Origin of the sequence: Streptomyces sp. HUAS 31, from assembly GCF_028198125.1 — a bacterium.
Classification (GTDB): domain Bacteria; phylum Actinomycetota; class Actinomycetes; order Streptomycetales; family Streptomycetaceae; genus Streptomyces; species Streptomyces chartreusis.
In genome coordinates, this window is record NZ_CP116353.1 from 2,676,838 (window position 1) to 2,732,555 (window position 55,718).

Below are 55,718 nucleotides of genomic sequence, written 5' to 3' on the forward strand. Positions count from 1 at the left end.
CGTCCGGGGTGCGCAGGGCCCAGGTGACGCCGCTCTTCCCGTGCGGGTCCACGAACGAGCCGGCCACCATGCACGCCAGCACACCGACCGCCAGCGCCGTGTCCAGCGCCATGGGGTGCGCTTTGAGGTGCTGCCTGGCGCGTTCGAGGGTGCTCACGCTGAATTACGGTACGGCGTCCCCGCGGGGCTTGGAACGGGGGTGGACTTGAGGTTCCGCACGATTCGAACGCGGCGTCGCGGCTCGGGCTGATTCACCTACCCCGGAATCAGACCGTCGTCGCTGAGCAGCTCCCGGACCTCCTCCAGGGTCGCGTCCGAGGACGGCAGGATCAGTTCCGACGGTTCGAGGGAGTCGTCGGGCAGGGGCGTGCCCAGTTCGCGGACCTTGGACAGGAGAGCGGTGAGGGTGCGGCGGAACCCGGGGCCGTCGCCGCTCTCCATCTCCACGAGGAGCTCGTCGTCGAGCTTGTTGAGCTCGGGCAGGTGGCTGTCGGACAGCTTCACCTGCCCCTCACCCATGATCCGGACGATCATGTCGCCCATCGCGCCCTCCTAGGCGTGGGCCCCGGCCGTCGGCTACGGCTACTGCTTGTCGAAGCGCGGGGTGTCCTGCGGCTGCTGCTGGGACTGCTGGCCCGAGCCGCCCTCGATGGCCTGCTGGCCGGCCGACGGGCCTCCCGCCAGCTCCGCCTTCATGCGCTGCAGTTCCAGCTCTACATCCGTACCACCGGAGAGCCGGTCCAGCTCGGCCTGGATGTCGTCCTTGTGCATGCCGGACTGGTCGTCCAGGGCACCGGAGGCGAGCAGCTCGTCGATGGCGCCGGCGCGGGCCTGGAGCTGGGCCGTCTTGTCCTCGGCCCGCTGGATCGCCAGGCCGACGTCGCCCATCTCCTCGGAGATGCCGGAGAACGCCTCGCCGATCCGGGTCTGGGCCTGGGCCGCGGTGTACGTGGCCTTGATCGTCTCCTTCTTCGTACGGAAGGCGTCGACCTTGGCCTGGAGCCGCTGGGCCGCGAGGGTGAGCTTCTCCTCCTCGCCCTGCAAGGTCGCGTGCTGGGTCTCCAGGTCCGTCACCTGCTGCTGGAGGGCGGCGCGGCGCGAGAGCGCCTCGCGGGCCAGGTCCTCGCGGCCCAGCGCGAGCGCCTTGCGGCCCTGGTCCTCCAGCTTCGACGACTGCTGCTGCAGCTGGTTCAGCTGGAGCTCCAGACGCTTGCGCGACGTGGCGACGTCCGCGACGCCGCGGCGCACCTTCTGGAGCAGCTCCAGCTGCTTCTGGTACGAGTAATCGAGGGTCTCGCGCGGGTCCTCGGCCCGATCAAGGGCCTTGTTCGCCTTCGCGCGGAAGATCATCCCCATACGCTTCATGACACCGCTCATGGGCTTCGCGCGCCCCCTTCTGACGTCCAGCTCCAGCTCTGCGACAGAACCCACAGTACGGGCCCTGCATCCATTGACGCACTGTTCGGGGACGGATGCGCTCATCCCCAAGGACGACTGCGTACGATCGCGCTCCGGCGTAAGGAGTAGGTGACTCCCGGGTGCCCACCCGGTGCCGCCCACGTGCCTCCCCCGTGGCCGCCGGACGAACCGTCTGCGACGTCCCCTCTGTCCCCTTACGACGACTGGTGTTGCCGGATCGTTCCCCACGGGGCTGGGGTCCAACCCCGGGCACCCCGTACCCTTGGGTTTTGTGTTCCGTAGCCGTGCGAAGGAAGAGAAGGCCCAGACCGCCGACAAGGCGCTGGTGACCGACTCCAATGAGACCCGTCACCCCGAGGCCCCGAAGGGCCGGCCCACGCCCAAGCGCAGTGCGGCCCAGTCGCAGCGTCGCAGCGTGGCCAACACGCCGACGACGCGCAAGGAGGCCGCCAAGCGCGGGCGCGAGGAGCGCCGTGCCGCCATGGAGAAGCAGCGCAACGCGCTGGCCGGGGGCGACGAGCGGTACCTGCCGGCCCGTGACAAGGGTCCGGTCCGCAAGTTCGCGCGTGACTTCATCGACTCGCGTTTCAACATCGCGGAGTTCTTCCTGCCGATGGCCGTGGTCATCCTCGTGCTGAGCATCGTGCAGGTGCCCGCGTTGCAGAACATCGCGCTGCTGCTGTGGCTGATCGTGATCGTCCTCATCGTGCTGGACTCGGTCGTCACCGGCTTCCGGATCAAGAAGCGGCTCGCGGAGCGCTTCCCCGACGACAACAAGCGCGGCGCCGTCGCCTACGCGCTGATGCGCTCGCTCCAGATGCGCCGGCTCCGGCTGCCGAAGCCGCAGGTCAAGCGCGGAGAGCGGCCCTGAGCGCTGCTGCTGTCCCCGGGGGTGCGGCCGAGGCCCTGATCGATGGGCCGGGTGGGCTGCGTGAAGTCGTACGACAGGAGCTGGTGGCCCGGCAGCTCGACGAACAGATAGCGGGACGTTTCCCGGTCGGGCAGCGGCTGCGGGTGCTCGACGTCGGGATGGGCGGGGGCGCGCAGGCGCTTCGGCTCGCCCGCGCCGGGCACCAGGTGACCGGTGTCGAGCAGGATGCGACGCTGATCTCCGCGGCCCGTGCGGAGCTGGCCGGTGAGCCGGAGGGGATCCGGGAGCGGGTGCGGCTCGTCCAGAGCGACGGGCGGGACACCGGCGTCCACTTCCTGCCGGGCAGCTTCGACGTCGTGCTGTGCCACGGCGTGCTGATGCACATCGAGGAGCCCGACCCGATGCTGGCGGGGCTGGCCCGGATGCTCGCGCCGGGCGGTCTGCTGTCGCTGCTCGTGTGCAACGGCGACGCGCTCGCGATGCGGCCCGGGCTGTCCGGGGACTGGTCCGCGGCGCTGTCCGCCTTCGACGCCACCGCCCATCTGCCCCATCCGCGGGTGACCTCGGACGACGGCGGGAGCCCGGTGCGGCCCGGGGGCGACGTACGGGCCGACCGGCTGTCGGACCTGACGGCGACGCTCGCGGGGATCGGGGCGCCGCTGCACGCCTGGTACGGGGTGCGGGTGTTCACCGACACGGCGGCGGAAGGGGCCGGGGTCCCGGCGGACGTCGAGGCGCTGCTGGCGGTCGAGGAGCGGGCCGGGAAGGCCGATCCGTATCGGAGCGTCGCGGCGCTGCTGCATCTGTGCGGGGTCCGCGGCTGACCCCGTTCGGGTGAGCAGCACGCGCCGGTCGCCTGCCCCGCGGTGAGACTCGGGGCATGGATGCTCGCCGTTTGCGGACCCGGCGTCCGGTCGTCGCGGTCCTCGCCCTGCTGTGCTGCCTCGGCCTCCTGTCGGCCTGTTCGTCCTCCCCCTTCTCCTCGTCGTCGCGTGAGGAGGGGGACTCGACGACCCAGGCCGCCCTGCCGAGGACACCCCGGGCGGTGGACGACCTCCAGGACGGCTATCTGAAGGTGATCAGGAGCGTGCTGCCGTCGGTCGTGCAGATCCAGGGCAGACGTGATCTGGGGTCGGGCGTGGTCTACGACGACCAGGGGCACATCGTCACCAACGCGCACGTCGTCGGCGACGAGAAGACCTTCCGGGTGACGACCGCCGGCAGCGAGAAGGAGCTCACCGCCCAGCTGGTGTCCTCCTATCCGCAGCAGGACCTCGCCGTGGTCAAGCTCCAGGACCCGCCGGACGGGCTGAAGGCGGCGAAGTTCGGGGACTCCTCGAAGGTCGAGGTGGGGCAGATCGTGCTGGCGATGGGCTCGCCGCTCGGGCTGTCGTCCAGCGTGACGCAGGGCATCGTCTCGGCGACCGGACGGACCGTCACCGAGGGCGGCGACGGCACCACGGGCGCGACGATCGCCAACATGGTCCAGACGTCTGCGGCCATCAACCCCGGCAACAGCGGTGGCGCCCTGGTGAACCTCGACAGCGAGGTCATCGGCGTGCCGACGCTGGCCGCCGTGGACCCGGACGTCGGGAACAGCGCGGCGCCCGGCATCGGGTTCGCGATCCCCGCGTCGACGGTGCGCAACATCGCCGACCAGATCATCGAGGACGGCCGGGTCACCGACTCGGGCCGGGCCGCGCTCGGCATCACCGGCCGTACCGTCGTCAACGACGACTATCAGGCGGCCGGCGTGGCCGTGGTCGAGGTGCAGGAGGGCGGGGCGGCCGACGAGGCCGGTCTGGAGCCCGGCGACATCATCACCCGGCTGGGGGACACGGAGATCACCACCATCACCTCGCTGTCCGAGGCACTGGCCGGCGACAAGCCGGGGGACGAGACGACGGTGACCTACACCCGCGACGGTGACCGGAAGAAGGCCGATGTGACGCTGGGCGAACAGTGACGGGGGGCGAAGGGGTGCGCCCCTCGCCCCCGCCCGGTCACGCCTCGGCGTGCAGGCTCATCGGCCCGTAGATCTCCGTGGCGTCCTCGAACAGCCGCACCTGGTCCGCGCCGCCCTCCTGAAGTGCCTTCCAGTGCTCCCCGATCCAGGATTCCGCGTCCCCCTGGGTGGTGAACTCCTCGGGCTGCACCGCGGGCTGGATCTCCGCCCCGTCGGCCTTCTCGAACCGCCACGTCCATGCCGCCATGTACGCCTCCAAGGTGTCAGCACGTTGAGTGCACCAGCGTATGCGGTTCGTGTGCGTCTGCTCCTTAGGGGGCCTCCATCACGCGGGACGAGCGGCGAGCGGCGAAAATCAGTGCGTGGAACTGACTCTCCTCGGCACCGGTGCCCCCGCGGGACTCCCCCGCCCCGACTGTCCGTGCGCTGCGTGTGCCAGTGCGCTCGGCGGTGACGCCCGGGCGGCCACCGCGCTGCTCGTGGACGGAGCGCTGCTGCTCGATCTGACGCCCGGGGCGGCGTTCGCGGCGGCGCGCGCCGGGCGTTCGCTGGGGAACGTACGCCAGGTGCTGCTGTCGCATCCGCACGACGGGCCCGCCGTGGAGGTGCCGGCCGGGCTGCCGCAGCCCGGGCGGGTGCCGGACGGGCGGGAGTTGGCGCTGCTGACGGGGCATCGGGTGCGGGCGGTGGCGATGGACGCGCCGGGCACCGGGTACGCGGTGACCGGGCCGGACGGGCAGCGGCTGCTGTATCTGCCGCCCGGGGGTGCGCCGGCCGGACTGGAGAACGGCGCCGACGGGATGTACGACATGGTCGTCGCCGATGTGGTGGGGCGGCCGGACGCCCTGGCCAAGCTGCGGGCGGTGGGGGCCGTCGGGCCGACGACGGACGTCATCGCCGTCCATCTGGACCATGACGCGGCGCCGGGCGCGGAGTTGCGGCGCCGGCTGGCCGCGGCGGGCGCGCGGGCCGTGCCGGACGGGACGACGCTGGAAGTGGGGGCGTACGAGGACGTGCCGGACGTGCCGCGGCGGACCCTGGTGGTGGGCGGCGCCCGGTCGGGCAAGTCCGTCGAGGCGGAACGGCGTCTTGAGTCCTTCCCGGACGTGCTGTACGTCGCGACCGGCGGTACGCGGGGCGGGGACAACGAGTGGGCGGCGCGGGTGGCCGTGCACCGGGAACGGCGGCCGGGGTCGTGGCGTACGGCGGAGACGTGCGACCTGGTGCCGCTCCTCTCCGAGGACGGGGCGCCGTTGCTGATCGACTGTCTGTCCCTGTGGCTGACGGACGCGATGGACTCCGTCGGGGCGTGGGACGACGCGGTGTGGGCGGAGGGCGGGGAGCGGGCGCTGCGGGATCGCGTGCGCGGGCTCACGGAGGCGGTGCGGGCCACTCGGCGGACCGTTGTCGCCGTGTCGAACGAGGTGGGGTCGGGGATCGTGCCGGCCACGGCGTCGGGGCGGCGGTACCGGGACGAGCTGGGGCGGTTGAACGCCGCGTTCGCGGGTGAGTGCGAGCAGGTTGTTCTGGTGGTGGCGGGGCAGGCGGTTGTGCTGCGCGGGTGACTTCGCCTAGTTCGCCGAGTTCGCCTATGAGGGTGCTGCGGATTGTCGTCGTGCGTCTGCGGCCTCGTCGTGGCTGGTCGCGCAGTTCCCCGCGCCCCTGACGGCGCTGCCGGTCAGGGCGCGTCCGGCTCGGGTGCTTCCTTGCGGGCGATGACTCTGTAGGCGTTCGAGTAGCGGGTGGCTCGTAGGAGTGGGGCCAGGAGGTGGTCCAGGGTCCAGGCGGCGGCCACCAGGGGGGAGCCCAGGGGCGACAGCAGGCTCGGCAGCAGGTACGAGAGCACCAGTGAGGTCGCGGCCGCGAGGTCGTAGGGGATGTGCGCGGTGCGGTGGCCCGTCGCGACGATCGTGCAGCCCTGGGCGCGGAGTTCGTCGCACAGGGTCTCCATGGGCAGCAGGTGCAGATGGCCCGGAGGGCTGTGCGGGACCCAGAGTCTGCCGAGCAGGCCGGCGAACAGGCAGCGGGGGTTGGGCAGTTCGAGGAGGAGGTGGCCGCCCGGGCGCAGGACGGTGAGGGCGGCGCGCAGTTCCTCGCGGGGGTCGGGGGCGTGTTCCAGGTGGCGGAACATGCTGACGACGTCGTAGCGGCCGCGCAGGCGGGCGGTGACGCGCGGGTCGGTGAGGCTGCCGACGTGGGCCTCCTCGACCCGCTCGGCGACCCGTCCGTGCAGGACCCGGTAGGTCGGGTCCAGGCCGTCGAACGCCGTGTAGGGGAAGACCTCCTTCGCCGTCTCCGGGAAGCGGGCGTACCCGGTGCCGACATCCAGCCAGCTCTCCGGCTCGGGGAGGGGGAGCGCCACGCGGGCCGCGGCGCGCAGCCGGCGCGGGCCGCGCCGGGTGAGTCCCAGGTGGCGCGGGACGTAGGTGTGCTCCCGGCACCCGGCGGGGGTGAACGCGCAGTCGGCGCGGGGGCGTTCGGAGGGTGCGGTCGCGGTCATGGCGGCTCCCGGGCGTGGGGGCGTACGAGAGGGGCGTACGGCACAGGCGGTGCGAGACGGTCCGAGCATGCCCCGACAATCCACTGCAAAACGGAACGTATGGGATGAGGATCTAGGGTGCAACGACGTCGCGTGGATACGGGGGTGACGTGGCGGACCTCGTGGTGGCCATGTGGCGCCGTTCTGTTCGACCGGTGCCGGTACTGTTCGGCGAATGAGCTCGCTTAATCTCGACGACTTCTCCGACCTGATCGAGCGCCCCGACGGTGGGGTGCGCCGTGACGCCGAGGCGCGCCGTGAGCGTCAGATCGTGCCGCCCGGGGCGCTGGGCCGCCTCGACGAACTGGGCGAGTGGCTGTCGGCGGCGCAGTCCGCGGTGCCGGTGCGGCCGATCGAACAGCCGCGGGTCGTGCTGTTCGCCGGTGACCACGGCATCGCGGAGCTGGGCGTGTCGGCGCGGCCCGCGGGCGGCGCCGGGGAGTTGGTGCGGGAGATCCTGGCGGGCGGCCGGCCCGTGTCGGTGCTCGCGCGGCGGCTCGGGGTTCCGGTGCGGGTCGTCGACATGTCGCTGGACTGCGACCCGGAGTCGCTGCCGGAGGCGGTCGTACGGCATCGGGTGCGGCGTGGCAGCGGCCGTATCGACATCGAGGACGCACTGACGCCGGAGGAGGCCGAGGCGGCCTTCCGGGCCGGCGTCGCGGTGGCCGACGAGGAGGCCGACTCCGGTACGGATCTGGTGGTGCTCGGCGATGTGAGCGTCGGTGGGACCACGGCAGCGGGGGTGCTGGTCGCCGCGCTGTGCGGGACCGACGCTTCCGTGGTGACCGGGCGGGGCGGCCTCGCCATCGACGACCTCGTGTGGATGCGCAAGTGCGCGGCGATCCGGGACGCGCTGCGGCGGGCCCGGCCGGTGCTCGGGGACCAGCTCCAACTGCTCGCGACGGTGGGCGGGGCCGACCTCGCCGCGATCACCGGGTTCCTGCTCCAGAGCGCGGTGCGCAAGCTCCCCGTGGTGCTGGACGGCGTCGTCGTGGCCGCCTGTGCACTGGTGGGTCAGCGGATCGCGTTCCGGGCGCCGGACTGGTGGCTGGCCGCGCACGACAGCGGGGAGCCGGGGCAGGCGAAGGCGCTGGACCGGATGGCCCTGGAGCCGGTGCTCGACCACGGTGTGCGGGTGGGCGAGGGGGCCGGGGGTCTGCTCGCGCTGCCGACGGTCCAGGCCGCCGCGGCACTGGCGGCGGAACTGCCGGAGAAGCCGGACGAGGCGGAAGAGCTGGAGGAGCCGGCGAAGCCCGAGGACTCCGAGGCGCCGGAAGCCGGATAGACGGCCGCGGGCTCGGAGAGACCGACATCGAGGGTGGACATATGATCACAACTTGTGACAGTTGACACCCTCGGTCGCTGGGCCCGTGCCGAGTGGGGGGCGCTGTACCTCGCCGTACGCAGGGCCGTGGTGGAGCGGCGGTGGCGGGCCGCGCCCATGACCGTCGGGGTCGTGTGCCTGACCGGGATCACTCAGGTCGTGCAGAACCGGCCCTGGGGGTACCGGATCGTCCAGGATCTCGGCGCCGTACGTGCCGACGACCCCCTGTGGCTGGCGCTCCTGCGGACGCCGCTGTCGCTGTTCGTGCCCGCCCTCGACCTGCCGGTGTGGGGTGCGCTGGCGCAGGTCCTGATCGCGTTCGGGATCGCCGAGATGTGCCTGGGCCGGTGGCGCACGCTCGTCATCGCCTACGTCGCGACCCTCGCCGGCACCCTGTACGCGCGCGCGGCCGTCGCGATCGGCCCGGACAGCCCGTTCGGGCTGCCCGCCTCGGACGCACGGGTCGTGGACACCGGGCCGTCGGCGGCCGTCGTGGGGCTGGCCGTGTTCCTCGGCTGGCGCTACGGGGCGTACGTCACGGCCGGTGTGGTGATCGCGGCGATGGTCGCCGAGGTCGCGCTGAAGCCGAACCTCGCCGGGAAGGAGCACGTCGCGGCCGTCACGGCGGTGCTGGTGCTGTGCGCGGTGTCGGCGGTGCGTCAGCGGCGCTCCAGGGCCCGCGCCGGTTCCACGTCGGGGGCGCCGCCGATCCAGTCCTGAAACTTGCGGCTGGGGCCGAGCCAGCGCCGGTCGTGGTGGTAGGCGCGCAGCGTCGCCTTGGCGCGGGCGCGCGGCCGGCGGCGGTAGAAGCGTCTCGCCCAGGGGGACGTCGGACGGGCCAGCCGGATCGCGCCGAACAGCGCGACGAAGGGGATGATCACCCCGAAGAGCGCGATCTTGGGCTTGCCCTTGAACAGGGCGATCAGGGCGATCAGGAAGTTCACGGCGATCGTGCTGAGCACCGTCCCGCGGTTCTGCATCTCGCTGTCGTTGAGATCGTTCACCCCGAACGGCGCGTAGCCGATCAGGAGCAGGCCGACCAGGGCGACGGTGAGCACGACCACCTCGACGCTCTTGCGGCCGTCCTTGGTCCAGTAGACGTCGTCGAGGTGCAGGATCAGCGCGAACTCGTCCAGGACCAGGCCCGCGCCCACCCCGAAGATCACGGCGGCCGCCGCCGAGCCGAAGCCGCGCTGCCCGCCGGCGACCGCGCAGAAGCCGCCGATGACGGTGAGGACGACTCCGGGGACGACGTGGTGGATGTGGACGGCGCCGGTCTCGATGTTGCGGAAGGGGCCCTTGCCCGCCCGGATGAGACGGGTGATGAGCCGGGTGACGAAGAAGGTGACCACGAACGCGGTCAGGGCGAGGAGCAGCGGGAGTTTGCCCGGTTCGATGATGTTGGCCTGCCACCAGTCACCCATGCTCTCAGTGTCTGCCGGTCAGGGGTGGGCTGCCTGGTGGGGACGACGTCCGGGCTACCCTGCGGGCGTGTCCATGACCCCGCCGCACCTGCACGGTCTCCGTTTCGCCTTCGGCACCCTGAGCGTGATCCCCGTCAGGGTGAGCCGCTGGGACCGGGAGGCGGCACGCGGCGGGATGCTCTGCGCCCCGCTGGTGGGGGTCGTCCTCGGCTGCGGTGCCGCCCTGCTCGCGCTGGTACTGCTGTTCCTCGGCTCCGGCTCCCTCCTCGCCGCCGTCGCGGCCGCCGCCGTACCCGCCGCGCTCACCCGTGGGCTGCATCTCGACGGGCTCGCCGACACCGCCGACGGGCTCGGCAGCGGCAAGCCCGCCGAGGACGCCCTGCGAATCATGAAGCAGTCGGACATCGGGCCGTTCGGCGTCATCACGCTCGTGTTCGTGCTGCTCGCGCAGGTGGCCGCGCTGTCGCGGCTGTACGACGACTCATGGGCCCGGGGTGCGCTCGCCACCGTCGTCGCGGCCGTCGCCGCCCGCCTCGCCCTGACCCTCGCCGCCCGGACCGGCGTACCCGCCGCCCGGCCGGAGGGCCTGGGGGCCGCGGTGGCCGGGGTCGTCCCGGTACGGGGTGCGGTGGCCGTCGCCCTGGCCGTGACCGGGGCCGCCGCCGCGGCCGGAGCACTGCTCGGGACGGACAACCTCGCCCGCACCGCCCTCGCGGTCCTCGCCGCGCTCGCCGCCGCCGAACTCCTCCTACGGCACTGCACGCGCCGCTTCGGCGGCATCACCGGCGATGTCTTCGGCGGCCTCGCGGAGACGGCGGCGACGACCGCGCTCGTGGTGCTCTCTCTGGGCTGAGCGGGTCGTAGTGCGGTGGCCGGGCTGAGCGAGGTCGGGCCGGATCACGGCGGGTGTCGGACGGTGTGCGGCAGCGTGCCCCAGGGATGCCGGCCCCGGCCGGGCACCGCGCAGTGCACCGAGGCGCCGTAGGACCGGGCCGTCTCCGTCAGGTCGACTCCGGGCGGGACTCCGTAGACCAGGTGGCACAGCCGCGCTCCGGTGGCGGGCCGCCGGTGCCGCCGGACCAGCCGGGTGTACGAGGCGTACGGGCCCTCGAAGGTGACCAGGAGGTCGGCGATCCTGGCGTAGGCCGGGTCCGCCTCCGTGCCGTGGTTCAGGGCGAGCGTGCCGCAGCCGGCGCCCCACGCGGCCGTCGCGAGTCGCTGGTAGTACGCGAACTCGGCGCGGCTCGTGGCGACCTGGTCGAGGAAGACGCCGTCGGCTCGGTACCAGTCGCGGTGGCGGGCGATGTCGCGGACGACCTCGGCGTGCGGCCGGCGGCCGTAGTCGGTGTCGACGTAGCCGAGCACCCGCACGGCCGCGCCCGCCAGCCGGGCCGCGACCTCGGCGAACGCCGGGTCGGGCGCGTCGCCGGGGCCGCTGGCCGGGTTCAGTACGACACCGTGGAGCCGGGGCGCGGCGGCGATGATCGCGTCCCATTCGGCGGGGCGGACGGACGGGTGCTCGTAGTAGGGGATCAGCAGGTCGCTCATGGGTGGGCGGCGCCCCTCCTCAACAGGTCGTTCATCGGTGCGCGGTAGCCCTTCCCAGGAGGACGCAGACGAGGGTGGCCTGGGCCAGTGCGGCCGTTCCGTGGACGATCGGGGCGGTCCAGTGCGGGCTGCCGGTGTGGGTGAGGAGCGCGAGCGTCTGGGCGAGGGCCGCCGTGCAGCAGATCGCGGCCGTGCCGAGCACCGCGCCGAAGGACTGGAGCAGCAGGCCCGTCCACAGGACCACGCCGAGAAGGAGCAGGCCGGCGAGGCGGACACCGGTGATCTGTGGCGCGCCGGGCCAGACGGCATCGGTGGCCAGGACGAGGCCGAGCAGGGCGGCGAGGTAGGCCGCCAGGCATCGTCCGGCCGTGCGCACCGTCGCCCGTCGGAACGCCCGTGCGGTGCTGGTGGCACGCAGGCCGGTCAGGGTGCCGCTGCGGAAGCGGTACAGGAGCCATTCGGCGGGGCCCATGCTGAGGGTGAGGGCGACGGTTCCCTCTCCTGCGAGGGCGTCGCCGAGGGCCGCGTAGAGCACCAGGACGCCGGTGGCGAGGCCGAACAGGGCGTACGGGAGGGAGGCGGAGAGTCGGGGGGCCGTTGCCGTGGCTCGGCTGCGGGTGCGTGGTGGCTTGTCGCGCTCACGCGGCGGCAGCCGCAAATTCAGAGCCGTCCCGCGCCCCTTGCGGGGTGCGACTTCACGCAGGCCGAGGAGGGCCACCACCATCAGTGATCCCAGCAGCAGGATCAGTCTTGCGACGTCCGGCACGGAGTAGACCAACGCCACGACCGCGCCTGCCGTCATCGGCGACAACGCTGCCAGCAAGGCACGTTCGCGGCCCATGACGAGCAGGATCGTGGCGGCACCGAGGTAGCAGGACTGCGCGGCGGCGAAGGCGACCACCGTCGGCCGGTCCGGTCCCGCCATGGACAACGCGACCAGGGCCCCCAACAGGGCACCCACCGGCGCACCGAACAGCAGCGAACGGCGGGCCGCCGATCGATCCCCCAACCCCAGCCAGACGTACGCCCGATGCGCCAGCCCCTGGTTCCAGGTCCAGCCGACCAGGGCGCCCGCCAGCAGCGGGAGCGTGGCCGGCGGGAGGCCGGAGGCGTCGCGGGGGCCCGCGAGCAGGGGGGCTCCGAGGACGTAGCCGAGGCCGGGCAGGGCGAAGAGCAGGCCCCGTAGGAGGCAGCCGACCAGGCTCGCCTGCCAGGGGTCGTGGGGCGGGACCTCCGGCTCGGGGTAGCGGCGTTCGGTCCGTTCGTAGAGTTCCTCGGCGAGGGCGAAGGAGTTCTTCACGCCGTAGCGCTCGCGTATCTGGTCGTCCGAGAGGCCGTCGGACTCCAGCAGGGCGGCGATCTCGTCCGGGTGGACGGCCGCGGCCGTGAAGTCGTCGAGACGGGCGCTGAGTTCGTCGAGGGGGTCGGGGCGGGCCCAGGCGGGCGCGGCGCGTTGGCGGGGGACCACGGGGAGGGTGTCGGGGCGGGAGCCGGGCGGCATCCAGAGGCTGCCGCTCACCAGTCGGTTCCGTCCGTCGCGACCTTCTCGTACCAGGGGTCGCGCAGTTCGGCGGTCCAGTCGGCGACCGTCTCCAGCGTGGGCTCGTACACCTCGGCGCTGCCGGCGAGCTCCTCGTAGATGGCCCGGAAGTTGTCCACGGAGCGGCGCAGCGTGAAGCGGTCGATGACCCGTTGACGGGACAACTCCCCCAGTTCCAGGCGCCGTTCGTCGTCCTTGAGGAGAGTCAGGATGGCCGCGGCCATCTTCTCCGGCTCGCGCGGCGGGACGACGATGCCGGTGTCGCCGACGGCCTCGCGCACTCCCCCGACGTCCGTCGAGACGGTCGTACGGCCGCAGGACATGGCCTCGATGATGGAGAACGGGAAGCCTTCGGAGATGGAGGACAGCATGACCAGGTGGCCGGCGGCGTAGGCGCGCCAGACCTCGGTGATGCGGCCCTCGAAGATGAGGCCGTCCGTCACGCCGAGTTCGGCGGCGAGCTTCTCCAGTTTCGTGCGGTAGGCCTCGCCGCCGGGCGGGACCGGGCCGAACAGCCGCAGCCGGGTCTCGGGGAGTTCGGCGCGGACCGTGGCGTAGGCCCGCAGCAGGGTCTCCAGGTCCTTGATGGGGTCGACGCGGCCGCACCAGGTGAGGGTGGGCACGTCCGGCTCGGGTCCTGCGTGCGGGAAGGCGTGCGGGTCGACGCCGTTGTAGACGGTGCGGATCCGGTCGGCGTCGGCGCCGCCGCGCTCCTCCCAGCGGCGGTTGTACTGGTTGCACGGGGTGATCAGGTCGGCCGTGCGGTACCCGTGCGAGTTCAGCTCGCGGTAGAAGCCGAGCATGAACGCCTTCACGGGCCAGCGCTGGGCGGCGCTGCGGTAGCCGAGGTAGCGCTCGCGCAGGTAGATGCCGTGCTCGGTGAGGAGGAAGGGCACGCCGTCGAGCCTGCGGGCGGCGAGGGCCGGGAGGGTCGCCAGGCCGCTGCTGACGGCGTGGACGACACAGTCCTCGGCGATCCGGATACCGAGCGGGCGCAGGGCGTGCTCCAGCAGGTCGGTCGCGGTCAGGGCGTCGTGCACGGTGGGATGGGCGGCCGCGGTGGGCAGATGCGGCATCGTCCACATCCACATCAGTGACCTGAGCGCCGACTCGGAGCGCAGCGCCGCCGACAGCCGTCCGTCGCGGGCGAGTCCGGCCAGCTCGTCCAGTCCGTCGCCGAAGTCCGTTCCGTCGGCCCCGGGGTCGAGGAAGGAGAGCAGGAACCGCTCGTAGGCGTCCGTGAAACGGCGCCGGGCCCGGCCCTGCGGCGCTCGTTTCCGGCCCGGACGCGGACCCCAGGTGGGTACGGAGGTGTGCCGGTGGACGTTGGGCGGCAGCTCCCAGGTGACGGGTTCGCGGCCGGTCCCGGTGAGCGAGACGATATGGAAGTCGACCTCCGGCATGCCCTTGACGAGCTGGTCGCACCAGGTGCTGACCCCGCCGTGGACATGCGGATAGGTGCCTTCGGTGAGCATGGTGACGTGACGGCCAGGGCGCATCGCAGCCCGGCTCCCCCCTGTGATGCGGATGTTGTGCGGGGAACTGCGCTCGGGACCCGGGCTGCCGCCGCACGGGGCCGGTCTCGCCCACGCGGCGGCAGCCGCAGATCGAATACAGCCCCGCGCCCGTTGTCGGGGCAGCTGCTCTACGGCAGCTTCAAAGTGACTGCCGACTGAAGCAGCGCCGGCGTGGTCCAGGCCGAGCGCTTTCCGGCGTACGGGGTCCCGAACGCGGAGGTGCCGAGCAGGAGTTGCTTGACGGTGCCCTCGGGCGCGGTCACCGGGATCTGCGTCCCGGACGGCGCGTTGACGGTCACGGTCTTGCCGATGCGGTACGCCGTGACGGAGCCCTTCGCGACGGCGTTCTGCCAGGCGGCCCGGCGCTGGAGCTCGGTGCCGATGGCGTTCTGCGCGAGGTTCTCCACCGGCGTGTCGGCGGCGAACAGCGCCTGGTACTCGGCGAGGACCCGGTCCAGGACGGGGTACAGGATGCGGTCCTCGGCCAGGTTGGACTGGTGGGCGTAGTGCGGACGCGGGTCGTTGCCGATCACGTGCCCGAGGGCGATGCGGGCCTCCTGCGGCACGATGTGGTCGTCGTAGCCGGTGGCGGCGTCCAGCGGCTCGGGCAGACAGGTGGAGGCGGGGTTGTTCTCGCAGATGCCGCTGCCGCCGTCGGCCGTCGAGGTGTAGATCCAGTTGTACTCGTCGGCCATCTCCTGCGCGGTGCCCGTGTTGTAGTACACGTTCATCGGGTACCGGGGCACGGTGAGCGCGGCGCCGACCGAACGCTGAGCGGGCTCACGGGAGTTGTCCGAGGCGATCCACTTGACGCCGTTGTCGGCGAGGGCACCGGCCAGGTTGGGGTTGTCGGCGGGCTGCTGCGGCAGGGTCTTCAGGCCCGAGTGCTCGCCGGTGACCAGTTCCGTGCGGTCGAGCGGAAGTCCCTTGTTCACGCCCCAGTTGTAGTTGTTCCTGATCTGCGCCGAGATCTCCGAGCGGCTCATGTACTGCGTCGAGCCGTTCGCGTTCTTGGCGCAGCTCCAGGGCACGGTCGAGGTGTCCTGGACACAGCCGAGGAACGGGTGCGTGTAGGTGTGGTTGATCCAGCGGTACTGCGCCTTGTCGGCGAGCAGCCGGTCGGCGAGGGCGTCGGTGCCGCCGTTCTCGGTCTTCCACTCCTCGCCGGAGCCGGCGTTGTAGACCATGTCCAGCTTGAAGCCGTGATCGCGCTGCCACTGGGCGGCGTACGTCGCGTCCGCGGCGGTCATCCGGATCGGCGGGGCCTCCTCGCCGCCACCGCCCACGCAGTCGATGTCACCGGGCGTGCAGTTGCGCTCGGTGTCCCAGCGGGCGTCGGGCGCGAAGACGTCGTCGACGTGCACGGCGAAGTAGTTGCGCGCCTGGCCGAGGTGGATGCCCTGGGTCAGCCATTCGACGATGCCGCGGGCGAGGAGGCGGAACTGCTGCTGGTACTGGTTGTAGGCGAAGGTCACGACCAGCTCGCGGCGCCCGTCGTGGCTGTACTCGCCGACCAGGCTGCCGCGCCCCGTGCCGCCGGGCACGGGCACGTCTACGTAGCTGGTGAAGCCGGCGCGGGGCCGGGCCGCGTAGCCGTAACTCTCCGGCACGGTCGGGTCGTTGTCCTCGAAGGCGAAGGCGCCGTCGAGATAGCCGAAGGAGCCGGCCCGGCCCTCGGCCGTCACGGACGCCTCGTGCCCGTCGAGGGAGCCGGCCCAGCCGCCCTCGGTGGTGTAGTCGAGACCGACGCCCGGGTGGGCCCAGGTGTAGGCGTCGACCTGCGGGATGCCGTAGGTCCGCTCATAGTTCTCCAGCGCGGTCTGTTCGGCGGAACCCGCCCCGAACGGGGCCTCGTTGGGCGATACGACGCCCTGGAACCTGGCGCGGGGCCTGCCGTTGACCGTGTCGCTGAGGAACGCGCCGGTGACGGTCGGGCGGGCGGCGTCGTTCAGGTCGACCGTGGTGTACGGGATGCCGGTGGTCTTCAGCTGGTCGGTGATGGCCTTCACGGAGCTGTCGCCGTTGTCCACGACCAGGACCCTGAGATCGATGCGCGGGTCCTCGGCGGCCGCGGCGCCGGGCACCGAGAGCCCCAGCGTCAGCAGACCGGCCGCCGCGGCGACGGCTGCCGTGTTTCTCCATCTGTGCGCGGTGTGCGCCATTGATTTTCCTTCCCCCCAGAAGGTCCTCGTGCAGGCCGATTGCGATGAATCGGCAGAGGATCCGTGGAAATCATGCGAAACGGCGAGCGAGCGGCTCGCCGGAACCAGACAGAGTGTGGCTCGCTCGCCGGTCGCGAGGATCAGGAAATGGCCGCGACGCCACTCACAGGTGAACGTCCGTAGGAATGAGCGAACGCTCACACGAGCGTAGGCTCGTCCCGAGTGTTCGCCGTACCGGGGAAGGCCCCGCTGCCAACGCACCCACAGGTCGGAACTAGGGTCGGCCGTCGGGCCCGGTCGACCCACACTATTCGGCCATCGCAACTTCACATCGGAAGCGAGATTTCACCACCGTGACTGCTCTCACTCTCAGCACCGCCGCGGCGCCCGGCCTGCGGGCCGACGCGATCGTGATCGGTGTCGCCAAGGGCGCCGCGTCCAAGTCCGCGGGACTCGTCGTCGCACCGGGCGCCGAGGCCGTGGACAAGGCGTACGACGGCAGGCTCGCCGGCGTCCTTGAGACCCTCGGTGCCTCCGGCGCCGAGGGCGAGGTGACGAAGCTCCCCGCCCCCGCCGGCTTCAAGGCCCCGCTCGTGCTGGCGGTGGGGCTGGGCGCCGAGCCCGAGAAGGACGCCGACTACGACGCCGAGGTGCTGCGCAAGGCCGGCGGTGTCGCCGCCCGCGCCCTCGCCGGCTCCAAGAAGGCCGCGTTCGCGCTGCCGCTGGGCGACGCCGGCGACATCGGCGCCGTCGCCGAGGGCGTGCTGCTCGGGGCGTACGCCTTCGACGTGTACAAGGAGAACGGCAAGGACTCCGGCGCCCAGGGCAAGAAGAACGGCAAGGCCCCCCTCGCCGAGGCCGCGCTGCTCGGCGGCAAGCCCCGCGACAAGGAGCACAAGGCCGCGATCGAGCGCGCCACCGCCGTCTCCGAGGAGCTCAACCGCGCCCGCGACCTGATCAACACCCCGCCCAACGACCTCAACCCCGAGTCGTTCGCCGCGATCGCCACGGCGGCCGGCAAGGAGCACGGCATCAAGGTGCAGGTGCTCGACGAGAAGGCGCTGACCAAGGGCGGCTACGGCGGCATCCTCGGCGTCGGCTCCGGCTCGCAGGCGGGTCCGCGGCTGGTGAAGCTGACGTACACGCACTCCAAGGCGAGCAAGCACCTCGCGCTCGTCGGCAAGGGCATCACCTACGACTCGGGCGGCATCTCGCTGAAGCCGGCCGGGCACAACGAGACGATGAAGTGCGACATGAGCGGCGCGGCCGCCGTGTTCGCCGCCGTGGTCGCAGCCGCCCGCCTCGGGCTCCAGGTGAACGTCACCGGCTGGCTGGCACTGGCCGAGAACATGCCCTCGGGATCCGCGGTGCGCCCCGGTGACGTGCTGCGCATGTTCAGCGGCAAGACCGTCGAGGTGCTCAACACCGACGCCGAGGGCCGGCTCGTGCTCGCCGACGCGCTGTGGGCCGCTTCGCAGGAGAAGCCGGACGCGATCGTGGACGTGGCGACGCTGACCGGCGCCATGGTGCTGGCGCTCGGCAGCCGCACCTTCGGCGTGATGGCCAACGACGACGCGTTCCGCTCCGCGATCGTGGAGACCGCCGAGGAGGTCGGGGAGCCGTCGTGGCCGATGCCGCTGCCGGAGCACCTTCGCAAGGGCATGGACTCGCCCACCGCCGACATCGCCAACATGGGTGAGCGCATGGGCGGCGGACTGGTCGCCGGTCTCTTCCTGCGGGAGTTCGTGGGCGAGGGGATCACCTGGGCGCACCTGGACATCGCGGGGCCGGCGTTCAACGAGGGCGGTCCCTTCGGGTACACGCCCAAGGGCGGTACTGGGTCCGCGGTGCGCACCCTGGTCCGGCTCGCCGAGCTGACGGCTGCGGGCGACCTGGGCTGACGTCGTTCCGGGTGAGGGGGCTCCGCGCGCGGGTAGGGCGGAGCCCCCTCTTCCATGCCCGCCTCTCCCGTGCGCTCAGCTGAACGTGGGACGTCTCACACACCGGCCCGGCGTCTCGTTCGGTGTGGACAAGTGCGAAGATGGGGCTCGGCAGGACAGGGCCCCCACCACAGGGCCGAAGAAAGAGCGGCCGGACACCAGCCGCCGCCCGGTCAACGCTGACCGGCGTACGGCGCACATGCATGGAGGACGTGACGTGGCGAACGACGCCAGCACCGTTTTCGACCTAGTGATCCTCGGCGGTGGTAGCGGTGGTTACGCTGCGGCCCTGCGCGGGGCGCAGCTGGGCCTGGACGTCGCCCTGATCGAGAAGGACAAGGTCGGCGGCACCTGCCTGCACCGGGGATGCATCCCCACCAAGGCCCTGCTTCACGCGGGCGAGATCGCCGACCAGGCTCGTGAGAGCGAGCAGTTCGGCGTGAAGGCCACCTTCGAGGGCATCGACATCGCCGGTGTGCACAAGTACAAGGACGGCGTGATCGCCGGCCTGTACAAGGGCCTCCAGGGTCTTGTCGCCTCCCGCAAGGTGACGTACATCGAGGGTGAGGGCCGACTGTCCTCCCCCACCTCCGTCGACGTGAACGGCCAGCGCGTCCAGGGCCGCCACGTCCTGCTGGCGACCGGCTCCGTGCCGAAGTCGCTGCCGGGCCTGGAGATCGACGGCAACCGGATCATCTCCTCCGACCACGCCCTCGTCCTGGACCGCGTGCCCAAGTCCGCGATCATCCTGGGCGGCGGCGTCATCGGCGTCGAGTTCGCCTCGGCGTGGAAGTCCTTCGGCTCCGAGGTCACCGTCATCGAGGGCCTGAAGCACCTCGTCCCGGTCGAGGACGAGAACTCCTCCAAGCTTCTTGAGCGCGCGTTCCGCAAGCGCGGCATCAAGTTCAACCTGGGCACGTTCTTCCAGAAGGCCGAGTACACGCAGGACGGCGTCAAGGTCAGCCTCGCCGACGGCAAGGAGTTCGAGGCCGAGGTCCTGCTGGTCGCCGTCGGCCGCGGCCCGGTCTCCGCCGGCCTCGGCTACGAGGAGCAGGGCGTCGCCATGGACCGCGGCTACGTCCTCGTCGACGAGTACATGCGCACCAACGTCCCGACCATCTCCGCCGTCGGTGACCTGGTGCCCACGCTCCAGCTCGCGCACGTCGGCTTCGCCGAGGGCATCCTGGTTGCGGAGCGTCTGGCCGGTCTGAAGACCGTCCCGATCGACTACGACGGTGTCCCCCGCGTGACCTACTGCCACCCGGAGGTCGCCTCCGTCGGTATCACCGAGGCCAAGGCCAAGGAGATCTACGGTGCGGACAAGGTCGTCGCTCTGAAGTACAACCTGGCGGGCAACGGCAAGAGCAAGATCCTCAACACCGCGGGCGAGATCAAGCTCGTCCAGGTGAAGGACGGTGCGGTGGTCGGCGTCCACATGGTCGGCGACCGTATGGGCGAGCAGGTCGGCGAGGCCCAGCTGATCTACAACTGGGAGGCGCTGCCGGCCGAGGTCGCGCAGCTCATCCACGCCCACCCGACTCAGAACGAGGCGCTCGGCGAGGCCCACCTGGCCCTGGCCGGCAAGCCGCTGCACGCTCACGACTGACCCTCGGTCACGAAGCGACGACACAGACTTCCGCAATTCGTAAGGAGCAACCGAAACCATGGCGGTTTCCGTAACCCTTCCGGCGCTCGGCGAGAGCGTCACCGAGGGCACTGTCACCCGCTGGCTGAAGGCCGAGGGCGAGCGCGTCGAGGCCGACGAGCCGCTGCTCGAGGTGTCGACCGACAAGGTCGACACCGAGATCCCTTCGCCCGCCGCCGGTGTCCTCGCCTCCATCAAGGTCGCCGAGGACGAGACCGTTGAGGTCGGCGCCGAGCTCGCCGTCATCGACGACGGCACGGGTGCCCCCGCTGCCGCCCCGGCCCCGGCCCCGGCCGCCGAGCCCGCTCCGGCCGCCCAGCCGGAGCCGGCCCCGCAGGCCGCTGCCCCGTCCACCGAGCAGGCCGCCCCTGCCCCGGCGCCCACCGCCGAGGCCACCGCCGGCGCCGGCTCCGCCGAGGGCACGGACGTCGTCCTGCCCGCGCTCGGCGAGTCCGTCACCGAGGGCACCGTCACCCGCTGGCTGAAGTCGGTCGGCGACAGCGTCGAGGCCGACGAGCCGCTGCTCGAGGTGTCGACGGACAAGGTCGACACCGAGATCCCCGCCCCCACCTCCGGCACGCTGCTGGAGATCGTGGTCGGCGAGGACGAGACGGCCGAGGTCGGCGCCAAGCTGGCCGTCATCGGTGTCGCGGGTGCCGCTCCGGCGGCGGCTCCGGCCCCTGCCCCCGCTGCCCCGGCTCCGGCTCCGGCCGCGCCCGCGGCCCCGGCTGCCCCCGCCGCTCCGGCCGCGCCCGCCGCTGCCGCCCCGGCTCCGGTCGCCCCCGCGGCTCCGGCTCCCGCGCCGGCCGCGCCGGCCCCGGTCACCCCGGCTCCGGCCGCTCCGGCCGCCGCCCAGGCGACGGACGAGGGCGCCTACGTCACCCCGCTGGTGCGCAAGCTCGCCGCCGAGAACGGCGTCGACCTGGCCACCGTCAAGGGCACCGGCGTCGGCGGCCGTATCCGCAAGCAGGACGTCATCGCCGCCGCCGAGGCCGCGAAGGCCGCCGCTGCCGCTCCGGCTCCGGCCGCCGCCGCTGCTCCGGCCGCCGCGAAGAAGGCGCCGGCCCTGGAGGTCTCTCCCCTCCGCGGCCAGACCGTCAAGATGCCGCGCATCCGCAAGGTCATCGGCGACAACATGGTCAAGGCGCTGCACGAGCAGGCGCAGCTGTCCTCGGTCGTCGAGGTCGACGTGACCCGCCTGATGCGTCTGCGCACGCAGGCCAAGGACTCGTTCGCCGCGCGTGAGGGCGTCAAGCTCTCCCCGATGCCGTTCTTCGTGAAGGCGGCGGCCCAGGCGCTGAAGGCCCACCCGGTCATCAACGCCAAGATCAACGAGGCCGAGGGCACGATCACCTACTTCGACTCCGAGAACGTCGGAATCGCGGTGGACTCGGAGAAGGGCCTGATGACCCCGGTCATCAAGGGTGCCGGCGACCTGAACATCGCCGGCATCGCCAAGGCCACGGCCGACCTGGCCGGCAAGGTCCGCGCCAGCAAGATCACGCCCGACGAGCTGTCCGGCGCGACCTTCACCATCTCCAACACCGGTTCGCGCGGTGCGCTCTTCGACACGATCATCGTGCCGCCGGGCCAGGTCGCGATCCTCGGCATCGGCGCCACGGTCAAGCGCCCGGCCGTCATCGAGACGGAGGAGGGCACGGTCATCGGCGTCCGCGACATGACCTACCTGACCCTCTCCTACGACCACCGCCTGGTCGACGGCGCCGACGCGGCCCGTTACCTGACGGCGGTCAAGGCGATCCTGGAGGCCGGCGAGTTCGAGGTCGAGCTCGGCCTGTAATCGCCGACGAAGCGGTACGACGCCCCGTCCGGAACTTCTCCGGGCGGGGCGTCGCTTTTTGGGGCGCCTGAGAGCTCGGTGTGGGGGGTCGTCGGGCGAGTGCGGGTAGTCGTGGGCTGGTCGCGCAGTTCCCCGCGCCCCTTGAGGTGGGTGCAGTGGACGCCCCCTGAGGGGCGCGGGGAACTGCGCGACCAGCCACAACCGACCCGCACCCGCCGAACGACACATCCCCCACCCCACTGGGCGCCCCACCCCAAATCCCGTGTAAGTCTCGTCTCACCTGCACCAAAGCCCCCCTGTCGGCCCTCCCAGCGGAGCGCACCCGCCGTATTGTCTAAACGTCAACGCGCCCTAAGGAGCCCTCATGACCGCCCCCGTCATCCACTCGCTGCGCGAACAGATCCGCGAGCACATCCTGGAGGGGATCATCAGCGGTCGCTGGCAGCCGGGCGAGCGGATCGTGGAGCGGCGTATCGCCACCGAGCTGGAGGTCAGCCAGACCCCCGTGCGCGAGGCACTGCGCGAGCTGGAGTCCCTGCGCCTGATCGAGTCGGCGCCGAACAAGGGCGTACGCGTCCGCAGCCTGACCGCCGCCGACCTGGAGGAGAGCTACCCGGTCCGGGCCGGCCTGGAGGCCATCGCCGCCGAGCTCGCCGCCGACCGTCTCGCCGAGGACTGCTCCGCCCTGGACCCGCATGTCACCGCGCTCTACGACGCCGACCGCAACTCCGACGGCACGGGCCAGGTCCGGCACACGGTCGCCTTCCATCGCGAGATGGTCCGCGCGGCCGGCAACTCCGTGCTGCTGCACACCTGGGAGGGCCTCGGCATCGAGGTCTTCACGGCCCTGTCCATCCGCTGGCTGGGCACCGTGCAGCAGTCGTACGCGGAGGAGCACGAGGAGCTGGTGGCGGCGTTCCGGCGCCGGGACCCCCGGATCGCCGAGATCGTCAAGGCGCATGTGCTCGGCTGCGCCCCCCGGCACGAATCCTGAGCGCGGCCCCGCTCATACGTAGCCTCACCTGCGAAAACCCGGGAAAAACGCGGCACCCGGTGCCTGCCCGAAAGGCACCGCGTGCCGACTTTCTCGTGATCAAGAGGTTTTCGCCCTCAACCCTTTGATCGATCATCGATCAGAGAGTTATTGTCGCCGACGGACCTCCACCGAGGTCTTCGCCCTGTCCTGCCAAAGACAAAGGGCAACCCCGAACCCTTACCGATGAGGGAACCCCCTTCGACTGAGGAAGGCGGCGACATGACCGACCCCAACGCCATCCAGCCGAGCGCGCTCGACCAGCTCCCCGACCGTGATCCGGAGGAGACCGCCGAGTGGCAGGCCTCGCTGGACGCGGTCGCCAAGGCGGCAGGTCCGCACCGCGCCGCATACCTGATGCGCCGCACGCTGGAGCGGGCCGAGGCGGGCGGCATCGCGCTGCCGAAGCTCCTCGAGACCGACTACGTCAACACCATCCCGACCGCCGCCGAGCCGTCCGTGCCCGGTGACGAGGAGATGGAGCGGAAGATCACCGCGTGGAACCGCTGGAACGCGGCCGCCATGGTGACCCGCGGCTCCAAATACGGCGTCGGCGGCCACATCGCCACCTTCGCCTCCGCGGCCTGGCTCTACGAGACCGGCTTCAACCACTTCTTCAAGGGCAAGGAGGCCGACGGGTCCGGCGACCAGCTCTACATCCAGGGCCACGCCTCCCCCGGCATCTACGCCCGCGCCTTCCTCGACGGGCGCCTCGACGAGCAGCACCTCGACAACTTCCGCCAGGAGGCGGGCGGCAACGGCCTGCCGTCGTACCCGCACCCGCGCCGGCTGCCCTGGCTGTGGGAGTTCCCGACGGTGTCCATGGGCCTCGGCCCGCTGTCGGCGATCTACCAGGCGCGCTTCAACCGCTATCTGACGGCGCGCGGGATCAAGGACGTCTCCGACTCCCACGTCTGGGCCTTCCTCGGCGACGGCGAGATGGACGAGCCGGAGTCCACGGCGGCACTCGCCCTGGCCTCCCGCGAGGGTCTGGACAACCTGACCTTCGTCATCAACTGCAACCTCCAGCGTCTCGACGGCCCGGTCCGCGCGAACTTCAAGATCGTGCAGGAGCTGGAGGCGCAGTTCCGCGGCGCCGGCTGGAACGTCGTCAAGACGATGTGGGGCACGGCCTGGGACGAGCTGTTCCAGCTCGACACCACCGGCGCGCTCGTACGCCGCCTGCGCGAGGTACCCGACGCGCAGGTGCAGACGTACCAGACCCGCGACGCGGCCTACATCCGCCAGGACTTCTTCGGCGCCGACCCCGCGCTGGTCGAGATGGCGAAGCTGCTGAGCGACGACAAGATCCTCGAGTGCTTCCACCTCTCCCGCGGTGGCCACGAGGCCCGCAAGGTGTACGCCGCCTACAAGGCCGCCGTCGAGTTCAAGGGCGCGCCGACCGTGGTCCTGGCCCAGACGGTCAAGGGCCACACCCTCGGTGAGGGCTTCGCGTCGAAGAACGCCAACCACCAGATGAAGAAGCTGACGGTGGACGAGTTCAAGACGATGCGCGACCTGCTGGAGCTGCCGATCTCCGACAGCGCGTTCGCCGACGGCCAGGTGCCCTACGGCCACCCGGGCGCCGACTCCGCCGAGGTCCGCTACCTCCAGGAGCGCCGCGCGGCCCTCGGCGGCCCGGCCCCGGCCCGCCGTGTGCACCCGGTGGCCCCGCTGCCGGCCCCGGCCGAGAAGGCGTTCGCGTCCTTCGACAAGGGTTCCGGCTCGCAGAACGTGGCCACCACCATGGCCTTCGTCCGCCTGATCAAGGACCTGGTCCGTGACAAGGAGTCGGGCAAGCGCTGGGTGCCGATCGTCCCGGACGAGGCACGCACCTTCGGTATGGAGTCGCTCTTCCCGTCCCTCGGGATCTACTCCCCCAAGGGCCAGACGTACGAGCCGGTCGACCGTGACCAGCTGATGTACTACAAGGAGGCCAAGAACGGCCAGATCCTCAACGAGGGGATCACCGAGGCCGGTTCGATGGCCGACTTCATCGCCGCGTCCACCGCGTACGCCACGCACGGCGAGGTGATGATCCCGTTCTACATCTTCTACTCGATGTTCGGCTGGCAGCGCACGGCCGACCAGATGTGGCAGCTCGGCGACCAGCTCGGCCGCGGCTTCCTCGTCGGCGCCACCGCGGGCCGTACGACCCTGACGGGCGAGGGCCTCCAGCACGCCGACGGCCACTCGCCGGTGATCGCGGCGACGAACCCGGCCGCGCTGACGTACGACCCGGCCTTCGCCTACGAGGTCGCGGCGATCGTCAAGGACGGTCTGCGCCGGATGTACGGCGAGGCCGCGCCGGGCGAGGACCCGGACGTCTTCTACTACCTGACCGTCTACAACGAGCCGATGCCGCAGCCGGCGAAGCCGTCCGGGCCCGGCGTCGACGAGGGCATCGTCAAGGGCCTGTACCGCTTCAACACGGCGGAGTCGGCGGGCCTCAGCCCGGTCGCGAACGCCCCGCGGATCCAGCTCCTCGGCTCCGGCACGGCGATCCACTGGACGCTCCAGGCGCAGAAGCTGCTCGCCGAGGAGTGGGGCGTGGCGGCCGACGTCTGGTCGGCGACGTCCTGGACGGAGCTGCGCCGCGACGCCCTGGAGGCGGACGCCGCGCTGCTGCGCGGTGAGGAGCGCGTCCCGTTCGTCCGGCAGGCGCTGCAGGGCGCCGACGGCCCGGTGCTGGCGGTCTCCGACTACATGCGCCAGGTCCCGGACCAGATCGCGCAGTGGGTCGAGCAGGACTACTCCTCCCTCGGCGCCGACGGCTTCGGTCTCTCCGACACCCGTGAGGCGGCCCGCCGTCACTTCGGCGTCGACGCCGAGTCGATCGTCGTGGCGGCCCTGGCCCAGCTCGCGAAGCGGGGCGAGGTCAAGGCGACCGCGGTCAAGGAGGCCCGGGAGAAGTACGGTCTGTAGGACCGAGCGACGACGACGAAGGGGTACGGCCACGGCCGTGCCCCTTCGTTGTCGGTGGGCCCCGGCATGATGGCCGTATGCGTGCTGCCCGGCTGATCAAGATGGTGCTGCTGTTGCAGTCCCGGCCCTCGATGACCGCCGCCGAGCTGGCGCGCGAGCTGGAGGTGTCCGAACGGACCGTCACACGGGACGCGCAGGCCCTGTCCGAGGCCGGGGTCCCGGTGTACGCGGACCGGGGGCGGGCCGGGGGGTACCGGCTGATCGGCGGGTACCGGACCCGGCTGACGGGGCTCGGGCGCAGTGAGGCCGAGGCGCTGTTCCTCTCCGGGGTGCCGGGGGCGCTGCGGGAGATGGGTCTGGAGGACGCCGCGTCCGCGGCCCGGCTGAAGGTGTCCGCCGCCCTGATGCCGTCCCTGCGCGACGCCTCCCGTACGGCGGCGCAGCGCTTCCATCTGGACGCCCCGAACTGGTTCAAGGAACCGAAGACCCCCCAGCTGCTGCCCGCGGTCGCGGACGCGGTGTGGGACGACCGGCGGATCGTGGCCCGCTACCGGCGCGGGGAGGCGGAGAGCGAGGCCGAGCGGGAGCTGGAGCCGTACGGGCTCGTGCTGAAGGCGGGGGTCTGGTACCTGTGCGCCCGGGTCGCCGGGCACGGGTCGTACCGGGTGTACCGCATCGACCGGTTCACGGCCGTGGAGGCCGCCGGTGAGCGGTTCGAGCGGGACGGCGAGTTCGACCTGCCGGAGTTCTGGGACGAGCGGGCCGAGCAGTTCGCGCGGTCCATCCTGCGGTCCGAGGTCGTGGTGCGGGTGTCCCCGGGCGGGGTTCGCAGACTGCCGTACACCGTGGATCCGCAGTCCGCGCGGGAGGCGCTGGAGGAGGCTGGCGCCCCGGACGGGGACGGCTGGGTGACGCTGACGCTGCCGGTGGAGTCCGAGGAGGTCGCCCACACCCAGCTCGCGTCGCTCGGCCCGGAGATCGAGGTCCTTCAGCCACCCTCGCTCCGGGAGCGCTTCGCGGGCGACGCGATACGGCTGGCGGCGCTGTACGACGGCTGACGCGATACGGCTGGCGGCGCTGTACGGCGGCTGACGCGATACGGCTGGCGGCGCTGTACGGCGGCTGACGCGATACGGCTGGTGGCGCTGTACGGCGGATGAGCCGTCGGCGCATAACAATCCGCCACACTCCACGTGCGCCCCACCCGTCCAGGGCCGATGCTTGACCCGTGATGGACGAGACGGAGTTCTGGGAGCTGGTGGACGGCGCGCGTGAGGGCGCCGAGGGTGACCCGGAGGAGCAGGCCGACCTGCTCGTGGACCGGCTGCTGCAACTGGACCCCGACGCCGTGCTCGACTTCGCCCGTCACTTCGAGGCCCGCTACAACCGCGCGTACACCTGGGACCTGTGGGGCGCCGCCTGGGTCCTGCTGGACGGGGCCAGCGACGACGCGTTCGACTTCTTCCGGTGCTGGCTGATCGGCCAGGGCCGCGAGGTGTACGAGGGCGGGGTGCACGACCCCGACTCGCTGGCCGACCTGCTGGACGACTTCGACGAGGAGTTCGACGGCGACGGCGAGGAACTCGGCTACGCCGCGGACGAGGCCTACGAGCAGCTCACCGGCACCGTCGCCCCCGACCTCGGCATCCCGCCCGCGCCCCCGGAGCCGGAGGGCACGCCGGTGGACTTCGAGAACGCCCAGGTGCTGGCGGAGCGCTTCCCCAAACTGTGGGAGCGGTTCAAGGACTGAGCCGGAGTTCCGGAACCTCAGGGACCTCGGCCTCGACCCCTCAGGCCACGGCCCGCCTGCGGCCCGGGTCCGACGGGATGTACGCCTGCGTCCGCTCGACCGTCACCGCGTGGTGCATCGGTGCCTGGTTGGCCTGGTCCAGCGCGGACGCCGTGACGGCGGCCGGCCCCAGGACGACGGTCGCGACCGCGCAGAGAGCCGTCCAGACCCGCTTGCCGCCGTGCCCGCTGTTGCTGCTGCTCATGTTCCCCACCTCCGGTCAGTGCGTGTTCATGACCATAGGGAGGCCGCCTCGGGAGGGTCCTTGAGCCGGCTACGAGAAACCTGTGGAGAAGGTTCACCTGCGGTCTCTTGACCGGTTGCGTGATCCGCGGCTTACGGTGGCCGCCCCGAACAGGAGCATCGAGTCCATGACCAGCCCGTACGTACGGGAGATCACGCGCGAGGACCATCTGTCCCATCTGCGGCTGTACCCCGACGCGAGCCATCTCCAGATCCCCGAGTGGGGCGATGTGAAGCCCGACTGGCGGGCGGAGAGCGTCGGCTGGTTCGAGGACGGGCCCGCCGGGGAGGTCCTGATCGCGTCGGCGCTGGTCCTGTACCGCCCGCTGCCCGGCACCCGGCGCTGTCTCGCCTATCTCCCCGACGGGCCGGGGATCGACTGGCGGGCCCCGCGGGTGGACCGTTGGCTGGACGCCCTGGTCGCCCATGTGGAGCGGCGCGGGGCGTTCTCGCTGCGGATGGGGCCGCCGCTGGTGGTGCGGCACTGGGAGGCGGACACCGTCGCGGCGGGCGTCGCCGACCCCGACGTACGGCATCTGCACGACCTGCCCGCGGACGGCCTCGACGGATACGCGCTGGACCTCGCGGAGCGGCTGGGGCGGCTCGGGTGGCGGCGGTGCGCGGACGGCAACGGCAGCGGTTTTGGCCTCGGCCAGCCGCGTTACGGCTGTCAGGTGCCGCTGGCGGGCCGCTCGACGGACGATCTGCGGGACGCCCTCGCGCCCCGCTGGCAGCAGTCCCTGGCGACCGCCGAGCGGGCGGGGGTCCTGGTGTCCTGGGGCACGGCGGCGGATCTGCCGGAGTTCTACCGCCTGTACACCGCGACCGCCGAACGCGACGGGTTCCGGGCCCGGCCCCTGATCTACTTCCAGCGTCTGTGGGCGGCCCTGAACGCGGTGGACGGCGACCGGGTGCGGGTCTACCTCGCCGAGTACGACGGCGAGGTCCTCTCCGCCGCACTCATGATCGGCGTCGGTTCCCGCGTCTGGCACTCCTACGCGTCGTCCGGGCGCCGGGGCCGTGAACTGCGCCCGAGCAGCGCCCTGTTGTGGCGAATGCTGGGCGACGCGAGACAGGCTGGGGCCCGCACGTACGACCTGCGCTCCATCACCCCCGCCCTGACGGACGACCGCCTCCTCGGCCGCCTCCTGTTCAAGACGGGGGCGGGCGGCAGGGCCGTGGAGTACCTGGGCGAGTGGGAACGCCCGGTGGGCAGCCAGGGGAAGGCGCTTCAGCGGGCGGTGGGGGTTTATCTGGGGCGGCGGTGAGGGGTGGGGTGGCGGGCGATGAGGGCCTGCCTTCTGGGCGCTGGTGAGGTGACGGCAGGTGCCGGGGGGCGCGTGGGCAGGGCCTGCCTTACGGGGCACTGTTGAGGAGACGGCAGATGCCGGGGTGGGGTGGCGGGCGATGAGAGCCTGCCTTCCGGGGCGCCGGTGAGGTGACGGCGGCGGGCGCGGTTGGTGGGGTCGGCTCGGGCGCGGGAGCGGTGGGCGTGGTCAGTGTCTGCCCTGGAGGCGGGCTGCTGTTTCTCTGATGTCCGGGAGGCGGGCGCTCAGGGCCGCGCCGGGGCAGGTGGTCATGTAGCCCTCGTTGTGGCCGGCGATGGCCGGAAGGTCGGCCGTGGTGCCTCTGGAGTAGCGACTGAGGCTGTTGCTGGAGGTAAGCGGAACCGTCGACCTGGGGTCCGTCTCGGAGAGGCCCAGCTTCCAGGCGGCGATCGCGGCGATCGCGTCGGTCATGGCCTTGGGGACGGGGACACCGGCGGTGAAGGTGCCGAGGGCGGCGATGCCGGCGGTGCGGTGGTTGAAGCCCTGCGTGTGGGCGCCGGTGACGGCGCGGTCGACGCCGCCCGCACGGCCCTCGTAGATCGTGCCGCACCGGTCGACGAGGAAGTTGTAGCCGATGTCGTCCCAGTCGCGGGAGCCGGTCTGGCCCGCGTACAGGTACCGGATGATGCGGGGTGTGTCGGCGCAGTCGTAGCCGTTGGGCGAGTCGGTGTGATGGACGAACACGGCGACGACCTTGTCGTCGTAGCGCGGGGGCGGCTGAGCGCGCCGGGCGTCAGCGTCCAGCCAGGCGGACCTGGGCACGATCTCCGGCCGGGCCGCCTGATGCGCCCCGACGGGCCGAGCCGCGACGGGCCGCTCCTCCTCGGCGACACTCCGCTCGACGCCTTGCGCGCACAGCAGCAGCGCGAGAACGGCGGCAAGGCCGGGAACGCAGGCGAGCAACACGACCAGCACCCCGGACACCCGCGCCCCGTCGACACCCCGCCACCACCCAACGCCCGGTCCCCGGCCCTGGCCCCCGGCTCCCCCCTGCCCCTGAATCCGCCCCCACCGCCGCGCCCGCAACCGCCGCCGAGCCCGGACCGACTTTCGAGAGGAGACCGATCCCGGAGCAGAGGCCGACTCCCGGACGGGGACCGCCCCCCGGACGGGGACCGCCCCCCGAGCACGGGCCGACTCCCTAGCAGGGGCCGACTCCCTAGCAGCGGGTGCCGACTCCAGAGCAAGGGCCGCCGTCCGAGCAGCGCCCGATTCGACGGCCTCCCGCCGCTCTCCGACCGCCTTCCCGACCGACGCCCGCCCTCGTCCCCGCAACACCCGCCGCCGAGCCCGCCGCTCGGCATGAGCCGGGGCGACCGTAGAGGCCCGCTCCTGCGGGGCGTCAGCGGGCCGGCCCTGCACGGCTTCCGGCTGCTCCGGTGAGAGGGTCTCGGTCTGCGTGGCGGCCGACTGCTCCGAGACGAGGGGCTTGACCTGCGGGGCAGCCGACTGCTCCGGCCCAAGAGGCGGCGCCTGCGAAGCCTGCTGCTCCGACACGAAAGGCTCGGCCTGCCGGGCAGCCGACTGCTCCGGCCCAAGAGGCGGCGCCTGCGAAGCCTGCTGCTCCGACGCGAGGGGCCCGCCCTGCGGGGCCTGCTTTGCCGACGCGGGACGCCGCGCCCCCTGGGCCGACTGTTCCGGCCCGGAGGGCGGCCCGTGGGGAGTCGGCTCATCCCGCACGACAGGTCGCTCCTGCGGAGCGGGCTCCTGCCGCTCGACGTCTCGCTCCCCCACCACCGCCTGATCTGGCCCCGCCGAGGCTGCCGCCCCGACCGTCCCCGCCCGCTCACCCTCCACCGCCCGCGAAGCCCCGGACGCCCCCGCGTCCGACGACGCCCGCTCCACAGGCCCCGCACCGCCTCTGCGTGCCCCCTCCACCCCGGTGGACTCGGGCCGCGCAGCGCCCACACCCCCACCGACCGCGCTACCCGCGGCCCCGTCCCCGGTCGCCTCCTCCCGCGCGCCGGCACCCTCTACGACCCCGCCGGCACCATCCCGCGCGCCCTCTACGACCCCGCCGGAACCACCCCGCGCACCCTCCACGCCCCCGCCGGAACCACCCCGCGCGCCCCCTAAGGCCTCGCCGGAAGTACCTTGCGCACCCTCTGCGGCCTCACCGGAAGCACCTCCCGCACCCCCTGCAGCCCCGCCGGAAGCACCTCGCGCGCCCCACCCCACCCCCGGTATCCGCGCAGCCCAAGGTATTCGTACGGCTCGAGGTCTTCGTCTCCCCCGTGTTCTCCGGAAGACCCTTCGGGTTACCCGTCGGAAGACAGACATGGTCCTACTGTCCGACGGATCCGGTCCGCCCGCGATGTGTGGTGTCACACGCAGTGGAACCATCGTCCCGGTCCGAGGCGTTTCTCCAGGTGCACGCGGCGTGGCCGGTTCCCGGCGGCGCGGTCGTGTGTGCTGATCAACAGGGGCTTTCCGCACGTACTAAGTGGTCCTAGGGAAAGGCGGCTCTGTGGACCTGCTCGACATCCTGCTGTTGCTGGTGATCCTGGCCTACGCGGCGTCCGGCTACCGCCGCGGCCTGGTCGCCGGCTGCGTCTCGCTCGCCGGTTTCGTCGGCGGCGCGGTGATCGGCGTATGGATCCTGCCGTGGATGATGGACCTGGTCACACCGGGTACGACACAGGCCACCGTGACCGCGGTGCTCACCGTGCTGGTCCCGGCCGTCGCGGTGCACGAGCTCGCGGGCCGGCTGGCCCTGCGGCTGCGCCGGGAGCTGGACCGCGGCCCGCTCAGGGTGGCCGACGGCGTCGGCGGAGCCGTGGCCAACTCGGTGGCCGTACTGATCGTCGCCTGGGTCGCCGCCAGCGTCCTCGCCGCCTCCTCCTCCCCGCTGCTCACCTCGGCGATCCGGGACTCCCGCCTGCTCGGCACCGTCCAGGACGCCATGCCGGAGACGACCCCGGCGTGGTTCTCGCGGGCCACCTCCGCCCTCACCGAGGCCGGCTTCCCGCAGGTCTTCAACCCGTTCGAGAACGAGTCGACGGCCGAGGTCGCCAAGCCCACCGGCGACAGCGTCACGGCCGCCGCGACGAACGCCGCCAAGCTCAGCACCGTCAAGATCGAGGGCTCCTCGGGCACCCAGGGCCGCGAGGGCAGCGGCTTCGTGTACTCCCCGCGGCACGTGATGACCAACGCCCACGTGGTGGCCGGCATCGACGAGCCGAGCGTCCGCGTCGGCGGCGTCGGGCGGTCGTACGAGTCACGGGTGGTGCTCTTCGACCCGGAGCGGGACGTGGCCGTGCTGTACGTCCCCGAACTGCGCGCCCCGGTCCTTAAGTTCGACGACGAGGCCGACCGCGGCGACTCGGCGGTCGTGGCGGGCTATCCGGAGGACGGCGACCTGAACCTCCAGGCGGCGACGGTCGCGAACCGGGTGCGGGCGACGGGCCAGAACATCTACAACGACGACACCGTCACCCGCGAGATCTACTCGATCCGCTCAACCGTCCGCCCCGGCAACTCCGGCGGCCCGCTGCTGACCACCGACGGCAAGGTGTTCGGCGTGGTCTTCGCCCGCTCCACCTCCGACGACGAGACCGGCTACGTCCTGACCGCGGCCGAGGTCGCCTCCGACGCCGGACGCGCGGCGAACGCGACCCGACCGGTGGACACGGGCGAGCTGGTCACTTCCTGAGGCCGCCCAAGGCGTGCGAAAGGCGCGCGGGATCGGTCGACGGCCCGTCGAGCCGGCTTCAGAGCGTCTGCCCCATGATCACGTCGTCCACGTAACCGCCCTCCAGGAAGAACTCCTCGGGCAGCACCCCTTCGACCACGAACCCCTCGGACTCGTACAGCTTGCGGGCCGGTGTGTTGTGGCCGAGGACCCGCAGGGTGAGCCGGCGCGCTCCCCTGCGGCGGGCCTCCTCGACCACCGCGCGGATCAGCGCCCGCCCGACGCCGTGCCCCCGCGCCTCGTCGGAGACGGCGAGGCCCTGGATCTGGCGCACATGCGCGTTCGAGGCGAGCGGGGTGGGGAATCCGAGACGGACGTAGCCGACGATGCGGCGGTCGAGTTCGGCGACGAGATGGTCACCGGGGGCGTGGCGCTCGTCGAAGAACGGCGAGTAGGGCGGCTGCGGGCGCGGCGTGACCGCATGCAGATGCGACCACGTGCGACGGTCGAGGAGGGAGAGTTCCTCCTCGTCGTCCGGCAGGGCGATGCGTATGTACGGAGACTGGTGGGGCTCGGGCATGAGCGCCACCCTAAGTCCCGGGTGCGCGAACCCGACCGGGGTTTTATGTGGTCAGAGGCAGGATGGAGTTATGGAACTTTCAAGAATCGCCGTGGCGGGCTCCTCCGGACTCATCGGCGGGGCACTCGTGCGCTCCTTGACGGCCGACGGCCACGAGGTCGTACGGCTGGTGCGCCGGGCGCCCAGGTCCAGGGACGAGGTGCGCTGGGACCCGGAGAACGGCTCGGTGGACGCGGCGGGGCTCGCCGGGTGCGCCGCGGTCGTCAACCTCGCCGGGGCGAACGTGGGCTCGCGGCGCTGGACGGAGGAGTACAAGGCGACGCTGCGGTCCGGCCGGGTGCGGGGCACGGCGGCGCTGGCGCAGGCCATCGCGTCGCTGAAGCCCGAGGAGCGGCCGCGGGTCTTCGTCAACGGCAGCGCGATCGGCTACTACGGCGAGACCGGCGGGCGCGCCGTCGACGAGAGCGCCCCGGCCGGCGAGGGCTTCCTGCCCTCCCTGGTCGTCGACTGGGAGGCCGCGGCGGCCCCGGCCCAGGAGGCGGGCGTGCGGACGGTGTTCCCGCGCACGGGGCTGGTGGTGGCCCGCGAGGGCGGGGCCTGGGAGCGGCTGTTCCCGTTGTTCAAGGCGGGGCTCGGCGGACGGATGGGCGACGGGCGGCAGTACTGGTCGTTCGTCGCGCTGCACGACGAGGTGGCGGCGATCCGGCATCTGCTCGACACCGACGGTCTGTCGGGGCCGTTCAACGTGACCGCGCCGCAGCCGGTGACCAACCGTGAGATCACCGAGGTCATGGGCCGGGTGCTGCGCCGGCCGACCCTGTTCGCGGTCCCCGCGCCGGTGCTGAAGACCGTGCTCGGCGAGATGGCGGGGGATGTGCTGGGCAGTCAGCGGGTGCTGCCGGCGCGGCTGCTGGAGTCCGGGTTCGTCTTCGCGTTCCCGGAGATCGAGGGTGCGATCAGGGCGGCCGCCGGGTAGCAGACCGGGCGGTCACCCGGGTCGGTATGCGACCACCGTGCGACCGTGCTCTGTCGATGCGCGACTGTTCCTGACCGATCACGGCCCTAACCTCGTCCCGAACTCGGGTATCCCCGGAGCCTGTTGGGGGCATGACGTCTCCACCGGCCGCGCAACCTCGAGGAGGGGCACGTGCTTGAGCCCGCGTACCAGGCGGACGTCGTCATCGTGGGAGCCGGGGTCGCCGGACTCTCCGCGGCGCATCGGCTGACCAGCGCAGGAGTAACGACCGCAGTCCTGGAGGCCGCCCCTTACCCGGGCGGCCGCATGTCGACCGAGAAGGTCGACGGGTTCCGACTCGACCGGATCGGGCAACTCCTGTCGACGTCGTACCCCGAACTACGCCTGACACCGGGCCTCGACGCACTCGCGCTGCGCCCGTTCGCCCCCGGCGTGCTGCTGCACAGCGACGGACGCCGGCAGCGCGCGGGCGCGGTACCGAGCGCGATGGGCGCAAGGCGCGCGAGGGGCGCACTGCACGCGGTGCGCGCCCTGGCAAGCGCCCCTCGGACGGGGGCCGCACGGGCCCCGGGGCAGTCCTCGGTCCCGAGGGTGCGCGCGGGCGCCCCGCTGGGCAGCGCCGTCGACCAGGCCCGGCTCGGTGCCGCGCTGGCCCGGCTGGCCTCCTCCCCCGTCGAACGGCTGCTGGCCCGGCCCGAGTTGCCGGCCGGCCGGGCGCTCGCGGAGCGGGGGGTTCCGGCGCGGACGGTCGACGGTTTCCTGCGGCCGCTGCTGGCCGCCCTGCTGTGCGACCCCGAGCTGACCACGTCCAGCCGGTGCGCGGACCTCGCGCTGCGCGCCTTCGCGAGCGGACGGCTGTGCGTGCCCGAGGGCGGCGCCGAGGCGCTGCCGGAGCTGCTGGCGCGCTCACTGCCGCCGGGCACGGTGCACACCGGGGTACGGGTGACGTCGATCGCCACGACGTCCGTGACCACCGCCGAGCACGGCGAGATACGGTGCCGGGCCGTGCTCCTGGCGACGGACGCCCGGACCGCCGCCGAGCTGCTGCCGGGCCTGCGCGTACCCGACTTCCACCCCGTCACCGTCGTCCACCACACGACCGACGAGCCGCCGACGACCGGCGCGTCCCTGCTCCTGGACGCCGACCGGGGCGGCCCGGTCGCCCACACGGCACTGATCAGCCAGGTCGACCCGACCCGCGCACCGGCGGGCCGGGCCCTGATCTCCTCGACGGTCCTGGGCACCCCGCCACCCGACATCGACACGGCGGTACGGATGCACCTCTCCCGGCTCTACGGCACCTCCACGTCCCGCTGGGAGACGCTCGCCGTGCACCACACTCCGGAGGCGGTCCCGGCGATGCGCCCACCGCACGACCTGCGCCGTCCGGTGCGCCTCCTGGCGGGCCTGTACGTCTGCGGCGACCACCGCGACACCAGCACGGTCCAGGGCGCCCTCCACTCGGCCCACAGGGCGGCGGCGGCCATCCTGACGGACCTGGGATCGGCGGGCTCACTGCACCGCGCGGAACCGTTACGGGCAGCGGCCTGAAGGCCAACCGCGCACCCGCGCCCCTTCAGGGGCGCGGGGAACTGCGCGATCAACCGCGACGGACCCGCACCCGGCACACAACCGGCCGGAGTCACGGCGCCGCCCCGTCGGCCTACCCCAGCGCGGCGACCTTGTCGCGATACCCCCGCACCGGCGCCGCGTCCCGATACGGCTCCAGCCTCCGCTCGAAGTCCCGGACGTACTCGACCGCCCGCACCGACCGCATCTCGGAGGCAGCGCCCGCCGCCTCCGCGCCCAGCGCACAGGCCTGGTCCAGCTCGCCGAGCCCGAGACGGGCGGAGGCGAGGACGACCCGGCTGAACAGCCGGCTGCGGGCGTAGGCGGGGGCGCGCAGTTGCAGGGAGCGCTCGGCGTGCTGGGCCGCCGCGCGGAACTGCTGCAGGTCCCGGTGGCAGTGCCCGAACTCGTCGGCGAGCTGGGCCTCGTCGAAGAAGCGGGCCCAGTACGGGACGTCGTCGCCCGGCCGGGCCCCTTCCAGGGAGCGCTCGGCCCGGACCAGCGAGGCCGTGCAGGCACGCACCTCGCCGAGTACGCCGTGTCCGCGGGCCTCGCAGGCGTGCAGCAGGGCCTGGACGACCGGCGGCGCGCTCGTGCCCACGCCCTGCTGGGCCACCCGCGCCAGCTGGACGGCCTCCCGGCCGTGCCCGAGGTAGACGGCCTGGCGGCTCATCGTGACGAGGACGTAGGAGCCGTAGGGCCGGTCCCCGGCGGCCTGCGCGAGCCGCAGGGCCTGCACGAAGTAGCGCTGCGCGAGTCCGTGCGCGGCGATGTCGTACGACGTCCAGCCCGCGAGGCGGGTCAGGTCGGCGGCGGCCGCGAACAGGCGCCGGCCGGTCTGCTCGCCGTAGGTGCCGCGCAGCATCGGCTCGCACTCGTGCTCCAGGTAGCGCACCAGTGCCTGCCGGGCGTGGCCGCCGCCGTACATGTCGTCCAGGGAGCGGAACAGCTCGCCGACCGAGCGCAGGGCGGCGATGTCACCGCCGGTGACCTTCTGCCCGGGACCGCGCTCGGCCTGGGGGCGCTGACGGGACGGGGTTCCCCCGGGTTCGAGCGAGGCCGGGAACTTCGGGGAGGCCACGGGACGGGCCTGGGCCGGGATGCGGGCGATCGGCTCGCCGCGGGCGACCTTGTCGTCGGCGCGGCCGATCAGCCAGTCCCGGCTGGGCACGACGAGTCCGGCCGGGGTGAAGGCGATCTTGCGCAGCTCGGCGTGGCTGCCGGAGTCCTTGCGCCACAGGCCGCTGACGATGTCGACGGCCTCCTCGGGGGTCGCGGCGAACTCCAGGCCCGCGTACACGGGTGCGCAGGCGTCGAGGCCCAGGTCCTGGGCGCTGAGCCGGCGGCCGAGGCGCCGGGTGAAGACCTCGGCGATCAGGGCCGGGGTCGTGCCGCGCGGCTGCTGCCCGCGCAGCCAGCGGGTGACCGATGTCTTGTCGTATCTCAGATCAAGCCCGTGTTCGAGGCCGAGCTGGTCCACCCGACGGGCTAGACCCGCGTTGGAGAATCCCGCTTCTGCGATGAGCGCGGCGAGCTGGCGGTTGGGAGTGCGCTGCGCGGGTCGTTCCGTCATCTGCGGTGCGGTCTCCTGCCTTTCGGGCCTCGCGGGGCCTTGTGGCCGACGAGTGCCCGGATTGCCGGTGAGCAGCCATTTTGGCCTCTCGAACGGCGCGAATGTAGCGGAGAGTAAGCAGCCGATCGCACATTTCGGCGTCCATTCATCCGATCGTGTGAGGATTGCCCCACCGGGCTGACGCGGGCCGCGGGATCGCACTCGAACGGGCCGGTCGTACAGTGGCGTAGGCACGCTTTGTGCCTTACGACGTTCTGGGCTCTTCCAGGGAGGCGCTTGCCGTGAGTGAGTTGCGGTTCGTCCGCATGGGATTCGGCGCGGAGGCCGTCGAGTACCAGCAGGCGTGGGACGAGCAGCGCCGGGTGCACGCGGCGCGGTTCGCGGACGAGATCTCCGACACGGTCCTGCTGCTCGAACACCCTCCGGTCTACACGGCGGGCCGGCGCACGGCGGACAACGAGCGGCCCCTGGACGGCACGCCGGTCATCGACGTGGACCGCGGCGGCAAGATCACCTGGCACGGCCCGGGCCAGCTGGTCGGCTACCCGATCCAGAAGCTGCCCCGTCCGGTGGACGTCGTGGCGCACGTACGACGGCTTGAGGACGCCCTGATCCGCACGTGCGCGGAGTTCGGCCTGGAGACCACGCGAGTCGAGGGCCGCAGCGGCGTATGGGTGCTCGGCGACCCGGTGGAGCAGCGCCCGGCGCTCGGAGGACTGGCCCTGGACTTCGACCCGCGGCTCACCGACGAGGAGTTCGACCCGCGGCTGAACGGCCCCGAGTACGCGCCCTCCAACGCCGGCCAGCGGCGCGAGGACCGCAAGATCGCGGCGATCGGGATCCGGGTGGCCAAGGGCGTGACCATGCACGGCTTCGCACTGAACGTGAACCCGGACAACAAGTGGTTCGACCGGATCATCCCGTGCGGGATCCGGGACGCGGGGGTCGCCTCGCTCGCCGCCGAGCTGGGCCGGGACGTCACCATCGACGAGGTGCTGCCGGTCGTCGAGCGGCATCTGCGGGACGTACTGGAGAACGCGGACCTGAAGCCACGACTGATCGAGACCGCGACCGCCTGAGGAAGGGAATCAGCCCGGAAGTCATGGGGTTGGCCTGACGGCAGGGCTGAGTAAACACGGGCGTACCCTGGTGTACGCCGACGAATCGAAGCACAGGGAGCCGACGTGTCCGCAGTCTCACCGGACGGACGCAAGATGCTGCGCCTGGAGGTCCGCAACAGCCAGACCCCCATCGAGCGCAAGCCCGAGTGGATCAAGACCCGGGCGAAAATGGGTCCCGAGTACACGAAGATGCAGAGTCTCGTGAAGAGCGAGGGCCTGCACACGGTCTGCCAGGAAGCCGGCTGCCCCAACATCTACGAGTGCTGGGAGGACCGCGAGGCGACCTTCCTCATCGGTGGCGACCAGTGCACCCGGCGCTGCGACTTCTGCCAGATCGACACCGGCAAGCCCGAGGCGCTCGACCGTGACGAGCCGCGCCGCGTCGGCGAGTCCGTGGTCACCATGGACCTGAACTACGCCACCATCACCGGCGTCGCCCGCGACGACCTGGAGGACGGCGGCGCCTGGCTGTACGCCGAGACCGTGCGCCAGATCCACGCGCAGACGGCCGGCCGCGAGGGCGGGCACACCAAGGTCGAGCTCCTCGCCCCCGACTTCAACGCGGTCCCCGAGCAGCTGGCCGAGGTCTTCTCCTCCCGCCCCGAGGTCTTCGCGCACAACGTCGAGACGGTGCCGCGGATCTTCAAGCGGATCCGCCCCGGCTTCCGCTACGAGCGCTCCCTGAAGGTCATCACCGAGGCCCGCGACTACGGCCTGGTCACCAAGTCCAACCTGATCCTCGGCATGGGCGAGACCCGCGAGGAGGTCAGCGAGGCGCTGAAGCAGCTGCACGACGCCGGCTGCGAGCTCGTGACCATCACGCAGTACCTGCGCCCGAGCGTGCGCCACCACCCCGTGGAGCGCTGGGTCAAGCCGCACGAGTTCGTGGAGCTGAAGGATGAGGCCGAGCAGATCGGCTTCTCCGGTGTGATGTCCGGTCCGCTGGTGCGGTCCTCCTACCGCGCCGGGCGGCTGTACCAGATGGCCGTCGAGAAGCGTGGCGCGTACGTCGCCTCGCAGGCCGTCTGATGGCACGGAGTGCCACTCGGCGCATGTGAATCTGCGCACAAGCAACCGGCTGCAAGCGGAATCCGATTGACGCGGTCCTGGACGTCCCCGCAGATAGGGGCCTCATCAGGGCCGCGTCAAGTTTTTCGGACGGCGCATTAAGGCTTCATTGGTGTTTGACCGGTCGGTCACGCCCTGGTAACACCAATCAGTGACCCTGGTTGTACACCCCGTGCACCACCCACCGAAGCCGCCATCCCGAGGGGGGACCTCCACCATGCAGGCCGCGCCGGTTCGCGCCACCGCCATCCCGTCGTTCACCACTGCACTGCGTGCCGTCGAGTCGCTGCTGATGAGCAGCGGCCAGCGCACCGCCCGCCGCAACGCCTGGACCTCCGTCCTGGAGGACCGCCGGCGCGCGAAGGACCGCGTGGAGGCCGAGCGCGTCCTCGACCAGACCCCCGCTCCCCGCCTCTGAGGGCGCTGCCGTCGAAGGCGCTTGTGCGGCCACGTAGACTTCGTGGCATGGCGAGGAAGGACACGGCAGCGGACGCTGCGAACCCCGGGCGACTCAAGCAGATCGCTCTGACCTACAAGATGACCCGCAAGGCCGACAAGAAGATCGGTCTTGTACTCGCGGCTGTCGGAATCGTCACCTTCGGTGTCTTCCTCGCGATCGGTTTCTTGATCGGTCACCCCATCTATCTCGGCATCCTGGGCCTGCTGCTCGCCTTCCTCGCGACGGCGATCGTGTTCGGGCGCCGGGCCGAGCGGGCCGCATTCGGTCAGATGGAAGGCCAGCCGGGCGCAGCAGCGGCCGTGCTGGACAACATCGGCCGGGGCTGGTCGACCACCCCTGCGGTGGCGATGAACCGCAGTCAGGACGTGGTCCACCGGGCCGTCGGCAAGGCCGGCATCGTGCTGGTCGCCGAGGGCAACCCGAACCGGGTGAAGACCCTGCTGGCCGCCGAGAAGAGGAAGATGAACCGCATCGTCGCGGACGTGCCGGTGCACGACATCATCGTCGGCACGGGCGAGGGCCAGGTCGAGCTGAAGAAGGTGCGGACCACCATGCTGAAGCTGCCGCGCGTGCTGACCGGCCCCCAGGTGACCGCCACCAACGACCGGCTCAAGGCCATGGGCGACCTGATGAGCAACATGCCGTTGCCGAAGGGCCCCATGCCCAAGGGCATGAAGCTGCCGAAGGGCGGGCCGAAGGCTCGCTGATCACCCCGTACAAGTAAGGGGGCGCCCGGTTCACACCGGGCGCCCCCTTCGTCGTACGGCCGTCTTCTCGCCGTGTCGGCGTCTTCGCCGTACCGCCGTCAGATGCGGACTTCCACGGTCTGTGCGAGCCGGTCGTGCAGGCCGCGGCCGTCGCGGTCCCAGATCAGGGCCGGGATGGCGACGCACAGCAGGGCCGTGCGCAGCAGGGCGCGCAGCGGGTTGACCGTGCCGCTCTCCAGGGCGACCACGCGCAGGCCGAAGAGGCGCTTGCCCGGGGTGAAGCCGACCGTGCCGACGGTCAGGACGCCCAGCACGAAGAACAGCAGCAGGGCCCAGTTGCTGGTCGCCTGGCCATAGCCGTCGGTGATGAGACCGTATGCGATCAAGACGCAGAGGCCCCAGTCCACGGCGAGTGCTCCGAGCCGTCGCCCCGGGCGGGCGATGGAGCCCGGCCCCTCCTCCGGGAGGCCGAGCTGCTGACCCCTGTATCCGAAGTCGACACCGGCGTCCTCGGCGGCCGCGCGGGGGCCCGAGAGCCAGGATCCGATTGCTTGCCTCTTGTCCACGCGACCACGGTACTGCGCCCGTTTTGGGATGTGGACAGGAGGGGTGAGGAGCGGGATGTCCGGTTAACGTGTGCGAAACAAATGGGTCACGCCCGAGAAATCACCCGTCCCTAGGGTCGAGGTCAGCGTGTGCCACCGCACTGGCCGCACGAACGAACTACCACCCCGGCGCGGACGGGCCGGGAGTAGGAGGAGCTGGATGTTCCAGAACGCTGACGAGGCCAAGAAGTTCATCGCGGACGAGGACGTCAAGTTCATTGATGTCCGGTTCTGCGACCTGCCGGGTGTGATGCAGCACTTCACGATCCCGGCCACGGCCTTCGACCCGGCCGAAGAGCTCGCGTTCGACGGCTCCTCGATCCGCGGCTTCCAGGCCATCCACGAGTCCGACATGGCGCTCCGCGCCGACCTGTCCACCGCGCGCGTCGACCCCTTCCGCCGCGACAAGACGGTCAACATCAACTTCTTCATCCACGACCCGATCACGGGCGAGCAGTACTCCCGTGACCCGCGGAACGTGGCGAAGAAGGCCGAGGCCTACCTCGCCTCCACCGGTATCGCCGACACCGCGTACTTCGGTCCCGAGGCCGAGTTCTACGTCTTCGACAGCGTGCGCTTCAAGACCGCCGAGAACGAGGCGTACTACCACATCGACTCCGAGGCGGGTGCCTGGAACACGGGCGCGCTGGAGGACAACCGCGGTTACAAGGTCCGCTACAAGGGTGGTTACTTCCCGGCCCCGCCGGTCGACCACTTCGCCGACCTGCGTGCGGAGATCTCCCTGGAGCTGGCCGCTTCCGGCCTCCAGGTCGAGCGCCAGCACCACGAGGTGGGCACCGCCGGCCAGGCCGAGATCAACTACAAGTTCAACACGCTGCTCGCCGCGGCCGACGACCTTCAGCTCTTCAAGTACATCGTGAAGAACGTCGCCTGGCGCAACGGCAAGACCGCGACCTTCATGCCGAAGCCGATCTTCGGTGACAACGGCTCGGGCATGCACGTCCACCAGTCGCTGTGGACCGGCGGCCAGCCGCTCTTCTACGACGAGGCCGGTTACGCGGGCCTGTCGGACACCGCCCGCTACTACATCGGCGGCATCCTCAAGCACGCCCCGTCGCTGCTCGCCTTCACCAACCCGACGGTGAACTCGTACCACCGTCTGGTGCCGGGCTTCGAGGCGCCGATCAACCTGGTGTACTCGCAGCGCAACCGCTCCGCCGCGATGCGTATCCCGATCACGGGCTCGAACCCGAAGGCCAAGCGCGTCGAGTTCCGTGCGCCCGACTCCTCCGGCAACCCGTACCTGGCGTTCTCGGCCCTGCTGCTCGCGGGCCTGGACGGCATCAAGAACAAGATCGAGCCGGCCGAGCCGATCGACAAGGACCTCTACGAGCTGGCTCCCGAGGAGCACGCGGGCGTCGCCCAGGTCCCGACCTCCCTCCCGGCCGTCCTCGACCGCCTCGAGGCCGACCACGAGTTCCTCCTCCAGGGCGACGTCTTCACGCCGGACCTGATCGAGACGTGGATCGACTACAAGCGCGCGAACGAGATCGCCCCGCTCCAGCTGCGTCCGCACCCGCACGAGTTCGAGATGTACTTCGACGTGTGATCGACGCCTGACCGAGGCAACCACGCCCGCGCCCCCGCTGTCGTACCGACGGCGGGGGCGCGGGCGTATGTTCTATTCTGCCGGTGACACGACACGGGGGTGGACGGGATGCCTGAGCACGAACAGGACGATCACGAGCGGGAGTTCGACCTGCGGTGGGCGGACAACGCCGAGCACAAGGAGCCCTCGGCACGGGCCCGCATGCTCGCCGCCCGCTGGAAGGAGAACCCGCCCGAGCCGCAGCCCTTCCGAGCCGACCCGGACCATGTCGCCTCCCGCGGCCGGTCGTCCTGGGTGTCGACGACGGTGATCCTCGGCAGCGTGGCCGCGTTGATCGTCCTGCTGGGCTACATCAACTTCCGAGCGCCGTACTAGCCGCGCGCCGGGGCGGGTCCCACCGGGGAGGGCGGCCCGATATTTCCCGCGACCGGGATGTGTCCTCCGGCGTCGATATTTCCCGCGACCGGGATGTGTCCTCCGGCGTCGATATTTCCCGCGACCGAGCCGTCTCCTCCGGCCTACGATCACCCGACGGATCGGGCTGAGCGGGGGCGGGTATGGGCCGGAGCCCGCTCCTTCACAGCCTTCGTCGCCCCGTAGCCGCCGTCCGCGACCACGCCGTCCCCGACGCACAGGAACCCTTTGCCGCTCCTAGGGTCCTTCGGGACCGCTTCATGGGGTGGGGCGGAGGCACACTGGGCAGTGGGACGAGTGCCTGAGTGCGGGGTGGTGCAAGATGCAGAGCCGCTTCCGGAGTGATCGGCAGTTGACCGCTCGTATGGGCGTCACGCTGTTTCTGCTCGGGTTGTTGTACGTGGGTTTCGTGGCCGCGCTGGTCGTGCTGCTGAAGTCCTGGGTGCTCGTGGTGGTCGTGGCGGCCGGTCTGCTGGGTGCGCAGTACTGGTTCTCCGACCGGGTCGCGCTGTTCGCGATGCACGGGCGGGTCGTGGAGCGGGAGGAGTTTCCCGCGCTGCACGGGGTCGTCGACCGGCTGTGTGCCATCGCCGACATGCCTAAGCCCGTCGTCGCCGTTTCGGACATGGACATGCCGAACGCGTTCGCGACCGGGCGCAATGCCGATCACGCCGTGATCTGCGTGACCACGGGGCTGCTGCGGCGGCTGGAGCCGGACGAACTGGAGGGTGTGCTCGCGCACGAGCTGTCGCACGTGGCGCACAAGGACGTCGCCGTCATCACCGTCGCCTCGTTCCTCGGGGTCATCGCGGGGCTGATCGTGCGGTTCGCCTTCTACAGTCAGCTGTTCGGCGGCGGGCGCCGGGACCAGAACACGGCCGCGATCTTCGCCGCCGTGCTCGGGGTGTCCGCGGCCGTCTACGCGATCAGCTTCCTGCTGATCCGGGCCCTGTCCAGGTACCGCGAGCTCGCCGCCGACCGGGCCGCTGCCCTGCTCACCGGGCGGCCCTCGGCCCTGGCGTCCGCGCTGACCAAGGTCTCCGGCGACATCGCCCGGATCCCGACGAAGGACCTGCGGACGGCGCAGGCCTTCAACGCCTTCTACTTCACCCCGGCGCTGGGCCGTGACCCCGGCATCGCCCAGCTCTTCTCCACCCACCCGAGCCTGGAGCAGCGACTCGAACAGCTGGGGCGGATCTCCGCCGAGCTGGGCGAGGCGGCGGCTCCCGAAGGGGCGTGAGATGGGGCTGCTCGACATCCTGCTCGGCCGTACGAAACCGGTCGCGCCCGATCTCGACCGGCTGTTCGCGCTGCCGTCGGCGGCGGTGACGCTGGAGGCGGCGGCCGGGTTCCGCCCGACCGGCAGCGGGGCGGTGTGCTTCGCCACGGTCGAGGGCGCCGCCTTCGACCAGACGCACCGCGAGGTCCAGGCGCTGCTCGACGCGGACGCCGAACGCGACGGCCGGCCGGTGCAGCTCACCCGGGACGACTACGGCTACTCGTGGCTGGTCTCCCGACGCTCGCCCGATCAGCTCCCGGACCTGGTCAACGACCTGCACGCGGTGAACAGCGCGATGGAGGTCAACGGCTTCGGCCCGCAGCTGCTGTGCTCGCTGGTGGGATTCGAGGACACCCGGGACGACAGGGACCAGCGGCTCGCGCTCGTCTATCTCTACAAGCGCGGCACCTTCTATCCCTTCGCGCCGCTTCCCGGCACGGCCGAGCGGCGCGACAACCCCTTGGAGCTGCGGGTGAAGGCCGCCCTCGCGGGCGACCTGCGGATCGAGCAGGACCTGAACCGCTGGTTCCCGGTGTGGGGTGCCCCCGGCCTCTGACCGGGGGCACCCTCAACCTCGGGTCACCACCACAGGTGGTCTCACTTGCTCTTCTCGCGCTCCTGACGACGGGACTCCAGGGGGCGCTCGCGGCGGTAGCGGCGCTCCCACTTGGCCTGCATGTCGCGGCGGTCGCGGTAGGAGCGGTAGTCCGCGGGCATGGCGCCTCCGGACGACGATCCTCCGCCGGGCCCTCCCCCGGGCCTGCCGGTCGGCGCCGAGGGGCTCCGGCCGTACTGGAGGTAGAGGAAGAGCACGGCGACCGCGGCCAGCCAGTAGACGTGGTTTCCGAATCCTAGGATCACCAGGACGACAGTCCCGGACATGACGATGGTGCCCATCACGGGCCTCCGTGGGCGTGGGTCGGTACTGAGCGGTGCGTGAATGTCTCCGACGGGGCGCTGGGGGACGGGCGACCGTCCGTCGGTGCGTAGAGAGTAGCCCCGGGTCCGCAGGGTGACGCCTTCCCTGCGGGAAGCGGCGTGAACAGCTCCGTTACGCATGTCCAGGGTAGGGATCCCGTCACTGCGTGTGCATCTCCTTTTCCGGGGGCGGGAGTTCGGCAGGGGTCCGGTGTGAATGAATGGAGCGCATGACCGAGCTCTCCTCCTTCACCCACGCCCATGACGGCGAACTCCTCAGCGGGGTCCACGGCGGCGCCGCCGACGGCCCCGCGGCCACCGTCGTTCTGCTGCACGGTGCGGGCATCGGCAGCAAGGAACGGCTGCTCCCGATGCTCGCCGAGTTCGTGTCCCGGGGCTGCCACGGACTGGCCTTCGACTTCTCGGGGCACGGTGAAAGCAGCGGCGAACTACGGGAGTTGAGCCTGCGCCGGCGCTTCGAGCAGGCGGTCGCGGTCATCGACGCGCGGGTGCCGGCGGACGGCCCGCTGATCGTCGTCGGGTTCAGCATGAGCGGACAGACAGTGACGGATCTCGTGGGGCACTACGGGGAGCGCGTGACGGCGGTGGGCCTGTGCGCGCCGGCCGTGTACGCCCAGGAGGCATGGGACGTGCCCTTCGGCGAGGGGGACGGGCGGTTCAGCGAGATCATCCGCAGGCCGGACGGCTGGCGCGCGGCGCCCGCGCTGGACGTACTGCGCGCCTACCAGGGGCGGGCCGTGCTCGCGGTGCCGGAGACGGACGCGATCATCCCGCCGGAGGTGACGGCGGCGGTGCAGGACGCCCTGGCCGCCAAGGCGCGGTTCACGCGGTTCGACGTGCCCGGCGCCGAGCACATGCTGGGGATGTGGTTCGAGCAACACCCCGAGAACCGGCGGGAGTTCGTCACGGCCGTACTGGCCACCACCGGCGACCGCTGAGCGCCGGTCAGGCGCCGGGTACGGCCCTCACCACGCCCGCCTCCACGGCCGCGCCGAGGGCCGTGTGGTCGTTGACGGTCTGGTCGGCGTAGGCCAGCGCGAAGTCGGCCACCGCGCGCTCGAAGGTGTCGGCGCCGCCGAGGTAGCCGGCGATGGCGATCCGGTCGCCGGAGCGGGCATGGGCCCGCGCGAGGGCGGTGCCGCACAGGCGGGCGTAGGCGCACAGGTCGGCCGGGCTCATCGAGGCCACGTCCGCCGAGCCCTTCATGTCGCGCAGCTGGCGCCAGTAGAACGCGCGCCCCTGCGGCCCCGACATCCAGCCCAGGAAGATGTCGCCGGCGGCCTGCAACAGCCGCTGCCCGGCGACGACACGGTGACCTGGATGGACGTACGGCCCGCTCGGCAGATGTTCCTCCAGTACGGACTGCCGGGCCTCCTTGATCTGGAGGAACAGGGGGTCGCCGGCGTCGCGTCCGACGAGCAGCACGATGAAGCAGCGCAGGCCGACGCTGCCGACGCCGACGACCTTGCGGGCGGCGTCGGCGAAGCGGTAGCGGTCCAGGAGCAGGCGGCGCTCCTCGGAGAGGGTCGAGCGGTAGTCGCTGAAGGTCTTGCGCAGGCCGGCCATGTCGGAGGTGCCCGCGCGTTCCAGGAGCGGCGGGTCGTGGATGATGCGCCGGTGCCCGTCGACGGTCTCGGTCAGCTTGCCGAAGGCCCGCAGGCTGGTGCGGCGGCGTGCGCGGCCGAGGCTGGCCTCGACGTGGTGGTGCCGTCGGCCGGTGCGAAGCAGGGGGAGCAACTGCTCGGCCTCGATGCGGGTGTACCAGACGTCGAGCTCGCCGCGCCCGGCCAGCCGGCGTATCGCGGTGCGGTACGCGGCGGCGGACTCGCGGGCCGCGCGGGCGACCGCTGGATCCGGGTGGCCGTTCTCGCGGGCGGCCACGGCGACGGAGGTGGCGAGCCGTTTGACGTCCCACTCGAACGGGCCGGGGTACGTCTCGTCGAAGTCGTTGAGGTCGAAGAGCAGCGTGCGCTCCGGGGAGGCGTACAGGCCGAAGTTGAGCAGATGGGCGTCGCCGCACAGCTGCACGGTGAGGCCGGTGTGCGGGGCGGCGGCGAGGTCGGCGGCCATCACGGCGGCGGCGCCGCGCAGGAAGGCGAACGGGGACGCCGCCATCCGCCCGTACCGGATCGGCAGCAGCTCGGGCAGCCGGTCGCGGCCCTGGCGTTCCAGTACGACGACGGGGTCTGGGCGGTCGACGGACGGGATCCAGGCGGCGTGCGCGGAACGCGGGGCGCGCTTTCGGGCGGCCTTGCCCCGCAGGAACCGGTCGGCGGGGGTGGTCGGGCTGGTCATCGGACGAGGGCCCCGTGCCGGACCGACGTGCTCCGCGGCTGTCGCCCGCCGAACCAGCCCATCGCACCTCCCACTGCCCCGCAGCCCGTTGGGGGAGGCCCGCCACCTCCTGATCGCAGTGAAAGCGGCGCGACGCGTCCGCGCACGTCGGGGAGGCGTTTCGGGTGATGGCGGAGGGTGAGTGGGGGTGTGCGGGGAGCGGGTACGGGGCGCTGCCATGGCAGGAGGAGCGCACGCTGTCAGTGGTGTCCGGGAGGATGCGGGCAGTGGTGTGCGGGCTCGGCGGCGTGACCGTCCGGCGCCGCGGCGGAGCGACCGTGTGACGGGTGGAGGCCGGGATGGGTGACGGGGTGCGGTACATCGGCACGGCGGAGCGGCGGGCCCGGCTGGGGCTGCGGCACCGGCTGACCGGCGCCACACGGGCGGAGGACCCGGCCGGGGTCGCCGACTCGCTGGTCGCGCTGCACGGCACGGACCCGGCGACCGTGTACCTGGCCGTCGGCGCGCGGCTGGCCGACCCCGCGAAGACCGTCGCCGAGACCGAGCGTGCGCTGTACGAGGACCGGACGCTGGTCCGGATGCACGGCATGCGGCACACCGTGTTCGTCTTCCCCACGGAGCTGACCGCCGTGGTGCACGCCTCCACGGGCCTCGCGGTCGCCGCCCGGGAACGTGCCTCGCTGATCAAGAGCATGGCGAAGGCCGGTGCGCCGGACGCGGCCTGGCTGGCGGAGGTCGAGGAGTCGACGCTCGCCGCGCTCGCCCGGCGCGGACAGGCCACGGCGGCCGAACTCGCCCAGGACGAGCCGCGGTTGCGCGAGCGGTTCGTGTACGCGGCCGGGAAGAGCTACGAGGGCGTGCACACCGTCTCGACGCGGCTGCTGCGGGTGCTCGGCGTCGAGGGCAAGGTCGTGCGCGGCCGGCCGCTGGGCTCCTGGACGTCCTCGCAGTTCCGGTGGGCAGTCGCGCCCGAGCATCCCGAACTGGACACGTCCGCCGCCCAGGCGGAACTTCTGCGGCGCTGGCTCACGGTGTGCGGGCCGGCCACGGAGGCCGACCTGAAGTGGTGGACCGGGTGGAAGGTCACGGAGGTCCGCCGGGCGCTCACGGCGATCGGGGCGGAGGCCGTGTCCGTGGACGAGGGGACGGGGTACGTCGTGCAGGGCGACGCCGGTCCGGCGGACGGCCCCGCGGAGCCGTGGGCGGCGCTGCTGCCCGGGCTCGACCCCACGGCGATGGGCTGGCAGCAGCGCGACTGGTATCTGGCGCCGGAGCTGCGGCCGTCGCTGTTCGACGGGAGCGGCAACGTCGGCCCGACGGTGTGGTGGAACGGCCGTGTCGTCGGCGGCTGGGCCCAGCGCGGGGACGGCGAGATCGTCTGGCGGCTGCTGGCGGACCTCGGAAGCGAGGAGCGGCAGGCGGCCGAGACGGCGATCGCGGCGCAGGCCGAGCGGCTGCGGGGGTGGGTGGGGGCGGCCCGGGTGACGCCCCGGTTCCGGACTCCGGTGGAGAAGGAGCTGTCGGCCTGACGGACCCCCCTCGAACGGCCGGTGCGGCGGTTGCAGCCATGGACGAGGCCGCTGGGGGTCCGCCCCGTCCCCATCCTCCCGCGAACACCGGGTGCGCCCCGCCCCGTCGCCACGCGAACGCCGAGTCCGCCCCGTCCCCATCCTCCCGCGAACACCGGGTGCGCCCCGCCCCGTCGCCACGCGAACACCGGGTGCGCCCCGCCCCATCCCCACGCGAACACCGGGTGCGCCCCAATACGCGGCGCACCCGGCGTCCGGGCCTACCTGGAGTACCTCATGAGCGCCCGGACCATGTGGCAGGTCGTGTCCGACGGCGGGTGGACGCCAATCGTCTCCGCGGCGGTCCTGATCGTGTCGTTGCGTGCCTGGTTCGGCATGTAGACGCCCGAGTCGAGGAGCGCTATCGCGAGGCGCATGGCCTTGAGACGACGGTTGTGGGTGACGTACCACTCGCGCGGGCGCCCCGGCGGCAGCGCTCGCTTCTCCACCGGCGCGTACGGCAGGTCGAGCAGCACCGGGTGCTTGGCGGTGGACTGGGTGGGCAACGGCTTGCGGGTCGGCTTCGGCTTCAGTGCGGCAGCGGGCACAGGCATCCTCCTGTCGCGGTCGAGCGCCGGCCGGGTTCCCCGGCGACACTCTCGAACACTGCTTACAGTTTAGTGCCCGCCACTGACAATCGGGGAACCTGATACGGCCAGGAAATCCCCAGGTCAGCAACGAAACTGTCACCGTGTCACACCGGATCAAGGGGATGCGCGAGAGACACCGGGGAATTCGAACAGAGCCCTTCCGGAGGCGGACCCCGAGGCGGGGTCGGAGCCCCGGCCGACGGGGGGTGCGCAGGGGGTGCGGGATACCGTGGACCGTATGGAGATCTGGATCAATCCGGCCTGTTCCAAGTGCCGCAGCGCCCTCACCCTGCTCGACGCCGAGGGGGCCGACTACACCGTCCGCCGTTACCTGGAGGACGTCCCGAGCGAGGACGAGATCCGCGAGGTGCTGGACCGGCTGGGACTAGAGCCCTGGGACATCACCCGCACCCAGGAGGCCGCCGCCAAGGAGCTCGGGGTCAAGGACTGGGCGCGGGACGAGGCTTCGCGGGACCGGTGGGTGAAGGCGCTCGCCGAGCACCCGAAGCTGATCCAGCGGCCGATCATCACCGCGGAGGACGGCACGGCCGTCGTCGGACGCACGGATGAGGCCGTCCAGGACGCCCTGTCCCGCAAGAACTGAGTTCCCGTCAGGCACGGTGTGACGCAGGTTACTTCAGAGACTCTCGTAACCGCTGAGTAACTCCGTTCGGTATCTCGTACATACCGACGTACGCTCCCCTACCGCTCAGGAGGCGCGCATGTCGCGCAGGAGAACTCTCGGTACGAAGAAGAAGATCGCTCTGCTGGTCAGTGCGGCCACGGTGGCGGGTGGCGGTGCCTTCGTCATGGCGAGCACCTCGAACGCCTCGCAGGCCCCGACGGTCAAGTCGGCCGCGGACTCGACCGTGTGCCAGGGGCTCGCCACCGCCCTCGGCAACAACCAGAAGTTCATCGACGGGCAGAAGGCCAACCCCGACGCCCAGTCCGCGGCCCGGATCGCCAACCGCGAGGCGGTCATCGCGCAGATCAAGGTCCAGCAGGAAGCGTCCGGTTGCGCTGCCGGGGAGTCGGCTCAGGACTCCCAGGCCGCACAGCCGAGCGCTCCCGCGGGCGGCGCCGGGAACGCGGGTGCCGGGAACGCGGGTGCCGGGAACACCGGAAGCGCGGGTGCCGGAAACGCCGGGGGCGACCAGAACGCGGGCAACGCCGGGAACGCGGGCAACGCCGGCGGTGGTGCCGCGGCCGGGCAGCAGGTCTGCAACGGCTCCACCGTCACGCTCTCCGGCGAGGGCGGGGCTCCGGCCGCGTCCAGCAACCAGTTCCCGGCCGGTACCAAGCTGAAGGTGACCAACCTGGACAACAACAAGTCCACGACGGTTGAGGTCACCTCGGTCTCCGGCAGCTGTGTGCTGCTGAACAACGCGGCCTTCGAGCAGGTGCGCGAGGCCGGCAAGTTCCTCATCCGCCGTGCGGTGATCGAGAAGGTGGGGTGACGCCGAGAGCGTCGACTTCGTACGTGTCATGGGCCCTGCCACTCGCGGCCACGAGTGGCAGGGCCCGCGTATGTGCACCCGCGTATATGCACAGGCCACGCACGCCACGTGAATCGCGCCACACGAACACCAGGTAACACGGGGTTCACATTGGAGCAATGACCGGGAAATCGCCTGTTGACAGGCTCGCGGGCATCAGCGCGGCGCCTCAGTGCCGCAGCGCCGCCAGCACCCGCAAGTGCGCCTAGACCCACCCCCGAAGGATGTGGCCCGTGACCTTCAAGGCTGAGTACATCTGGATCGACGGCACCGAGCCGACGGCCAAGCTCCGCTCCAAGACCAAGATCATCGCGGGCGCGCCCGCCGGTCTGGACGCGCTGCCGATCTGGGGCTTCGACGGGTCCTCCACGAACCAGGCCGAGGGCCACGCCTCGGACCGTGTCCTCAAGCCGGTCTTCACCTGCCCCGACCCGATCCGCGGCGGCGACGACATCCTCGTCATGTGCGAGGTCCTCAACATCGACATGACGCCGCACGAGTCCAACACCCGTGCCGCGCTGGCCGAGGTCGCCGAGAAGTTCGCCGCGCAGGAGCCGATCTTCGGCATCGAGCAGGAGTACACGTTCTTCCAGGACGGCTACCCGCTGGGCTTCCCCAAGGGCGGCTTCCCGGCCCCGCAGGGCGGCTACTACTGCGGTGTCGGCGCGGACGAGATCTTCGGCCGTGACGTCGTCGAGGCGCACCTCGACAACTGCCTCAAGGCGGGCCTCGCCATCTCCGGCATCAACGCCGAGGTCATGCCCGGTCAGTGGGAGTTCCAGGTCGGTCCGGTCTCCCCGCTGGAGGTCTCCGACCACATGTGGGTCGCCCGCTGGCTGCTCTACCGCACCGCCGAGGACTTCGGCATCTCCGCGACGCTGGACCCGAAGCCGGTGAAGGGCGACTGGAACGGCGCCGGCGCGCACACCAACTTCTCCACCAAGGCGATGCGCGAGGGCTACGACGCCATCATCACCGCCTGCGAGTCGCTCGGCGAGGGCTCCAAGCCGCTCGACCACGTCAAGAACTACGGCGCCGGCATCGACGACCGTCTGACGGGCCTGCACGAGACCGCCCCGTGGAACGAGTACTCCTACGGCGTCTCCAACCGCGGCGCCTCGGTCCGTATCCCGTGGCAGGTCGAGAAGGACGGCAAGGGCTACATCGAGGACCGCCGCCCGAACGCCAACGTCGACCCGTACGTCGTGACGCGGCTGCTCGTCGACACCTGCTGCTCCGCGCTGGAGAAGGCCGGCCAGGTCTGATCCCGGCAGGGCCTCGCAGAGCTCCGTGAAGGGGCGTCCACCGACGGGTGGGCGCCCCTTCGCCGTACGTCGGCCCGGTTGTCAGTGACGGATGCCATCGTGGGCGGCATGCAGAACGACGAGGGTCTGGCCGTCAAGGTGCAGACGGAGCACGGCGAGACGTACGTCCGGCCGTCCGAGCAGCAGCTGAGCGACCTGGTGCACCGGCTCGGCGGGCCCGGCGACCACTGGCTGGTGATGCAGCGGATACCGGACGTGCCGGACGTGTTCGCGCAGGTGTGGCACGAGCGGGGTGGTGACTATCAGCTGGAGCACCGCGAGAGCCGCGAGCGCTTCGTCGCCGCGGCGGTCCCGGACGCCGCGGCGGTCCCGGACGCCGCGGCGGTGACCGGCGTGCTGGCGGGATGGGCCCGGCAGCGGGGCGGCTGGGACGGCGGGTTCGCCTGGTCGCCGGTCGAGATCGATCCGCCGCAGGAGGTGCCCGAGCTTGCGCCCACCGTGCGCGCGGAGGTGGAACGCCGGGTACGTGTGCTGCTGCGGTGCGGGTACGACGACCGGGCGGCGCTCGCCGAGGCCGCCGAGGAGTACCTGGTCGACGGCGACAACCGGCCCGTCTCCGCCGCGCAGGCCCGGGAGTTGGTCGACCGGCTGTGGCTGGAGCACTTGGACGAGCAGGCGGCGTGGGAGGGCGTGACCGACCCGGAGCGGCTCACCGCGGCCTTCCGGGCGCTGGAGGCGGGCGGCATCACGGCCCGCGAGAACTTCACCTGCTGCCGGGGCTGCGGGATGGCGGAGATCGGGGCGGAGCGGGAGGACGCGCGCGGGTTCGTGTTCTTCCACGCGCAGGTCGTCGAGCAGGCCGCCGAGGGGCACGGTCTCGCCCTGTACTACGGCGGTTTCGACGGCTCCGAGGAGACCACCGCGTCCATCGGGCACGAGGTCGTCGCCGCGCTGGACGCCGCCGGGCTGTCCACGCAGTGGGACGGGTCGCCGGGCACATCGATCGGCGTGACACCGCTGGACTGGCGCAGACGGCTGGAGGGGTGAGGCACGCGACACCGGATCGGCGTCAAAGAAGCGTCCGACCAGTGAGAGAAGGGTCCTTTCCGTGGACACCTTCTGCTTCAATGGGGGCATGGCCAGCATCCAGAAGCACTCCGCGACAGGTCGCCATGACCTCGAGCCCTTCTGGCCTTCCCGTCAGCACCACGACTTCGACCGGGTGTGTTGCCGCGCGATGAACGCGCGGGCCCTCTAAAGCCGTCACCGGCCTTCGGCCAGCGCGAACGACGTTCCTCCCCCACGACGGACCTCTCGCGCGAAAGAGCTGACCTCTCATGGCGACCACTCGTTCTCTGTCCACCGCCCCGCTCAACTCCGCCTCGACCGCGCCACGGCATCATCTGCGTGCCGTGGACCGGGACGAGGTGATCGACGTCGCGGACCTTCTGCCGCCCGGTGCCACCTGGCTGCCCGCTCCCCAGCACTCCCTGCCCACGCTGCCGGGGCAGCCGCCGATGATCGGCTACCTGGTGCTCGTCCCGGCCGACCACCGGCCGCCGGTCCCGGCGGCCGTCGACACCGACGGCGAGCCGCTCGTCCGGATCGACTCCGTGCGGCGCACCGCCGCCGTCGACGGGCGTGAACTCGACCTCACCTACCTGGAGTTCGAGCTCCTCGCCCACCTGGTGGCCAACCCCCACCGGGTGCACAGCCGTGACCAGCTGGTCACCACGGTGTGGGGCTACGGGCATGTGGGAGACGGCCGTACGGTCGACGTCCACATCGCCCGGCTGCGCCGCAAGCTGGGCGCCGAGCACCGCGACACCATCCGCACGGTGCGCCGGGTGGGATACAAGTACGCCCCGCCGGCCGGGCGCTGATCCCCCGCCGGGGCCGTCAGGTCTTCTGCTGACGGCAGAGCGCTGTTCCGTCCCGCGTGCCCACCGTGCAGAGTCGGCCGTATGAGACTTCTGGTGCTGGGTGGTACGAGGTTCGCGGGACGGGCGGTCGTGGAGGCGGCCCTCGGGCGTGGGTGGGACGTCACCGTCTTCCATCGGGGGCAGCAGGAGCCCCCGGCAGGGGTGCGGTCGCTGCACGGTGACCGCACCGCGCCGGACGGGCTCGCCGCGCTCGCGGAGGGCGAGTGGGACGCCGTCGTCGACACCTGGTCGGCGGCGCCGCGTGCCGTACAGGACTCGGCGCGGCTGCTGCGGGGCCGCGCCGGGCGCTATGTGTACGTGTCGAGCTGCTCGGTGTACGAGTGGGCCCCGCCGGCCGGGTACGACGAGGACGCGCCGGTGGTCGAGGGCGCCGAGGCCGGTGCGGAGCAGACCGACTACGCGCGGGACAAGCGGGGCGGGGAGCTGGCCGCCGTCGAGGAGTTCGGCGCGGACCACTCCGTGCTCGTACGGTCGGGGCTGATTCTCGGGCCGTACGAGAACGTGGGACGGCTGCCGTGGTGGCTGGGGCGGATCGAGCGCGGAGGGCCGGTGCTGGCGCCGGGGCCGCGGGACCTGCCCCTCCAGTACGTCGACGTCCGCGACCTCGCGGAGTGGATCCTCGGCGCTGTGGAGCAGGAGCTGAGCGGGCCGTACAGCCTCATCAGCCCGCAGGGCCACGCCACCATGGGCGAGTTGCTCGACGCCTGTGTGGCCAGCGTCGGCGGGAGTGCCGAGCTGCGCTGGACCGACCCGGACGTGATCCTGGACGCGGGCATCGAACCGTGGACGCAGCTGCCGGTGTGGGTGCCGCCGGGCAGCGACATGCATGACGCCCTGCACGCCGCCGATGTGTCCCGGGCCGTCGCCACGGGGCTGCGCTGCCGTCCCGTCACCGAGACCGTCGCCGACACCTGGGCCTGGCTCCGGGACATCGGCGGTACGGCGCCCATGGGAGCCGCGCGGGCCGTCAAGGGCCTGGATCCGGAGGTGGAGGCGAAGGTGCTCACGGCGTGGGCGGAGGGTGTACCTGGCACCACCCCTTGAGCCGGGGGCCC

At 71.9% G+C, this 55,718-nt stretch carries 52 protein-coding genes (1 of these 52 running past the window's edge); 34 read left to right on the plus strand and 18 right to left on the minus strand.

Translation table 11 applies throughout. The features are described 5' to 3' along the window. From PGH47_RS11815 to PGH47_RS11825, 3 genes are all read right to left on the minus strand, one after another. Window positions 1-157 carry the 5' portion of a sensor histidine kinase gene (locus PGH47_RS11815; RefSeq protein WP_271663383.1) on the minus strand. It extends 1,061 nt beyond the left edge of the window, so 157 of the gene's 1,218 nt are visible here — the first part of the coding sequence; its start codon is at window positions 155-157; the stop codon falls past the left edge of the window. Window positions 158-255: 98 nt separating this feature from the next. After that, window positions 256-534: a PspA-associated protein PspAA gene (pspAA, locus tag PGH47_RS11820; RefSeq protein ID WP_271668031.1), complete on the minus strand. Its 279-nt coding sequence runs from the start codon at window positions 532-534 to the stop codon at window positions 256-258. A 48-nt stretch (window positions 535-582) separates the two neighbouring features. Continuing rightward, window positions 583-1,350 carry a PspA/IM30 family protein gene (locus PGH47_RS11825; RefSeq protein WP_260609300.1) on the minus strand — a complete coding sequence of 256 codons (768 nt, stop codon included), beginning with the start codon at window positions 1,348-1,350 and terminating at the stop codon, window positions 583-585. 301 nt (window positions 1,351-1,651) lie between these two features. Between PGH47_RS11825 and PGH47_RS11830 the strand changes: the two genes are divergently transcribed. From PGH47_RS11830 to PGH47_RS11840, 3 genes are all read left to right on the plus strand, one after another. Beyond that, a complete protein-coding gene (locus tag PGH47_RS11830; RefSeq protein ID WP_125525241.1) occupies window positions 1,652-2,290 on the plus strand; it encodes a DUF3043 domain-containing protein in 639 nt (212 codons plus the stop codon). Window positions 2,291-2,373: 83 nt separating this feature from the next. Then, window positions 2,374-3,114, plus strand: coding sequence for a class I SAM-dependent methyltransferase (locus tag PGH47_RS11835; protein WP_271663384.1), 741 nt, complete (start codon window positions 2,374-2,376; stop codon window positions 3,112-3,114). A gap of 56 nt (window positions 3,115-3,170) precedes the next feature. Next, complete coding sequence (locus PGH47_RS11840) at window positions 3,171-4,256, plus strand: S1C family serine protease (protein ID WP_271663385.1); 1,086 nt, start codon at window positions 3,171-3,173, stop codon at window positions 4,254-4,256. Between the two features lie 37 nt (window positions 4,257-4,293). Here the strand turns inward: PGH47_RS11840 and PGH47_RS11845 are convergent, their stop codons facing one another. Beyond that, window positions 4,294-4,503 carry a hypothetical protein gene (locus PGH47_RS11845; RefSeq protein ID WP_030967709.1) on the minus strand — a complete coding sequence of 70 codons (210 nt, stop codon included), beginning with the start codon at window positions 4,501-4,503 and terminating at the stop codon, window positions 4,294-4,296. A 115-nt stretch (window positions 4,504-4,618) separates the two neighbouring features. On the opposite strand from PGH47_RS11845, the gene PGH47_RS11850 reads away from it, so the two are divergent. Then, window positions 4,619-5,821: a bifunctional adenosylcobinamide kinase/adenosylcobinamide-phosphate guanylyltransferase gene (locus PGH47_RS11850; RefSeq protein WP_271663386.1), complete on the plus strand. Its 1,203-nt coding sequence runs from the start codon at window positions 4,619-4,621 to the stop codon at window positions 5,819-5,821. A 113-nt stretch (window positions 5,822-5,934) separates the two neighbouring features. Here PGH47_RS11850 and PGH47_RS11855 read toward each other — a convergent pair whose 3' ends face one another. Next, complete coding sequence (locus PGH47_RS11855; protein ID WP_271663387.1) at window positions 5,935-6,756, minus strand: class I SAM-dependent methyltransferase; 822 nt, start codon at window positions 6,754-6,756, stop codon at window positions 5,935-5,937. A gap of 214 nt (window positions 6,757-6,970) precedes the next feature. On the opposite strand from PGH47_RS11855, the gene cobT reads away from it, so the two are divergent. Both cobT and PGH47_RS11865 read left to right on the plus strand, forming a co-directional pair. Next, entirely contained in the window at window positions 6,971-8,080 is a 1,110-nt protein-coding gene (gene cobT, locus PGH47_RS11860) for a nicotinate-nucleotide--dimethylbenzimidazole phosphoribosyltransferase (RefSeq protein ID WP_271663388.1), read from the plus strand. Between the two features lie 54 nt (window positions 8,081-8,134). Further along, window positions 8,135-8,839, plus strand: coding sequence for a hypothetical protein (locus PGH47_RS11865; protein ID WP_271663389.1), 705 nt, complete (start codon window positions 8,135-8,137; stop codon window positions 8,837-8,839). Here the strand turns inward: PGH47_RS11865 and PGH47_RS11870 are convergent. Further along, the gene (locus tag PGH47_RS11870) at window positions 8,779-9,543 is read right to left on the minus strand and encodes a hypothetical protein (RefSeq protein WP_271663390.1); all 765 of its coding nucleotides are present in this window, start codon (window positions 9,541-9,543) and stop codon (window positions 8,779-8,781) included. The two genes, PGH47_RS11865 and PGH47_RS11870, sit on opposite strands and share 61 nt — an antisense overlap. Window positions 9,544-9,616: 73 nt before the next feature. On the opposite strand from PGH47_RS11870, the gene PGH47_RS11875 reads away from it, so the two are divergent. Beyond that, window positions 9,617-10,396 carry an adenosylcobinamide-GDP ribazoletransferase gene (locus tag PGH47_RS11875; protein WP_271668032.1) on the plus strand — a complete coding sequence of 260 codons (780 nt, stop codon included), beginning with the start codon at window positions 9,617-9,619 and terminating at the stop codon, window positions 10,394-10,396. Window positions 10,397-10,440: 44 nt separating this feature from the next. On the opposite strand, the gene PGH47_RS11880 is transcribed toward PGH47_RS11875, so the two are convergent. The 4 genes from PGH47_RS11880 to PGH47_RS11895 form a co-directional block, all read right to left on the minus strand. Continuing rightward, entirely contained in the window at window positions 10,441-11,091 is a 651-nt protein-coding gene (locus PGH47_RS11880; RefSeq protein WP_271663391.1) for a spherulation-specific family 4 protein, read from the minus strand. A 31-nt stretch (window positions 11,092-11,122) separates the two neighbouring features. Next, window positions 11,123-12,610, minus strand: coding sequence for a hypothetical protein (locus tag PGH47_RS11885; protein ID WP_271663392.1), 1,488 nt, complete (start codon window positions 12,608-12,610; stop codon window positions 11,123-11,125). After that, a complete protein-coding gene (gene pelF / locus PGH47_RS11890; protein WP_271663393.1) occupies window positions 12,607-14,130 on the minus strand; it encodes a GT4 family glycosyltransferase PelF in 1,524 nt (507 codons plus the stop codon). The genes PGH47_RS11885 and pelF overlap by 4 nt, the downstream gene beginning before the upstream one ends. A gap of 146 nt (window positions 14,131-14,276) precedes the next feature. Continuing rightward, a complete protein-coding gene (locus tag PGH47_RS11895; RefSeq protein WP_271663394.1) occupies window positions 14,277-16,310 on the minus strand; it encodes a hypothetical protein in 2,034 nt (677 codons plus the stop codon). Between the two features lie 353 nt (window positions 16,311-16,663). Between PGH47_RS11895 and PGH47_RS11900 the strand changes: the two genes are divergently transcribed. From PGH47_RS11900 to PGH47_RS11930, 7 genes are all read left to right on the plus strand, one after another. Beyond that, window positions 16,664-18,211 (plus strand): leucyl aminopeptidase, encoded by a 1,548-nt coding sequence (locus tag PGH47_RS11900; protein ID WP_271663395.1) that lies wholly within the window; start codon window positions 16,664-16,666, stop codon window positions 18,209-18,211. Window positions 18,212-18,467: 256 nt separating this feature from the next. After that, window positions 18,468-19,856 carry a dihydrolipoyl dehydrogenase gene (gene lpdA / locus PGH47_RS11905; RefSeq protein ID WP_185932948.1) on the plus strand — a complete coding sequence of 463 codons (1,389 nt, stop codon included), beginning with the start codon at window positions 18,468-18,470 and terminating at the stop codon, window positions 19,854-19,856. 58 nt (window positions 19,857-19,914) lie between these two features. Then, a complete protein-coding gene (sucB, locus tag PGH47_RS11910; RefSeq protein WP_271663396.1) occupies window positions 19,915-21,696 on the plus strand; it encodes a 2-oxoglutarate dehydrogenase, E2 component, dihydrolipoamide succinyltransferase in 1,782 nt (593 codons plus the stop codon). A gap of 364 nt (window positions 21,697-22,060) precedes the next feature. Next, window positions 22,061-22,690: a GntR family transcriptional regulator gene (locus PGH47_RS11915; RefSeq protein ID WP_030951853.1), complete on the plus strand. Its 630-nt coding sequence runs from the start codon at window positions 22,061-22,063 to the stop codon at window positions 22,688-22,690. Window positions 22,691-22,951: 261 nt separating this feature from the next. Further along, complete coding sequence (aceE, locus tag PGH47_RS11920) at window positions 22,952-25,654, plus strand: pyruvate dehydrogenase (acetyl-transferring), homodimeric type (protein WP_271663397.1); 2,703 nt, start codon at window positions 22,952-22,954, stop codon at window positions 25,652-25,654. A 77-nt stretch (window positions 25,655-25,731) separates the two neighbouring features. Further along, window positions 25,732-26,712, plus strand: coding sequence for a helix-turn-helix transcriptional regulator (locus tag PGH47_RS11925; RefSeq protein WP_271663398.1), 981 nt, complete (start codon window positions 25,732-25,734; stop codon window positions 26,710-26,712). Between the two features lie 173 nt (window positions 26,713-26,885). After that, the gene (locus PGH47_RS11930) at window positions 26,886-27,404 is read left to right on the plus strand and encodes a DUF4240 domain-containing protein (RefSeq protein ID WP_271668033.1); all 519 of its coding nucleotides are present in this window, start codon (window positions 26,886-26,888) and stop codon (window positions 27,402-27,404) included. A 40-nt stretch (window positions 27,405-27,444) separates the two neighbouring features. Here PGH47_RS11930 and PGH47_RS11935 read toward each other — a convergent pair whose 3' ends face one another. After that, on the minus strand, window positions 27,445-27,648 hold the full coding sequence (locus tag PGH47_RS11935; RefSeq protein ID WP_271663399.1) for a hypothetical protein: 204 nt from the start codon (window positions 27,646-27,648) through the stop codon (window positions 27,445-27,447). 166 nt (window positions 27,649-27,814) lie between these two features. On the opposite strand from PGH47_RS11935, the gene PGH47_RS11940 reads away from it, so the two are divergent. Beyond that, window positions 27,815-28,954, plus strand: a complete 1,140-nt coding sequence (locus PGH47_RS11940; RefSeq protein WP_271663400.1) for a lipid II:glycine glycyltransferase FemX — start codon at window positions 27,815-27,817, stop codon at window positions 28,952-28,954. A 228-nt stretch (window positions 28,955-29,182) separates the two neighbouring features. Here the strand turns inward: PGH47_RS11940 and PGH47_RS11945 are convergent, their stop codons facing one another. Continuing rightward, window positions 29,183-29,929, minus strand: a complete 747-nt coding sequence (locus PGH47_RS11945) for a peptidoglycan recognition protein family protein (RefSeq protein ID WP_443048481.1) — start codon at window positions 29,927-29,929, stop codon at window positions 29,183-29,185. 1,552 nt (window positions 29,930-31,481) lie between these two features. Between PGH47_RS11945 and PGH47_RS11950 the strand changes: the two genes are divergently transcribed. Beyond that, window positions 31,482-32,666, plus strand: a complete 1,185-nt coding sequence (locus PGH47_RS11950) for a MarP family serine protease (protein WP_271663401.1) — start codon at window positions 31,482-31,484, stop codon at window positions 32,664-32,666. 58 nt (window positions 32,667-32,724) lie between these two features. Here PGH47_RS11950 and PGH47_RS11955 read toward each other — a convergent pair whose 3' ends face one another. Further along, window positions 32,725-33,225: a GNAT family N-acetyltransferase gene (locus tag PGH47_RS11955; protein WP_030958806.1), complete on the minus strand. Its 501-nt coding sequence runs from the start codon at window positions 33,223-33,225 to the stop codon at window positions 32,725-32,727. A 70-nt stretch (window positions 33,226-33,295) separates the two neighbouring features. Between PGH47_RS11955 and PGH47_RS11960 the strand changes: the two genes are divergently transcribed. Both PGH47_RS11960 and PGH47_RS11965 read left to right on the plus strand, forming a co-directional pair. Then, window positions 33,296-34,201 carry a TIGR01777 family oxidoreductase gene (locus PGH47_RS11960; protein WP_271663402.1) on the plus strand — a complete coding sequence of 302 codons (906 nt, stop codon included), beginning with the start codon at window positions 33,296-33,298 and terminating at the stop codon, window positions 34,199-34,201. Between the two features lie 171 nt (window positions 34,202-34,372). Continuing rightward, a complete protein-coding gene (locus tag PGH47_RS11965) occupies window positions 34,373-35,752 on the plus strand; it encodes an NAD(P)/FAD-dependent oxidoreductase (protein ID WP_271663403.1) in 1,380 nt (459 codons plus the stop codon). 112 nt (window positions 35,753-35,864) lie between these two features. On the opposite strand, the gene PGH47_RS11970 is transcribed toward PGH47_RS11965, so the two are convergent. Then, window positions 35,865-37,343, minus strand: a complete 1,479-nt coding sequence (locus PGH47_RS11970; RefSeq protein ID WP_271663404.1) for a regulator — start codon at window positions 37,341-37,343, stop codon at window positions 35,865-35,867. Window positions 37,344-37,624: 281 nt separating this feature from the next. Here PGH47_RS11970 and lipB point away from each other — a divergent pair, with 281 nt between their 5' ends. From lipB to PGH47_RS11990, 4 genes are all read left to right on the plus strand, one after another. Next, window positions 37,625-38,422, plus strand: coding sequence for a lipoyl(octanoyl) transferase LipB (gene lipB, locus PGH47_RS11975; RefSeq protein WP_107906970.1), 798 nt, complete (start codon window positions 37,625-37,627; stop codon window positions 38,420-38,422). A gap of 105 nt (window positions 38,423-38,527) precedes the next feature. Continuing rightward, entirely contained in the window at window positions 38,528-39,493 is a 966-nt protein-coding gene (gene lipA, locus PGH47_RS11980; protein WP_271663405.1) for a lipoyl synthase, read from the plus strand. Between the two features lie 256 nt (window positions 39,494-39,749). Continuing rightward, complete coding sequence (locus tag PGH47_RS11985; RefSeq protein ID WP_271663406.1) at window positions 39,750-39,950, plus strand: SCO2195 family GlnR-regulated protein; 201 nt, start codon at window positions 39,750-39,752, stop codon at window positions 39,948-39,950. A 47-nt stretch (window positions 39,951-39,997) separates the two neighbouring features. Next, on the plus strand, window positions 39,998-40,699 hold the full coding sequence (locus tag PGH47_RS11990; RefSeq protein WP_030944413.1) for a DUF4191 domain-containing protein: 702 nt from the start codon (window positions 39,998-40,000) through the stop codon (window positions 40,697-40,699). A gap of 98 nt (window positions 40,700-40,797) precedes the next feature. On the opposite strand, the gene PGH47_RS11995 is transcribed toward PGH47_RS11990, so the two are convergent. Beyond that, a complete protein-coding gene (locus tag PGH47_RS11995) occupies window positions 40,798-41,265 on the minus strand; it encodes an RDD family protein (RefSeq protein ID WP_107906967.1) in 468 nt (155 codons plus the stop codon). 199 nt (window positions 41,266-41,464) lie between these two features. Here PGH47_RS11995 and glnA point away from each other — a divergent pair, with 199 nt between their 5' ends. From glnA to pspAB, 4 genes are all read left to right on the plus strand, one after another. Beyond that, window positions 41,465-42,874, plus strand: a complete 1,410-nt coding sequence (gene glnA, locus PGH47_RS12000; protein ID WP_125528402.1) for a type I glutamate--ammonia ligase — start codon at window positions 41,465-41,467, stop codon at window positions 42,872-42,874. 108 nt (window positions 42,875-42,982) lie between these two features. After that, entirely contained in the window at window positions 42,983-43,249 is a 267-nt protein-coding gene (locus PGH47_RS12005; protein ID WP_269642963.1) for an SCO2583/SCO2584 N-terminal domain-containing protein, read from the plus strand. A 361-nt stretch (window positions 43,250-43,610) separates the two neighbouring features. Beyond that, window positions 43,611-44,528 (plus strand): zinc metalloprotease HtpX, encoded by a 918-nt coding sequence (gene htpX / locus PGH47_RS12010; RefSeq protein WP_271663407.1) that lies wholly within the window; start codon window positions 43,611-43,613, stop codon window positions 44,526-44,528. Window position 44,529: 1 nt separating this feature from the next. Continuing rightward, window positions 44,530-45,123 carry a PspA-associated protein PspAB gene (gene pspAB / locus PGH47_RS12015; protein WP_271663408.1) on the plus strand — a complete coding sequence of 198 codons (594 nt, stop codon included), beginning with the start codon at window positions 44,530-44,532 and terminating at the stop codon, window positions 45,121-45,123. A 41-nt stretch (window positions 45,124-45,164) separates the two neighbouring features. Here the strand turns inward: pspAB and PGH47_RS12020 are convergent, their stop codons facing one another. Beyond that, a complete protein-coding gene (locus PGH47_RS12020; protein WP_126903979.1) occupies window positions 45,165-45,464 on the minus strand; it encodes a hypothetical protein in 300 nt (99 codons plus the stop codon). A 251-nt stretch (window positions 45,465-45,715) separates the two neighbouring features. On the opposite strand from PGH47_RS12020, the gene PGH47_RS12025 reads away from it, so the two are divergent. Beyond that, on the plus strand, window positions 45,716-46,444 hold the full coding sequence (locus PGH47_RS12025; protein ID WP_271663409.1) for an alpha/beta hydrolase: 729 nt from the start codon (window positions 45,716-45,718) through the stop codon (window positions 46,442-46,444). A gap of 7 nt (window positions 46,445-46,451) precedes the next feature. Here PGH47_RS12025 and PGH47_RS12030 read toward each other — a convergent pair whose 3' ends face one another. Then, window positions 46,452-47,801, minus strand: coding sequence for a DUF2252 domain-containing protein (locus PGH47_RS12030; RefSeq protein ID WP_271663410.1), 1,350 nt, complete (start codon window positions 47,799-47,801; stop codon window positions 46,452-46,454). Window positions 47,802-48,139: 338 nt separating this feature from the next. Between PGH47_RS12030 and PGH47_RS12035 the strand changes: the two genes are divergently transcribed. Beyond that, the gene (locus PGH47_RS12035; protein ID WP_271663411.1) at window positions 48,140-49,330 is read left to right on the plus strand and encodes a winged helix DNA-binding domain-containing protein; all 1,191 of its coding nucleotides are present in this window, start codon (window positions 48,140-48,142) and stop codon (window positions 49,328-49,330) included. A gap of 260 nt (window positions 49,331-49,590) precedes the next feature. Here the strand turns inward: PGH47_RS12035 and PGH47_RS12040 are convergent, their stop codons facing one another. Continuing rightward, window positions 49,591-49,917: a hypothetical protein gene (locus PGH47_RS12040; protein WP_107906959.1), complete on the minus strand. Its 327-nt coding sequence runs from the start codon at window positions 49,915-49,917 to the stop codon at window positions 49,591-49,593. Between the two features lie 280 nt (window positions 49,918-50,197). Between PGH47_RS12040 and PGH47_RS12045 the strand changes: the two genes are divergently transcribed. The 6 genes from PGH47_RS12045 to PGH47_RS12070 all read left to right on the plus strand — a co-directional run bounded on the left by PGH47_RS12045 (window position 50,198) and on the right by PGH47_RS12070 (window position 55,707). Next, the gene (locus tag PGH47_RS12045; protein WP_271663412.1) at window positions 50,198-50,563 is read left to right on the plus strand and encodes an arsenate reductase family protein; all 366 of its coding nucleotides are present in this window, start codon (window positions 50,198-50,200) and stop codon (window positions 50,561-50,563) included. Between the two features lie 118 nt (window positions 50,564-50,681). Beyond that, window positions 50,682-51,416, plus strand: coding sequence for a hypothetical protein (locus tag PGH47_RS12050; protein ID WP_271663413.1), 735 nt, complete (start codon window positions 50,682-50,684; stop codon window positions 51,414-51,416). A gap of 272 nt (window positions 51,417-51,688) precedes the next feature. Then, the gene (gene glnII / locus PGH47_RS12055; RefSeq protein WP_107906956.1) at window positions 51,689-52,720 is read left to right on the plus strand and encodes a glutamine synthetase; all 1,032 of its coding nucleotides are present in this window, start codon (window positions 51,689-51,691) and stop codon (window positions 52,718-52,720) included. A 108-nt stretch (window positions 52,721-52,828) separates the two neighbouring features. Next, window positions 52,829-53,767, plus strand: coding sequence for a DUF6891 domain-containing protein (locus tag PGH47_RS12060; protein WP_271663414.1), 939 nt, complete (start codon window positions 52,829-52,831; stop codon window positions 53,765-53,767). 290 nt (window positions 53,768-54,057) lie between these two features. Next, complete coding sequence (locus PGH47_RS12065; protein WP_271663415.1) at window positions 54,058-54,603, plus strand: winged helix-turn-helix domain-containing protein; 546 nt, start codon at window positions 54,058-54,060, stop codon at window positions 54,601-54,603. Window positions 54,604-54,684: 81 nt separating this feature from the next. After that, window positions 54,685-55,707: an SDR family oxidoreductase gene (locus PGH47_RS12070; RefSeq protein WP_271663416.1), complete on the plus strand. Its 1,023-nt coding sequence runs from the start codon at window positions 54,685-54,687 to the stop codon at window positions 55,705-55,707. Window positions 55,708-55,718 lie beyond the last annotated feature (11 nt).

What these genes read in the sequence shown, in the direction of transcription:
- pspAA (WP_271668031.1), bottom strand. Translation starts at nt 534, where the DNA reads ATGATCGTCCGGATCATGGGTGAGGGGCAGGTGAAGCTGTCCGACAGC.
- PGH47_RS11825 (WP_260609300.1), bottom strand. Translation starts at nt 1,350, where the DNA reads ATGATCTTCCGCGCGAAGGCGAACAAGGCCCTTGATCGGGCCGAGGAC.
- PGH47_RS11840 (WP_271663385.1), top strand. Translation starts at nt 3,171, where the DNA reads ATGGATGCTCGCCGTTTGCGGACCCGGCGTCCGGTCGTCGCGGTCCTC.
- PGH47_RS11845 (WP_030967709.1), bottom strand. Translation starts at nt 4,503, where the DNA reads ATGGCGGCATGGACGTGGCGGTTCGAGAAGGCCGACGGGGCGGAGATC.
- PGH47_RS11855 (WP_271663387.1), bottom strand. Translation starts at nt 6,756, where the DNA reads ATGACCGCGACCGCACCCTCCGAACGCCCCCGCGCCGACTGCGCGTTC.
- cobT (WP_271663388.1), top strand. Translation starts at nt 6,971, where the DNA reads ATGAGCTCGCTTAATCTCGACGACTTCTCCGACCTGATCGAGCGCCCC.
- PGH47_RS11870 (WP_271663390.1), bottom strand. Translation starts at nt 9,543, where the DNA reads ATGGGTGACTGGTGGCAGGCCAACATCATCGAACCGGGCAAACTCCCG.
- PGH47_RS11875 (WP_271668032.1), top strand. Translation starts at nt 9,617, where the DNA reads ATGACCCCGCCGCACCTGCACGGTCTCCGTTTCGCCTTCGGCACCCTG.
- PGH47_RS11880 (WP_271663391.1), bottom strand. Translation starts at nt 11,091, where the DNA reads ATGAGCGACCTGCTGATCCCCTACTACGAGCACCCGTCCGTCCGCCCC.
- pelF (WP_271663393.1), bottom strand. Translation starts at nt 14,130, where the DNA reads ATGCGCCCTGGCCGTCACGTCACCATGCTCACCGAAGGCACCTATCCG.
- PGH47_RS11895 (WP_271663394.1), bottom strand. Translation starts at nt 16,310, where the DNA reads ATGGCGCACACCGCGCACAGATGGAGAAACACGGCAGCCGTCGCCGCG.
- sucB (WP_271663396.1), top strand. Translation starts at nt 19,915, where the DNA reads ATGGCGGTTTCCGTAACCCTTCCGGCGCTCGGCGAGAGCGTCACCGAG.
- PGH47_RS11915 (WP_030951853.1), top strand. Translation starts at nt 22,061, where the DNA reads ATGACCGCCCCCGTCATCCACTCGCTGCGCGAACAGATCCGCGAGCAC.
- aceE (WP_271663397.1), top strand. Translation starts at nt 22,952, where the DNA reads ATGACCGACCCCAACGCCATCCAGCCGAGCGCGCTCGACCAGCTCCCC.
- PGH47_RS11925 (WP_271663398.1), top strand. Translation starts at nt 25,732, where the DNA reads ATGCGTGCTGCCCGGCTGATCAAGATGGTGCTGCTGTTGCAGTCCCGG.
- PGH47_RS11930 (WP_271668033.1), top strand. Translation starts at nt 26,886, where the DNA reads ATGGACGAGACGGAGTTCTGGGAGCTGGTGGACGGCGCGCGTGAGGGC.
- PGH47_RS11935 (WP_271663399.1), bottom strand. Translation starts at nt 27,648, where the DNA reads ATGAGCAGCAGCAACAGCGGGCACGGCGGCAAGCGGGTCTGGACGGCT.
- PGH47_RS11940 (WP_271663400.1), top strand. Translation starts at nt 27,815, where the DNA reads ATGACCAGCCCGTACGTACGGGAGATCACGCGCGAGGACCATCTGTCC.
- PGH47_RS11955 (WP_030958806.1), bottom strand. Translation starts at nt 33,225, where the DNA reads ATGCCCGAGCCCCACCAGTCTCCGTACATACGCATCGCCCTGCCGGAC.
- PGH47_RS11960 (WP_271663402.1), top strand. Translation starts at nt 33,296, where the DNA reads ATGGAACTTTCAAGAATCGCCGTGGCGGGCTCCTCCGGACTCATCGGC.
- PGH47_RS11970 (WP_271663404.1), bottom strand. Translation starts at nt 37,343, where the DNA reads ATGACGGAACGACCCGCGCAGCGCACTCCCAACCGCCAGCTCGCCGCG.
- PGH47_RS11985 (WP_271663406.1), top strand. Translation starts at nt 39,750, where the DNA reads ATGCAGGCCGCGCCGGTTCGCGCCACCGCCATCCCGTCGTTCACCACT.
- PGH47_RS11990 (WP_030944413.1), top strand. Translation starts at nt 39,998, where the DNA reads ATGGCGAGGAAGGACACGGCAGCGGACGCTGCGAACCCCGGGCGACTC.
- glnA (WP_125528402.1), top strand. Translation starts at nt 41,465, where the DNA reads ATGTTCCAGAACGCTGACGAGGCCAAGAAGTTCATCGCGGACGAGGAC.
- PGH47_RS12005 (WP_269642963.1), top strand. Translation starts at nt 42,983, where the DNA reads ATGCCTGAGCACGAACAGGACGATCACGAGCGGGAGTTCGACCTGCGG.
- htpX (WP_271663407.1), top strand. Translation starts at nt 43,611, where the DNA reads ATGCAGAGCCGCTTCCGGAGTGATCGGCAGTTGACCGCTCGTATGGGC.
- pspAB (WP_271663408.1), top strand. Translation starts at nt 44,530, where the DNA reads ATGGGGCTGCTCGACATCCTGCTCGGCCGTACGAAACCGGTCGCGCCC.
- PGH47_RS12020 (WP_126903979.1), bottom strand. Translation starts at nt 45,464, where the DNA reads ATGGGCACCATCGTCATGTCCGGGACTGTCGTCCTGGTGATCCTAGGA.
- PGH47_RS12025 (WP_271663409.1), top strand. Translation starts at nt 45,716, where the DNA reads ATGACCGAGCTCTCCTCCTTCACCCACGCCCATGACGGCGAACTCCTC.
- PGH47_RS12030 (WP_271663410.1), bottom strand. Translation starts at nt 47,801, where the DNA reads ATGACCAGCCCGACCACCCCCGCCGACCGGTTCCTGCGGGGCAAGGCC.
- PGH47_RS12035 (WP_271663411.1), top strand. Translation starts at nt 48,140, where the DNA reads ATGGGTGACGGGGTGCGGTACATCGGCACGGCGGAGCGGCGGGCCCGG.
- PGH47_RS12045 (WP_271663412.1), top strand. Translation starts at nt 50,198, where the DNA reads ATGGAGATCTGGATCAATCCGGCCTGTTCCAAGTGCCGCAGCGCCCTC.
- PGH47_RS12050 (WP_271663413.1), top strand. Translation starts at nt 50,682, where the DNA reads ATGTCGCGCAGGAGAACTCTCGGTACGAAGAAGAAGATCGCTCTGCTG.
- PGH47_RS12060 (WP_271663414.1), top strand. Translation starts at nt 52,829, where the DNA reads ATGCAGAACGACGAGGGTCTGGCCGTCAAGGTGCAGACGGAGCACGGC.
- PGH47_RS12065 (WP_271663415.1), top strand. Translation starts at nt 54,058, where the DNA reads ATGGCGACCACTCGTTCTCTGTCCACCGCCCCGCTCAACTCCGCCTCG.
- PGH47_RS12070 (WP_271663416.1), top strand. Translation starts at nt 54,685, where the DNA reads ATGAGACTTCTGGTGCTGGGTGGTACGAGGTTCGCGGGACGGGCGGTC.